Raw genomic sequence first — 56,346 nt, forward strand, 5'->3', positions numbered from 1 at the left:
ACCCTTGTGATCGGGACGTTGCTGATCGCAGGCAAGAACAACGGCGGCTCGGACCCGATGGAGGCGCTTAAGAGCGCGATGATTATCGGGGCCTTACCATTCACGATGGTGATGGGCCTGATGTGCGTCGCACTTACCAAAGCGTTGTATCGCGATGGCTTGCGCGACAAGCACTCAGCAGCCGAACAAGCATCAGCGGCTGAATAATCCGCTGAGGTCAAGCCAGGCAGCTCTTCGGGGCTGCCTGGTTTTCTATTTCTAAAGCTGCGTTGTTGGCGCAGAAGCGCACGGCTCAGACGACGACAGGCCGTGTCACCAACCTGTTTCAAGATCGATGCAAGTTCGGACGGCGTCAAAGGATGCCGCTACAGCACCGAGGACAGAAACTCTTGGGCGCGTTTCGTTTTCGGTGCGTTGAAAATCTGATCCGGCGGGCCGGTTTCGATTATTTTACCACCGTCCAGCACACAGACCCGATCGGCCGCCTCTTTTGCAAAGCCCATTTCATGTGTGGCGAGGATCATGGTCATTTTCTGGGCTTTCAGCGTCAGCAGTGTTTCCAAGACCTCGCTGACCAGTTCCGGGTCAAGGGCCGAGGTGACTTCGTCAAACAGCATGATATCCGGTCGCATTGCCAATGCGCGAACGATCGCGACCCGTTGCTGTTGCCCGCCCGACAACTGATCAGGATAGGCGTTCATCCGGTTTTTCAGGTTAAAGCGCTCAAACAGTTGGGTAACGTCCGGCAGCAATTCTTTCTTCGATTTCTTGAATACGCGGGATGGCGCCAGCAGCACATTTTCAACCGCCGTCATATGTGGGAACAGATTGAAGCTTTGAAAGACCAATCCAATTTTTCGGCGGATGGGTTGCGGTGCCACATCGGGCAACGAGATGTCGTGGCCGTCAAACCAAATCTCGCCTTCATCAATGGGTTCCAGCAGATTGATCGTGCGCAACAGGGTCGATTTGCCGGACCCGGACGCACCGATCAGGCAAACCATTTCGCCTTGGTCGACGTCTAGATCAATGCCGCGTAGCACCTCGGTCTGGCCGAAGGACTTGGTGACATTGGACAGCCTGAGAATAGACATCAACTGCGCGCCTTGTTTTGTTTTGCGATCAGGTAATCAGCAAAGCGAGTGACAGGAATTGTTACTGCAAGAAAGATGATCGCGGCGCCAACATATGGCGTGAAATTGGCCAGCAGAGACTTGTGCACACCGGCTTGGCGCAGCAGCTCTACCGGGCCAATAAAGGACAACAAAGCCACGTCTTTTTGCAGTGCGACCAGCATGTTCATATTGGCAGGCACGACCCGGCGGATCGCTTGCGGCAGGACGACATAGCGCATGATGTCGAAATGCGACAGGCCCAGCGACTTGGCAGCAGCCCGTTGGCTTTCGTGGACGCTTTCGATGCCAGCCCGGAAGATCTCGGCCACATAGGCGGAATAGGTCAGGATCAGCGCAAGAGAACCCCAGATATACGGGCTGTTCCACGGGCGTTGCAGGCCAAGGCCGGGGACGCCAAAGCCGATCAGGAACACGATCAGAATAACCGGCACGCCGCGAAAGATGTCAGTGTAAAGGACACCAAACACCCGTAGCGGAAACAGCGCAGGCGCGCGGGCATCGCGACACAGTGCGATAAACAGACCAAGGAAAGCGATCGCAGGGGTGCACCACAGAAAGATAGCGACATCCCAGCGAAACGCAGACAGCAAAGAAGGGAAAGTCTTTGCCAGAATCTCCCAGTCAAAAAAGCTGCTGCGTACCCGGTCCCACCCGGGTGTCATCGGCAAAAGGACGACGATAAGCCCGACCACGAAGACCGTGCTTAGCGTCGCCACCGTGACCGACTTGCGTCGTGCTTTTTGCTCATAGATTTGGCGGGCCGAAAGGCCCGCACTTTGCTTTTGCATGAGGTGGTCGTTACTTGATCAAGGGAACGCCAGTGGTTTCCTGCAACCACTCAGCCTCGATGGCGGCAAGGGTGCCGTCGCTAGTCATCGCGGCCAAAGCCTCGTTTACGCAGGCTTTCAGTTCACTGCCTTCTTCCATCAGGATACCGAACTGGTCAGGGTTTTCGCTTCGGTCAGCTGCGAACTGGCCCAGCAATGCACCGTCATCCAGAACCACAGCGCTGAGATAAAGCGCGGTCGGCAGGTCGAACAAAGCCGCGTCGATCTGGTTGGCCTTCATCGCTTCGACAACGTTCACATTGTCATCATAGAGCAGCGGCGTGTCGGCCGGCGCTATCGCCGAACTCACGGTTTCCAGCGCTGTTGTGCCCGCCATGACGCCCCATTTCAGGCCCTTGAGCGAGTCGATTTCTGCCGTGGCGCCGCCTTCAATTGTTGGCTTGCGCACCAGAACTGCCATCGCAGCGGAATAGTAAGGGTCCGAGAAATCGACGACTTTTTCGCGATCTTCGGTGATCGAGAATTGTTGCAGGTTCACATCGAACTCTTTCGCGCCCGGTTGGATCGACTGGTCAAATGTCGCTCGCGTCCAAACGACGGCGTCTTTTTCAAAGCCCATGCGTTTTGCAACTTCATAGGCTACGGCGGCTTCGAAACCAGCTCCGCTTGCGGGGTCATCATCCATGACCCAGGGGTAGTACGCGGGGTTGCCGGTGGCGATGGTCAACACGTCCGGGGTCAGTGTCTTTCCATCAGCGCAATGGTTGTCGGCGAATGCAGATGTTGCGCCTAGCAGGCTGAACATCAGGGCAGTTGTGAAAATCGGTTTCATCAGAGTCTCCAATTGGATGGCGACTATGACTTTAGGGCGCGCCGATCTTCACTGTCCAGATCAACCTGAAAATTGATCCCTCCGCCCCGACATTTTCAGACAAAGGTTGTGTGGTCCCATGCCAGACCATCCATTTTGGTGCCATGCGGGATCATTCTTCGCGGAACGCCAGATCAAGATAGTCGGTGAAAGGTTTCAAAATATAAGAGGCAGGGCTTTGCGCGCCGGTCTGGATGAAGGCTTCGACCGGCATGCCCGGAATGATTTCTTGGTCCCCCAATAGCGCGTAGGCTGAAGGGTCGATTGCGACTTCGCCTGCGAAATAGCGTTGGCCGGTTTGCTCGTCGAGCATTGCATCGGCCGAGATCAAGCTGACCTGACCCGACACTTCAGGTGTCGTGCGTGCATTGAAGGCGGGAAACTTCAAAACAGCGTCTTGCCCAATGGTGACGCGGTCGATTTCAGCTGGCGCCAACTGGACAGACACGATCAGAGCACTTTTGTCCGGCACGATTGCGGCCACCTCGCCACCGGCCGGGACGACCGAACCGACGGTGAAAATATTCATACCATAGACAACACCATCCACAGGGGCTTTCAGGTTCAGTCGGGACAATCGCGTCTCAACAGCCCGCAGTTTTTCCTGCAATTCAGCCTCACGGGGTTGCAGGTTGCGAATTTCCTCCTGCGCGCTTTCCTGTCGCTCAGAACGGGCCTGCAGGCGCTCGATCTCGTACCCAGCAATGGCGTTACGAGTTGCCGCGATTTGCGCCTCGGTCTCGCCGGTTCGACCATTGATCTGGGCGATCTGTTGTTGAAGCTCCACAACTTGCGACCGCTCGGTCAGGTTTCTGGCCAGCAGATCCTGAAAGGTCTCAAGGTTGGTGTACAGCAACTCAGCTTGCGTCTGGTTCGCGGCCAGTTGCTTTCCCAAGCCGACAATCGATGCTTCGGACTGAGCACGCCGTTCCCGCAACTGATCGTCCGTCTGGCTGAGTGTTGTGCGCCGCGTGTCGAACAGCGTTTGTTGGGTGTCGAGGATACGTTGCAGGTCGGGTTTGCCCTCGGTGGCCGCAACGAGTGCGGTGCGGAAAGCGATCTGTTCCGCTTCAACAGCTTCGGCGGACAGGCGATCGATATTTGCCTGAACTTCAAACAGCGCGCGGCTTAGGATGTTTTGTTCAGACTGCAACTCAGCATCGTCCAGCATGATAATCGGGTCGCCCGCTTTGATCGTGTCCCCGTTGCGCACCAATATCTCGGCGACGACACCGCCGTCGGGGTGCTGAACCACCTGTTTTCGTTGATCCACTTCGATGAAGCCTGATGCCACGACAGCGGCACTGATTGTCGAGTAGGTCCCCCAAGCGATCAGCCCGCCAAAGCCTATAACCAATGCCCAAATGCCCTGAGCCACATATTTTTTCGAGTTCCAGTCACCTGACATTTTCAAGCCTCCGACTTTGTTGTGCCGACACCAGCGCCGGGCTTGGTCTGACGAACTTTTCCAGAACGTCCTGGCGTGGCCCAAAGGCCCGCATCTTTCCGTTGTCGATCAACAGGACACGCTCGCATTGCGCCAAGGCAGACGGTCGGTGCGAGATAATGAGAACCGCCTGACCAGCATCCTTGGCGTCCGATATGGCCTTGTTGAGCGAGCGGACCCCACTGTCATCAAGGCTGGAATTCGGCTCGTCCAGGATCAACACGGCTGGGTTGCCGAACAAGGCACGCGCAAGTCCAATGCGCTGGCGCTGTCCCCCAGACAGACGACTGCCGCCATCGGTGATAACAGTGTCATAGCCATTTGGAAGGCCAAGGATAAGGTCATGGGCACCAGCGGCGCGGGCTGCTTCAACGATCTTTTCAGGATCCGCGTCGGGACCAAACCGCGCAACATTCTGGGCGATGGTTCCGGGAAATAAGACTACGTCTTGTGGCAGATACCCCAACAAAAGCCCCAAGCGGTCCGGCGCATATTGATGAAGCTCTGCGCCGCCCAGACGAATTTCGCCAGTGCGCGGTGGCCACACCCCAGTCAGCGCTTTGGCCAGTGTGGATTTCCCTGCTGCACTTGGCCCGATGACGGCCACGGCTTCGCCCGGTTGTATGTCGAAACTGACGCCCATCAAAAGTGGCTTCGCAGCCCCAACGGGGGCAACAGACAGTCCGGCGACCTGCATCCGGCTTTCAGGTGCAGGCAGTGCCATGACCTCCTGCTTGGGTGGGGTTGCCGACAACATCGCTTGAAGCGATCGCCAACCTTGCACGGCGGCTTGGAAAACGGCCCATTGCGCGACCGATTGCTCCACCGGAGCAAGGGCGCGACCAAGTAGAATGGAGCCCGCGATCATCGCGCCGGGGGTCAACTCTCCGCGCAGCACCAGCCATGCCCCCAAAGCCAGAATGCCCGATTGAAGCAACAAGCGGAACGCCTTCGTGGTGGCGGCCAACCGTCCGCGCTTGTCGGCGGCAAAGATGCGGCTGGTCAGGGCTTGGCGGCGTACATCGCTCCAGCCGTCCGTCAAAGGCTCTTTCATGCCAAGCGCTTGGACTGTCTCGATCGACCTACGCATGTTTTCTGTGCGGCCTTCAGCTTGGGCGGCCAGTTGACCCGCCTCCAGTTGGGCTGCGCCGGTGACGCGCTGGTTGGCGAAGGCCAGAACGAACAGGATGAAGCCACCAGCAAGCGCGAACCAACCCATCATCGGGTGAAATACGAACAGCAGGGCAAGGAATGCAGGTGCCCACGGCAAGTCGATCAGGGCGGTCAGGGCTGGCGAGGCCAGAAGTGATTGGATGCTGGTCAGATCGCGTAAGCCCGTGGCAGGCCGTGACCGTTGGTCTGCATTTTCGGCCTGTCGCAGCACCGCGTCAAAGACACGACGGTCAAGCGCGGATTGAAATCCGGCACCAATCCGCGCCAAAACGCGCCCGCGCACATGGTCCAAAAAACCCATCAGTGTGTATAGAAAAACCACTAGGCCAAACAGTGCCACCAGTGTTGCAGAGGATCGGCTGGACAACACGCGGTCATAGACCTGCAACATGAACAATGGCCCGGTCAGCATCAAAAGATTGACCGCCGCGCTGAACACGACGACCCCGATAAGCTCATATCGGAACCCCGCCAAGGTACGGCTGAGTTCGCGGGATTGTTTTCTTGGATCGGTCATGTCCGCTCCGTTCTCTGAAAGTTGGCAGCAGGTGCGCCCGGTCGGGCGGACGGCAGGTTATCGGCTCAACGCTACAATGCGTCGTACTGGAAGTTGGTATTTGGTCACCGTGAGTGGTCAGCGGCCTAAGAACGATGAGAACGGCGTTTTCGGTAGCCCTCATCGCTTGTCAGCAGGCCTTCGGCGGTCACGCGCCTGTTTTGTGCGAAGACTTCGGCAAGCTTGCGCCCACGGGCTTAGCCGCGCTTTGCCAGCCAGCGAATCCGCCGAGTGCAGCGCCCGAAATTGGCACGAAAGCGCCCATTGCGGATGTTGGAAGAGGCATAGAGAATCAGCATGAGGTCGTGAGTCGCCAACAAAAAGCTCTTGGTGTGCCAAAAGCAGGGATGCTTCCGCGAACTCTTGCCCGGCCTTTCCCTTTTGGGCGCTGGTCTTTGCAACCGGGACTGTCCTATGTTTGCTACATAGGGCAAGTTGCGTGACGGGCGCGCGACGCTTGGACCTTTGAAGGGGCAATCAAAACCATGCGTTGGATAAAGCGGCTGACCCGACCCGACCCGAACAGGGCTGCAGACAGCTTCGGTGCTCCTGTCCAGCCAGACGTGCCGTTTTGCGTGGTCGCCGACATTCATGGCCGAATGGACCTGCTGTCCGCCGCGCTTGACCGTGCCGCAGCACAGTGGCCGCACCTGCCAATGGTTTTCGTTGGCGATTATATTGACCGCGGTCCGGACAGCGCTTCGGTGCTGCGCCACTTGTTTGAATTGCAAACCTCCAATCCCGACCGGTTCATATGCCTTGCCGGAAACCACGAAGATTTCCTGTTGGGCTTTCTGGACGACCCGCAGCGTTATCATCGACTTTGGCTCAGGAACGGTGGGGACGCGACCCTTCAAAGCTTCGGGATTTCAGGTCCGCTTGATGGGCTCTCGGCGGGCGCGGTTGACTTGCTCGGCGATCAGTTGCGGCAGGCGATGGGCGCAGAGTTGGTAACTTGGGTGCGTCAGTTGCCGACAACTTATCGTGCGGGCAATGTTTGGGTAACGCATGCCGGTGGCGATCCGACTGTTGACATGGACCGGCAGGACCGCAATGCGCTGCTTTGGGGGCACCCGGATTTTCGCAAGCTGGCGCGAACAGATGATCAGTGGGTCGTTCATGGACACACGATCGTGCCAGAAGTTCTGATACGTGACGGGCGGATATCGATCGACACCGGCGCATACCGAACCGGACAGCTGAGTGTGGTTCGCATTGCGGACGGGGAAATCGACATCCTGCCCTAACCACAAAAAGGCGCGCGGCGATCTTTTCTGAACGGGGTCAGGTCGCACCGCGCTTGGGGCCTTCGATCGACATAACAATTGACAGGTTTGGGCCTGTGCGCCAATGATCGCGCCATCCGCAGCGATGGCGTCGCTGCCCGGCGCATTGGCTTCCCAACTGCGTACGGTCCGGAGATCAACTGCCTTGCACGCCGGGGAGTTTGGTTGGCCGGGCGCAATATGTTTTCCCGGCCTCGGAAATCGGAGACTGAAAACATGTCACGCACCCAATTTTTTGTTTGTGAGAACGGTGAAAAAGCCGCTCTTCCCTTTTCGAACGCGGAATATGAACGGCGCCTGGCGACATTGCGCGGGATCATGGTGGATCGCGGCGTTGAGGCCGTTCTGTTCACCTCGATGCACAATATCGCGTATTATTCCGGGTTTCTTTACTGTTCCTTTGGCCGTCCTTATGGATGTGTTGTGACCGCAGATCGCTGCACCACAGTGTCGGCAAATATTGATGCGGGACAGCCATGGCGCCGTTGTTACGGCGACAACGTCATCTATACGGATTGGGAGCGCAACAACTATTGGCGCGCGGTGAAAGAGCTGGTTGGTGGGGCCACGTCCGTCGGCATCGAAAATGACCACATGACCATGGCGCAACGCGCGCTGGCAGATGACTTCCTGCCCAACGCAACCTTTGCCGACATTGCGCCTGACACGATGCAGGCGCGAATGGTGAAGTCGGTCGAAGAAGTTGCCCTGATCCGGGAAGGCGCGCGCATAGCTGATCACGGCGGCGCTGCGATCCGCGATGCGATCCGTGTCGGTGCGCGCGAGATTGACATCGCGATGGCTGGCCGTGACGCAATGGAAGAAGAAATTGCCCGCGCGCATCCCAACAGTGAAATTCGCGACAGCTGGGTGTGGTTCCAATCCGGCATCAATACCGATGGGGCACACAATCCAGTCACCACTCGCAAGCTACAAAAAGGGGATATCTTGTCGCTGAACACGTTTCCGATGATCTCTGGCTACTACACGGCTTTGGAGCGCACGTTGTTCATTGGCGAGCCAGACAAAGAAAGCCTGCGGATTTGGGAAGCAAATGTCGCGGCGCATGAGCTGGGGATATCGCTGATTAAACCGGGCGCAACCTGTTCTGGCATCACTGCCGAGATCAACAGGTTCTTCGAAAGCGAGGGGCTTTTGCAGTACCGCTCGTTTGGATATGGCCATTCCTTCGGCGTGCTGTCCCATTACTATGGTCGCGAAGCTGGGCTGGAGTTGCGTGAAGACATCGACACGGTTTTAGAGCCAGGCATGGTCGTTTCAATGGAGCCGATGTTGTTCTTGCCAGATGGGACGCCCGGGGCAGGGGGCTATCGCGAACATGATATTCTTGTATTAGGCGAAACCGGTGCCGAGAATATCACTCGCTTTCCTTATGGGCCCGGGCACAACATCGTATCCGCATGACGCGAAATTCGCACAAAGCGTCGGCTTCGAACCGTGCTCACGTAATAATAAAATAGAAGCTGAGGTTGTTGCGGAAGAAAATTTCGCAACAATCCTCGGGTTTTCGGTTGAAATTCGGGTTCAGTTGGTGTTGGCTTATGTCTAACAAACGAAAAAGAAAAACATAGACCAGGGGGGTCACTTGGCTGATGCAGCTTCCAACGACGGTTTCGTCGTTTTTGATCGTGTCCAGAAAAGCTATGATGGGGAAACGCTGGTCGTAAAAGACCTGAACCTATCCGTTGCAAAGGGCGAATTCCTTACGATGCTTGGGCCGTCAGGGTCTGGCAAAACAACATGTCTGATGATGCTGGCCGGCTTTGAGACCGCGACGCACGGTGACATCCGGCTTGGCGGCAAGCCGATCAACAACATCCCTCCCCACAAACGTGGCATTGGGATGGTTTTCCAGAACTACGCACTTTTCCCTCATATGACGATTGCTGAAAACCTGTCCTTCCCGTTGGAAGTGCGGAAGATTGGCAAGTCTGACCGTGAAGCGAAAGTGAAGCGCGCTTTGGACATGGTTGAGATGGGTGATTTTGGTGGGCGTCGCCCTGCCCAGTTGTCAGGTGGTCAGCAACAGCGTGTCGCCTTGGCGCGTGCGCTGGTGTTCGAGCCGGAGCTGGTGCTGATGGATGAGCCGCTGGGTGCGCTGGACAAACAACTGCGCGAAAAGATGCAGTTCGAAATCACCCATCTGGCGCATGAACTGGGTATCACCACTGTCTATGTGACCCACGACCAGACCGAAGCTCTGACCATGTCCGATAACGTGGCGGTATTTGACGATGGCCGCATTCAGCAACTCGCGCCGCCGGACCTTTTGTATGAAAAGCCCGAAAACAGCTTCGTTGCTCAGTTTATCGGTGAAAACAACACCTTGGAAGGTGTTGTGACCGAAATCAAAGGCGACACATGCATTGTGAAACTGGACGACGGAGAGGTGCTGGATGCCACACCGGTCAACGTCGACAAAGTTGGGGATCGGACCATCGTGTCGATCCGTCCCGAGCGTGTTGAGTATAACAAAGAACGTCTGAAAAAAGGGGCTCACACCCTGAAGGCAGAAGTGCTGGAATTCATCTATATGGGTGACATCTTCCGCACGCGGCTTCGGGTTGCTGGGAATGATGAGTTCATCATCAAAACCCGTAACGCACCGGACGTAGAGCGCCTGGAGCCTGGCCAGCAGATCGAGATCGGCTGGCTGCCATCGGACTGCCGCGCGCTGGATGCCTGATACTAATTGCTTCGGTGCCTTCCTATGAGGGCTCCGGGCATTTTAGCCAGGGGTTCGCCATGTACCCGTTCATGCGAACCCGACAAACCAAACGGGGATAACTAGGGAGAATAAAGTATGAAACTTGTGAAAACTCTTTTGGCCAGTTCGGCCCTGACTGCCACCGCTGGCGCGGTTTCGGCACAGGACATGGCCAACGAGATGACTCTCGTTTCTTGGGGTGGCGCATATCAAGCCAGCCAGGTCAAAGCTTATGTCGAGCCTTATCTGGAAATGCACCCTGAGGTAAAAGTCACTTGGGACGAAAGCTCGGGCGAGGCTGTGGCCAAACTGCGCGCGATGGCCGAAACCGGCAACGTGACCTGGGATCTTGTCGACGCAACCGCATCAGACTCGATGCGTATCTGTGACGAAGGTCTTGCTGTAGAGATCAACCACGACGAAGATCTGGCGGCTGCGCCGGATGGCACTTCGGCCTCTGAAGATTTTGGTGACCTTTTGGTCTCTGATTGCTTCGTTCCGCAGATCGTTTACTCGACAACCTTCGGTTACCGCACAGATATGGTTGGTGACGAAGCGCCGACGTCTGTCTGCGATATTTTCGATCTTGCCAAGTATCCTGGCAAACGCTCGCTGCAAAAACGCCCGATCGATAACATGGAGTGGGCGCTCTACTGTGATGGCGTTGCAAAAGATGCGATCTATGACGTTCTGGGCACCGACGAGGGTGTGAACCAGGCTCTGGCCAAGCTCGACACCATCAAAGATCAGGTTGTCTGGTGGACGGCTGGCGCAGAAACGCCGCAGTTGCTTGCTGATGGCGAAGTCGTCTTCGGTTCGACCTTTAACGGTCGTCTGTTCTCGGCGATTGCCGAGCAGAACCAGCCGATCAGCATGCTTTGGGACATGCAATCCTATGACCTTGACGGTTGGGTTGTTCCCGCCGGGCTGCCGGACGATCGTAAGGCACGTGTCATGGACTTCCTGAAGTTCGCGACTGACACACAGCGGTTGGCTGATCAGGCTAAGTTCATTTCGTATGGCCCGGCCCGTAAGTCTTCGGCACCGCTGGTTGGCAAGCACGCCGAGCTTGGTATCGACATGGCACCGCATATGCCGACCGATCCGGCAAACGCCACCAACCCACACGTTTATGACTACGAATGGTGGGCTGATAACCGTGACGATCTGAACGCCAAGTTCGAAGCTTGGCTGGCCAAATAATACTGGCTTTGGGGAGGGGCTGATTGGCCCCTCCCACCCAACATTTTTCGATTTTCCGCTATTTGTTTGTCAATTTGACCGCTTCGAAACCAAAAATAAGCTAACGCTGACAGGGAAGATATGAGCGATATGACCAATACGAGCGGCCCCGTTCTGGCCGCAGATGGAACACCGCTAAAACGCAGTTTGGCGAAAGCTCTCAGGCGGCAGAAAATGCGTGCGCTTATGCTGATCTCGCCGTTGCTGTTGTTCATCCTGGTCAGCTTCATCTTACCGATTGCGGACATGCTGTATCGTTCAGTAGAGAATAAGATCGTCGTTCAGACTTTGCCCCAGTCCGTACAGGCCGTGGCAACCTGGGACGCCAATTCTGGCGAGCTGCCAGACGAAGCGGTGTTCGCAGCGATGGCAGCCGATCTGAAAGAAGCTGCCAAAGCGAAGACCCACACAAAGGTCGGCACCCGCCTGAACTATGAAAATCCCGGCATGTCGTCGATCTTCCGCAAAACGGGTCGCAAAGCGTCGAAATTTGACCTTGAGGCTGGTGGCCCGTGGAAAGAAGCCCTGATCGACATTGAAGATGGTTGGGCAGATCCGGACGTCTGGCGCACCATCCAAACTTATTCGCCGCCAGTAACGGCTGGGTATTTCCTTAACGCTATCGACAGGCGTGTCGGACCGGATGGCGCTGAAATGCGTCCGGAGAGCGAGCGAATTTATATGAATCTGCTCAAGCGGACGCTATGGATGTCGCTTCTGATTACCTTCTCCTGCATCGTTTTGGCCTATCCAGTGGCTTGGCTTTTGGCGAATTTGCCAACCCGTCAGGCAAATCTTTTGATGATTTTGGTGCTGTTGCCGTTCTGGACGTCACTTCTGGTTCGGACCTCGGCATGGAAAATCCTGCTGCAGCAACAAGGCGTGATCAACGATATCCTAGTCTGGATCGGGCTTGTGGATGACGGTGCACGACTTGTGATCATCAACAACCAGTTTGGTACGATCGTGGCGATGACCCACATTCTGCTGCCGTTTATGATCCTGCCGATGTATTCGGTGATGCAAACCATCCCGCCCACCTATCTGCGCGCGGCAAAAAGCCTTGGCGCAACGGATTGGACGGCGTTCTGGAGGGTCTACTTCCCGCAGACCATTCCGGGCATCGGCGCGGGATCGATCCTCGTGTTCATCCTCGCCATTGGCTACTACATCACGCCTGCTCTTGTCGGCGGCACCAAAGGGACCTTCATCTCGAACCAGATCGCGTTCCACATCTCGACATCGCTCAACTGGGGTCTTGCCTCAGCGCTGGGTGCCATCCTTCTGGCGGTCGTTCTGGTCCTGTATTGGGCATATGACAAGATCGTCGGCATTGACAACGTGAAGCTGGGGTAACGGATATGAGCAAACTTCCTCCATATGCAACGACCGGCCAGCGCGTTTGGCACTATGCCTTTCTGGTGATCTGCGGGCTGATCTTCTTCTTCTTGGTCGCGCCGATTGCCGTGGTGATCCCGTTGAGCTTCAACTCGCAGGACTTCTTCACCTTTACCAAAGAGATGCTGAGTTTTGATCCCGCCGGGTATTCGCTGAAGCACTATCGCGATTTCTTCTCGAACCCGGATTGGCAGAGCGCCATGTGGAACTCGATCAAAATTGCGCCAGTGGCCACGATTGTTTCGGTGTCTCTTGGGACATTGGCGGCCATTGGACTAAGTCAGCCGCATGTGCCAGCCCGCCGGGCCATCATGGCGATCCTGATTTCGCCTATGATCGTTCCGCTGATTATTTCGGCGGCCGGCATGTATTTCTTCTATTCGAAGATCAACCTTGCTGGCACCTACTGGGGCGTGGTTCTGGCCCATGCGGCGCTGGGCATTCCCTTCGTCATCATCACTGTGACGGCGACGCTGGTCGGGTTTGATCGGTCCTTGACCCGCGCTGCAGCGAATATGGGGGCCGACCCGGTCACCACGTTCTTCCGTGTGCAGATGCCGTTGATCTTACCGGGTGTAATTTCCGGCGCGTTGTTCGCTTTCATCACCTCATTCGACGAGGTTGTGGTGGTGATCTTCGTAGGCTCGGCCAAGCAGCAAACCCTGCCGTGGCAGATGTTTATTGGCTTGCGCGAGCAGATCAGCCCCACAATTCTGGCGGTCGCGACGATCCTGGTCGCCGTATCGATTGTGTTGCTGACGGTGGTGGAGCTTCTGCGCCGTCGCTCGGAGCGTCTGCGCGGGATGAGCCCGGGCTGACCCTTTCAACCAAAGACAGCAAACGGCGTCCTTTTGGGCGCCGTTTTTTTTGCTACTCCGATGGGGTCGTCTTGCAGGGTTTTATTAACCAATTTCGGGCATCTCTGACTTGAATGTGCCGAAGCAGGTCAGGCAGGTTGCCCCCCCCCCCTTGCAGCCCCTTTCCACCGGCACTAACATCTTGCGTCAGGTGCCGGGCGGATGGCTCTGGCGTGAACAAGAAAGCAGGCTGAAATGCACGACCCACACGAAATCTATAACAATACCCTTGTGCCCATGGTGGTTGAACAGACATCGCGCGGCGAACGGGCCTACGACATCTTTTCGCGCCTGTTGAAAGAGCGGATTATTTTCGTGAATGGCGCCGTCCATGATGGCATGTCCAGCCTGATCGTGGCGCAACTTCTGCACCTTGAAGCGGAAAACCCGAAAAAAGAGATCTCGATGTATATCAACTCGCCGGGCGGTGTTGTGACCTCGGGCCTGTCGATTTACGACACGATGCAATACATCAAGCCCGCCGTGTCCACATTGGTGATTGGTCAGGCCGCGTCGATGGGATCGGTTCTGTCGGTGGCTGGCGAAAAGGGCATGCGATTCTCGCTGCCACATTCGCGCATCATGGTGCACCAACCGTCGGGCGGGTTTCAGGGTCAGGCCACGGATATCATGATCCATGCCGCAGAAACCCAGAAGGTCAAAGACACGCTGAACCAGATCTATGTCAAACACACTGGCAATGCGTTGAAAGACGTTGAAAAAGCGTTGGAGCGCGACAATTTCATGTCACCGCAAGAGGCCAAAGACTGGGGCCATATCGACGAGATTGTGGAAAGCCGAGCCAAAGGCGATGACGAAGAATAAAGGCATAGCCCGGCGTATGTCGGGCAATGCCACACTGGGCAGGCCACTCTGAAAAACCGGATTGTGCCTGCCCGGTCACTGCCCTAGACTTGCGATCACGGTATTATTTACGGCTCGAACAGGCACAAACCGGATCCAAACGCGGACCCAATAGGACTTTATGATGGCGAACAATTCCACCGGCGACAGCAAGAACACCCTCTATTGTTCGTTTTGCGGCAAAAGTCAGCATGAAGTGCGCAAGCTGATCGCTGGACCGACCGTGTTCATCTGCGACGAGTGTGTCGAGCTGTGCATGGATATTATTCGCGAAGAAACAAAGACATCCGGGTTAAAAGCCGCCGATGGCGTGCCGACCCCGATCGAGATTTGCGACGTGTTGGATGACTATGTCATTGGGCAGGCCCACGCCAAACGCGTGCTGTCAGTCGCGGTCCACAATCACTACAAGCGTCTGAACCACGCGGCTGCCGCCGGTGACGAGATTGAGCTGGCCAAATCTAACATCATGTTGATCGGCCCGACAGGCTGCGGTAAGACGCTTCTGGCGCAGACACTCGCCCGCATTCTGGATGTGCCGTTCACCATGGCGGATGCGACGACGCTGACCGAAGCTGGTTATGTCGGCGAAGACGTCGAAAACATCATCCTGAAATTGCTGCAAGCATCCGAATACAATGTCGAACGCGCACAGCGCGGCATCGTTTATATCGACGAAGTCGACAAGATCACCCGCAAGTCGGACAATCCGTCGATCACCCGCGATGTGTCCGGCGAGGGTGTGCAGCAGGCGCTTTTGAAGATTATGGAAGGCACCGTTGCCTCTGTGCCGCCGCAAGGCGGGCGCAAACATCCGCAGCAGGAATTTCTGCAAGTGGACACCACGAACATTCTGTTCATCTGTGGTGGGGCCTTTGCAGGGCTCGACAAGATTATTGCACAACGCGGTAAAGGCTCGGCAATGGGCTTTGGCGCGGACGTTCGCAGAAGCGACGACCGGGGTGTGGGTGAACTGTTCCAAGAACTGGAGCCGGAAGATCTGCTGAAATTCGGCCTGATCCCGGAATTTGTTGGCCGTCTGCCCGTAATTGCAACATTAGAAGATTTGGACGCGGAAGCTCTGGTGACCATCCTGACCAAGCCCAAGAACGCATTGGTAAAGCAATACCAACGCCTGTTTGAGCTGGAAGATGCGCAACTGACGTTTACGGAAGACGCGTTGAAAGCGATCGCCAAACGCGCCATCGAGCGCAAGACAGGTGCAAGGGGATTGCGGTCGATCATGGAAGACATCCTGCTCGACACCATGTTCGACTTGCCTGGGCTTGAGAACGTAGATGAAGTTGTGGTGAATGAGGAGGCTGTCAATTCGGACGCCAAACCGCTGATCATCTATGGCGAAGGCGTAAAAGAAGAGGTCAGCGCAAGCTGAACCACTTGCTGGGTTGACTTTCTGAACTTGAAATCAAGCCACCGCCCCCCGCGGTGGCTTTTTCTATAGGCGGTCCATCCGTGCATCTCGAAGCCGGAAATCGCTCAAAGGCGGCGCAAAAAGTCGCAAAGCACTGGACCTTCCGGGTTGCTTGCGCCATATCAAGTGAGAGAAAAACCGGAGATTGACATGCGTTTCATCTTGTCCCTGCTGACTTGGTATCACCGCGAAACCATTGGCACCCGTCTGTTCACATGGCGCAAAGGTGTGAAAGTGGGCGAGGATGAACAAGGCAATGTCTTTTACCGCAACCGCGATGACAGCCGCCGCTGGGTGATCTTTAATGGCGAACCCGAGGCAAGTCGCGTTAGCCCGGACTGGCACGGCTGGCTGCACCGCACGTTTGACAACAGCCCGGCTGAAGCACCGCTGACCCACAAGACATGGGAAAAGCCGCATCAGGACAACATGACCGGCACAGCGATGGCCTATGCGCCCGCAGGCTCATTGCGTCAGGCAGATCCTGCCGACCGTCGCGATTATGAAGCCTGGAAGCCGGAATAACCGGCAAACGTATTCAACACGTATTCCCTGATTGAGAGGGGCAGGTATGAGCGATAGCCACACAACAGAAGTCATTACTGGCAGCGTGGTTTTGGCCGCAGCAGTCGGCTTTTTCCTGTATGCAGGCCAGATTGTTGGCCTGTCAGGCGGCGGCGACAGCCACAGCTACAGCGCGTCCTTCCGCACTGCAGACGGGATCTCGGTCGGCACCGATGTACGTCTTGGCGGCGTGAAGGTCGGCACCGTGACCGGGATCGACCTGAACCCGGAAACCTACCGCGCCGAGACAGCGTTTACCGTAAAGTCGGACGTGGCTTTACCTGACGATACAGCGATCATCATTTCGTCCGAAGGCCTGCTGGGCGGTTCCTATGTCGAACTTCTTCCGGGCGGATCACCGTTTAATCTTGAGCCAGGTGCCGAGATCGAAGACACCCAAGGCTCGGTCAGCCTTGTCCAGCTTCTTATGAAGTTTGTCGCTGGCAGCGAGGATGCTAAGTGATCTTTCGCGCAGTAATGACAGCCGTTGTGTTGACCGCAGCGGCACTGCCTGCATGGGCGCAGACGGGCAAAGCAACCGGTGCGATGCTGCGGGGGCTGGACAAAGTGTCCGGCACGCCCACCGACTTTTCGATGAAGGTCGGAGATACGGTTGAGCTTGGAAAACTACGCGTCACATTGGGTGAATGCAGGTATCCGACCGATAACCCTTCGGGCGATGCCTATGCGTGGCTGGTGGTTCGCGACGGGAACGATGACGAGACGACATTTGAAGGCTGGATGATCGCTTCCTCGCCGGCCCTGAATGCGCTTGATCACCAGCGCTATGACGTCTGGGTCCTGCGCTGCACAACAGACTGAGCATCTGGCAGGGCGCGCGATCTGATATCCGCAACGCCTGCGGAAAGGGCATTCTCCAGCATATCGTGATACGCCTTTCGGGGGATTTCAATCGCGCCCAAACTGGCCAGATGTGGTGTTAGAAACTGCGTATCAAACAACGTGAAACCCGTAATTGTCAGATGCCGGACCAAATAAGCGAGTCCTATTTTTGACGCATCGCGGCGGCGCGAAAACATGCTTTCCCCAAAAAAGGCGCGTCCTAAAGTGACGCCATAGACTCCGCCAATAAGGTTGTTTCCCTCCCAAAGTTCCAGCGAATGCGCGTGGCCCATTTTGTACAGGTCTTTGTATAGGTCGAAGATTGTGGCGTTGATCCACGTTTCTTCCCGTTCGGCGCAGGCCGTTACGGTCCCCTCAAAATCGCGGTTCAGCGTGACCAGAAACGGTTCGCTGCGGATGGTGCGGGCCAGCCTACGCGAGATGTGGAAATCCGTTAGAGGAAAGATACCGCGCGCTTCCGGGTCCACCCAGAACACGCGCGGGTCGTCACGCCTTTCGGCCATCGGGAAAACCCCCATAGCGTAGGCGCGCAACAGAAGATCAGGGCTGAGCGGCGGCGGATCTTTGGGCGGGGCCAACGGCCCCTCAGCCCAAGTTCTTGGCCAGCCAGCGTTCCAGCCAGTGGATGTTGTAATTGCCAGTCTGGATGTCTTCTTCAGCCAGCAAACTATGGAACAGCGGCACGGTCGTATCGATCCCATCGACGATCAGTTCGCTTAACGCACGGTTCAACCGGGCCAAAGCTTCCGGCCGGTCGCGGCCGTGCACAATCAGCTTGCCGATCAGGCTGTCGTAATAGGGTGGGATCGAATAGCCATCGTAAAGCGCGCTGTCCATGCGGACACCCAACCCACCGGGCGCATGATACTGGGTGATTTTTCCGGGGCAGGGGGCGAAGTTGGGTAGGCGTTCGGCATTGATACGGATCTCGATCGCGTGGCCGTTCAGTACAAGATCATCCTGACCAAAGGACAGAGGCATGCCTTCTGCGACGCGGATTTGCTCGCGCACCAGATCCACCCCGAAAATCGCTTCTGTGACAGGGTGTTCAACCTGCAAACGGGTGTTCATTTCAATGAAATAGAACTCGCCATCTTCATACAGAAACTCGATCGTGCCAGCACCCCGATACCCCATTTCCGCAATCGCCTTGGCACAGATGCCGCCGATATGCGCGCGTTCTTGGGGTGTGATGCTGGGGCCGGGGGCCTCTTCAAACACTTTCTGATGGCGGCGCTGCAGCGAGCAGTCGCGCTCTGCCAGATGCACGCCACCGCCTTGGCCGTCCCCAAAGACCTGCACTTCGATGTGGCGGGGTGTCTGGAGGTATTTCTCCATATACACTTCGCTGTTCCCAAAGGCAGCTTTTGACTCGGATCTTGCGGTCGAAAATGCGGTGTCGAGATCGGCAGCGGTTTCGGCCACCTTCATCCCACGGCCACCACCGCCGGCGGTCGCTTTGATGATCACCGGATAGCCCATGTCAGCGGCCACTTTGCGCGCTGTCTCAAGATCAGGCACCCCACCATCCGAACCGGGAACAACGGGTATGCCCAGCTTGATCGCGGTTTCCTTGGCGGTGATCTTGTCACCCATCATGCGGATATGCTCCGCTGACGGGCCGATAAACGTGATCTCGTGATCTTCCAGCACTTGCACGAATTGTTCGTTCTCGGACAGGAAGCCATAACCCGGATGCACAGCTTGCGCGCCGGTGATTTCGCAAGCTGCGATGATCGCAGGAATGGAAAGATAGCTGTCGGTGCTGGACGGCGGGCCGATACAGACACTTTCATCCGCCATACGCACATGCATTGCGTCGACATCAGCGGTCGAATGAACCGCAACGGTTTTGATCCCCATCTCGCGCGCGCCGCGGATGACGCGCAAGGCAATCTCTCCGCGGTTGGCGATCAGGATTTTGTCGAATTGGGCCATGTGATGTCCCTTATTCGATGATCATCAGGGGTGCACCAAATTCCACCGGGGCACCGTCTTCGACCAGAATGCGCTTCACTGTGCCAGCCTTCGGCGCAGGGATTTGGTTCATGGTCTTCATTGCTTCAACGATTAACAAGGTCTGACCCTCTTTGACCTTGTCGCCAATGTTGACGAAAGCCGGTGTGCCCGGTTCTGCCTGAAGATAGACCGTGCCCACCATGGGTGAAGGAACCGCGCCGGGGTGGCTGGCAGGATCTTCGGACCCTCGGGCAGGCGCGCTTGTTTCAGAGGCAGTAGCGCCGGCGGGGGCAGCGGCTGCTGCCGGCGCATAACCGGCAGTTGGCGCAGCCATATGCACCACTTCCTTGGCCTTGCTGACGCGGACATTCAGGCTGTCATTTTCGCCATAGTCGCGCATGACCTCGACTTCGGTCAGATCGTTTTCCTGCAAAATTTTTGCCAGTGCCTCGATGAAGGACACGTCATTTTCATGAAGTTTTTTCGTCATGGGTCCTCACCCTAGTTTGCTTGCCCATTGTTCGCGCGGGCAATGTAAGATTGCAACGCTTATAGGACGCTACGTAAGGGGTGAAAAGCGATTAAAGCGTTTCGCGCGTTTCGCCAAAAACCGGTGTCTCAGGTTTTTCTCGAAATGCTTTAGGCTAGCGAAAACAGAGAAACGACCCGCCAGTGGGGGCTTGACGGTGCATTCAGCCCGCCAATGCTTGGCGGATTTGCCTTTAATTGCCTAGAATGGCGGATATTTCTGGTTTCTGGATGTCGTTGGGACTGTCATTGTTCGGCGGTTCGTCAAGCGGGCGGTCAGCGTTCTTTCCTTGCGCGCGCACTGTTTCGATCCGGGCCAGTTTCTGCTGCAACCGTTGGTCCATCTCCAGCACGTTGACTTGAAAGCTAGGGGGTGGTCCGGCCAAAGTATCCGGCCTGATCTCCTCGTCAGCCAAGCGGCGCGCGACTGTTTCGCGACCATTCAAGGGCGGGCTTTGCTTATGAGAGTTGTGCATATCGGAACGCGCTTTTCCAGCATCGGGCGCGGTCTCAACCTTTGAACTGTCCGGCGGCTTGCGCACGGGCGTATTCGCCAGCAAACTGGCCTGTGCCCCAAGAGGGACGGGTATTGTGAATTCCATCGTATCGCTCCGTCAATTCACGAAGCCCCCACCGAAGGTGAGCGTAATTAATGTTCCTTTCTAAACCTTTAAACTGGCTAGGCTTTCGCACAGATTGGTTAATTTCTAGAGCGGCATACCCGAGAATTTTGCAACCAGTTCCGGCAGTTTGCGCGCGCCGAATTTTTGAAGAAGGCGCGCGCGATAGGCTTCGACGGTGCGATAGCTGAGGTTAAGCAGCAGGCCAATCTCTTTCGACGTACGCCCCTGACAGGTCAAGATGGCCACATCCCGTTCGCGCGGGGTCAGTGCGACAACGGGGCGTTCGGCTGACAGATCGGCGAAGCTCCAGACCCCTTGTTTGAAGGGATCGTCTGGCGTCAGGCTCGTTCCACGTACGCGGCACCAAAACAGGTCGCCATTTAGCCGTCGCATGATGCGTTCATCTTCGTAACGGCCTGTTTTCCTGAGGATATCACCACCAACCTGTTCGACTTTTTCATAATCCTTTATGGATGGATACAACCGTTCAAGTGGCATGTTTTCAAAAGCTTCGACCTTATCGCCAAACATCTCGGCGAACCGCAGATTGCAGTGCCGCACGATCCGGTTCTCTGTCAAAGCCAGACCCGTGGGCGCGTGCATGAAGGCGAGGTCTATTAGCGTCATATTTTCATCCTGCCAAAGCTGTGGCGGCAATTCAATCAGATGACGTTATGGCGAATTTCGCAACAGAGTAGAGCATCTGGGGCATAGATTTGTAAAATCTGATCACAAATTGATCTACGGCGGCTCTCCCGGAAAGAGAATGAATCAAGGTGCCGCACGTTTTTTCCTGTAATCATGAACGGCCATTGCCCAACCCTGGCTGGGCGCTCAGATTATCGACCGGTGGCGAGTTCCCATAAAGAAAGGCGCACCCGAAGATGCGCCTTTGGTGTTCCTAGCTTGCGCCAATCAGACTGGGCAAGGACGGGTGCGATAGGTGCCGTCACCGTTCGAATAAGCGCACTGGTTGGTATAGCTGTTGCGCGCAACCATGATGCCAGCAGCGGCGCCAGCAAGTGTCGTCAGCACGGTCCAGTTTTTGTTTGCGCCAATCGCGTTTGCGGTGATCAGGCCAGCGCCGATCCCAGCCACACCACCAACAATTGTTTTTTCTTGGTCTGTCAGCGGGCGGTTACAGGCGGGCAGAGCCAGCGTGGCCACGCAGGCAAGGGTCAAAATCGTTTTCTTCATAGTATCCTCCTGGATGAATCATAACTTCACCTTAGTTTGTAAGGATTTGTGAGGGCAAGGGAACGTTATACAGCGGGCTTGATTAAGAAGCGGCGGGAACCCGCCATGTTCCCGTTGCGGCAACACTAGAAGGATGGCTCTGTGGCGTGTGATCACCCAATTCAGGGCTGATACAAATTGAAACACATTTACGCAGCAGTCACGAATCTACCGGCGTTTGCGACGTTCGCGCTGATTTACTGATTCCTAGATCGCTGCTCGCGGAATAGAAAATTTGAAGCCAACTAGCTTTAACCAGACACAATTCTTGTAAAAAAACAAAAAAGTCGGCAGTATTTTTGTAAAACGAGCAAGAAGAAAAAACTGAAGCGAACAAAATGTGAGAAGTATAATGCCGCAGTCTCGTCTCACAGGAAGCCGCATACGCGAGCGTCGGTTGTTTCTTGGGCAAAAACAATCCGCTCTCGCCAAAGCCGTTGGTATTTCTGCTGCTTATCTGAACCTGATTGAGCACAACCGCCGCCGTGCTGGTGGCGAGTTGTTGCAAGACCTGGCCCGTGAGTTGAAAACCGAGCCGCGCTCGTTGATCGAAGGGGCTGAGGTTGCGCTACTTGGTGCATTGCGTGAGGCAGGGCAAAGGATGCCCGATCTTTCCCCGGAAACTCACCGCTCGGAAGATCTGGCAGGACGGTTTCCGGGGTGGTCTGCGCTGATTGCAGCGCAGCATCAGCGCATTCAGGATTTGGAGCAATTGGTCGACGCGTTGTCTGACAGGTTGACCCACGATCCCGAACTTGCCGCGTCATTACACGAAGTGATCTCGGCGGTGACGGCGATCCGATCAACGGTCAGCATTTTGACAGGTGGCGCAGATCTCGACACCGAATGGCAGCAGCGGTTCTTGGGCAATATGCGCGATGAGGGGCGCAGGTTGTCCAGTGCCGCACAAGGGTTGGTCGAATACCTTGATGCAGGCGCGGATCAAGACATGGCCCCGGTTGTGCCGGGCGAAGAACTCGCAGCTTTTCTGGATCGTCGAGACCACCATATTTCAGAACTGGAAGGGTTGGGTGCCGCGACTCCTCACGACATCAACGCAAAGATCGAGGCGCTGATTGCGAAGGCGGGACGGCTGGCGACCGCTGCAGCCAAAGACTTCGCGCGCCACCACTTTCAACGTTATGTGGAAGATGCAGTCGCGATGCCTTTGCCTGCTTTTCAGGCCGCGCGTGCAGAGTTGGCGGGTGACCCAAGCCGTTTGGCGGACCGGTTTCGGCAGCCCTTGCCTTCGGTCTTGCGCCGACTGGCATTCGTTCCGGCCCAAGCCGATGAACAACCGGTTGGGCTGGTGTCGTGCGACGGGTCGGGCACAATCATCTTGCGCAAAGCTCTCCCCGGCTTCGCGCTGCCGCGTTTCGGTGCCGCGTGTCCCTTTTGGCCGCTGTATCAAGCCCTGAGCCGTCCGGGCCACCCGTTGCGCGCGGTGGTCGAAATGCCCGGGCCTACCTCGCGGCGTTTCCTGTGTCAGGCCGTTTGCTTGCCGCGCGAGGCGTTACGCTTCGACCAGCCGCCCGTTTTTGAAGCGGTGATGTTGATCGAGCCGTATGATGAAGCAGCGGCCAACAGTGCTGAGCGCCCGGTTTTGCCGGTCGGGTCGTCCTGCCGTGTCTGCCCGCGCGCGGACTGCGCCGCCCGGCGTGAGGCCTCTCTATTGTCCGCCGATACAGCATGATGGTCGGAAAGGGTGTTCCTTGCCGTTCAAATCATATCCGCCCTAAAGCATTCGTTGGCGTGGTTTGTTTTGACATGAGTCGGTGCATTGTCGATATTCACCTGCAAGGGATAGGCGGCGGCCCGCCCGAGCGGAGGGACACATGACAAAACAGGTGCTCGTCATCGAAGACGAACCAAATATTGTCGAGGCAATCAGCTTCATCCTAAGTCGTGACGGCTGGGCCGTCACCACACATGGCGACGGCGAAACGGCCGTGCAGGTCGTGCTGGATGCGGTGCCTGACGCCCTGATCCTGGATGTTATGCTGCCGGGTCGGTCTGGCTATGATATTTTGCAGGACCTACGTGCGAACGACCTGACGCGCAGGCTGCCAGTGTTGATGTTGACCGCGCGCGGTCAACGCACCGACCGCGAACAGGCCGAGCGTCTTGGTGTGAACCGGTTCATGACAAAACCGTTTTCGAACGCAGAGGTTTTGGAAACTTTGAACCAGCTTGTGCCGGGATAGGCACGCTATGGTGTTTTGGATGATTGCCAATCTGCCCAAGCGGCCCACGTCCGCATGAGGTTCAGGCGCGAACCCCTGTTTTTAGCGCGGCAGAGCTATCGGCGGCGCAGGTTGGAAGACGCTGCGCGGTTGTTGCCGATTTTGGGTGTTTTTCTGTTTCTCCTGCCTCTTCTGGCAACGGATGCAGGCACCGCCGGTCAGGGTATTTATCTGTTTGCTGCATGGTTTGGACTCATCGTCGCGACGGCCATGATCGCCCGGGGATTGAACCGCTGGCCAGACTTGTCGCACAACCCGGACAGTGACACCTCTTCGCCCACGCCATCGGAACCTGTGCCAACACCGCAGCGTGAAGGGACGGACTGATGCTCAGCTTTAATACGCTGGTGGCGGTTTGTCTTCTTTACGTGATCTTGCTGTTTCTTGTGGCTTTTGGCGCGGACAGAAGTGCCGCGCGCAACAAGAACCGCTTTCTGAACTCTCCATTGATATATACGCTATCGCTGTCGGTCTACTGTACGGCATGGACCTTCTATGGTGCAGTCGGCTATGCGGCGCGGTCCGGGCTTGAATTTGTGACCATCTATCTGGGTCCGACGCTGGTGATGATTGGCTGGTGGTGGTTTCTGCGCAAGCTCGTGCGAGTCGGGCGTGCGCAGCGCGTGACGTCGATCGCAGATTTGCTGTCCTCCCGATATGGCAAATCGAACCTGCTGGGCGTCATCGTGACGCTGATCGCGGTGATCGGAACCACGCCCTACATCGCGCTGCAACTGCAATCCGTAACGCTTTCCTTTTCGGTTTTTGCCCGAGATCGGTCGGCAGGGTGGAATGTCCCAGATCTGGATGCGACGGCCTTGTGGGTGGCGGGCGGACTGGCCCTTTTCACCATCCTTTTTGGCACCCGTAACCTTGACGTCAACGAACGCCACCACGGCGTCGTAACCGCCATCGCGGTAGAGGCGGTCGTGAAATTGGTTGCCCTGTTGGCAGTCGGGGTTTTCGTTGTCTGGGGTGTCGGAGGCGGTCCTTCGGGCATTGCGAAGGCCGTCGACGAGGCGATGCTGGCCGCACCGGACGGAGCATGGACGATAACCGGCGGTCGCTGGGTGGGGCTAACATTTCTGTCCGCCGCTGCTTTTTTAACCCTGCCGCGTATGTTTCACGTGCTGGTGGTCGAAAACCTGGGCGAGCGGCAACTGGCGGTCGCCTCTTGGGCCTTTCCTACCTATCTTTTTTTGATGAGCCTTTTTGTCGTGCCCATTGCCGTTGTCGGGCTTGGTACGCTTCCGGCGGGTGAAAACCCGGATCTGTTCGTTCTGACCATACCTCTGCATTTCGACCGGGACGGCCTTGCGATGCTGTCCTTCCTTGGGGGGTTCAGTTCGGCGACCTCAATGGTCATTGTCGCGTCGATCGCACTGGCCACGATGGTATCGAACCACATCATCATGCCACTTTGGCTTTCGATCCGACCTGAAGAGGTGACGAAATCCGGTGATGTGCGGCAAGTTCTGTTGGCATCGCGGCGCTTGTCGATCATCGGGGTGCTGGTGCTAGGCTACCTTTATTTCCGGATGTCCGGCGGCGGCACGGCACTAGCAGCGATTGGCTTGATCTCGTTTTGCGGTGTTGCACAAGTTCTTCCCGCCATGGCCGGTGGCCTGTTCTGGCGCGGCGCGTCACGCAATGGCGCAGCAGCCGGTTTGATAACCGGGTTCGCCGTTTGGGCCTATACGCTGTTTCTTCCCAGCTTCGGAGATGCCGGCTTGATGAGTGCCGCTTTGATCGCTGATGGGCCATTGGGCATCGCGTGGTTGAAACCGCAGGCGCTTTTCGGTGTCACGGGGCTTGATCCAGTTGTGCATGCGATTTTCTGGTCGACCATTTTGAACAGTTTCGCCTTCATCGGCGTGTCGCTGATGTCTTTTCCCAAACCGTTAGAGCGATTGCAGGGCGCGCAGTTCGTGAATGTTTTGGAGCAGACGCAATCAACACAAGGTGGCAATTTCCCTTCTGCCGTCGCCGAAGATTTGCTGGTCATGGCACAGCGCACTTTGGGTTCTGATGCAGCGCAAACTCTCTTTCAGACCCAAGCCAGTACGCAAGGGAAAGAGGGCTACCTGCCGGATACAACGCCCGATTTTATCGCTCGGTTGGAGCGTGAGCTCTCTGGGTCGGTCGGGGCGGCAACAGCGCATGCGATGATCGCCCAGATCATGGGGGGGACTACAGTGTCAGCCGATGATTTGATGGCTGTGGCCGACGAAACTCAGCAGATGTTGGTCTATTCTTCCCAGTTGGAGGAAAAACAGAAGGAACTGACTACCACTGCGCGCCAGCTGTCCGCGGCCAATGACAAGCTGACGCAACTCTCCATTCAAAAAGACGCATTTCTAAGCCAGATCAGCCACGAATTGCGCACACCGATGACGTCGATCCGCGCCTTTTCCGAAATCCTCCGCGACGGTGGGACCAAGGATGCCGAAGCGGCGGGCCGACACGCGTCGATCATTCATGACGAAGCCGTGCGATTGACGCGCCTTCTGGATGACCTTCTTGACCTCAGTGTGCTGGAAAACGGTCAGGTGCAATTGTACCCGCAACGCGAGGTGCTGTCGAAGGTACTGGATCGCGCCGTTGCGGCTACCCAGTCCCTGATTGCGTCTGAAGATCTGCGCATCCACCGTGAACACTCCCGAGAGCAAATCATCATTACGACCGACACTGACCGGCTGGCACAGGTGTTCATCAACCTGATTGCCAATGCAGCCAAATACGGGGACGCGAAATTCAAGCGTCTTACTATTCGGGTGGGCGAGCGGGGCGGTGCGTTGCGCATTGATTTTGTGGATAATGGATCGGGTATCCCAACCAAGAGTCAGGGCGTAATCTTCGAGAAATTCTCGCGCCTAAGCGATAATGCAGCCGCAGGTGGTGCCGGGCTTGGACTTGCAATCTGTCGCGAGGTCATGGACAGGTTGGGCGGGTCAATCACCTATCTCCCAGGACAACGCGGTGCCGCGTTTCGGGTTACGTTGCCGTTGGAAAAAATCCCTCACAGCGCCTGAAAATAAATCAAATGTAAACCTTGTTTTGGCAAGTCTGAGTCTATGCGACCAGAACGGACCAGACATGGCTGAGCCCGACAAGATCAGTGCGATCCGTCAAAAGGCGGAGGCGCGCCACCCGCCGCCTGAGATCCCTCCGGCGACAGCGGCACGCGCGCTGCGTGCAGCGCTTGCCCGCGCCGGTGAGGCGACGGCAGGGCTTGTCTTAACCGCAGACGAGGTTTCAGAAGATCGCGTCGTCTTGTCTGCGCTCGACGGTCAATTTTCGGACTCCGACTTATTGGCATTGATCGAAGGTCCAGAAAGCCGATTTGGGCTGCTGGTTGCCGATCCCAATCTGATCGCTGGACTGATTGAGATGCAGACGATCGGGCGTGTGTTGCCGGCACCGGCCCCACTCCGCGCGGCAACCCGGACTGATGCGGCGATGTGCGCTGACTTCATTGATACTGTTCTGGAGGCGTTGGAGGCGGAGTTAAGCGCTGCGCAATTGCCGATCGCCGCATTGACCAGCGGGTTTCGGTTTGCCGTTCGACTGGTCGATTACCGTGCTGCAACGATGCTCTTGCCGGATATACCCTATCGCCGGTTTCAGACGAAACTTGAACTGGGCGGCGGGGGGAAGCGTGGTGCGCTGTCATTACTTTTGCCGTTCGCTGCGGCCAGCCAACACTGGCAGGCGGATGGAAAAGCCATCTCCGCGTCAAAACAAGAAGCGCCGGCCATCATTATGGGGGCTCGGGCCGAGTTGAATGCAGTGCTTCACCGTGTCCACATGGCACTGGATGAATTGACCGCGCTCACCCCTGGTATGACCCTGAACGTGCCACGCGATGCGCTTTGCAACGTTGCGCTTGAGGATATGGCGGGGCAAGCGCTGACCGCGTGCCGGTTAGGTCAGGCAAAGGGGCAGCGCGCGCTTCGGATCGGTCAGGAAAAGCCGGGCGATGTCATGGCGACACAGGCGACAGAAACCTCACAAAAAGGCGATACCGGGCCCGGTTTGCCGATGGACGCTGAGCGGTCGCCAAACGCCATTGAGCAACCTGCTTTGACAGCTGAGCAGCCCGTGGCAGACCCAGCCCCAATCTGATTGACCTGCATCAAGGTAACGAAGCGTTCTAGGTTCCAATATCGGCCTATGAAGGAGAAACGCTATGGTTGATGTGAGTAAGTATCGGAGCATTTTGCAGGCGCGCTTGAAAGAGCTGGATGTGCGGTTGCATGAGATCGAAGAAGAGTTGGAAAGTCACAAATCCAAAGATTGGGAAGAACTGGCAGTCGAACGCGAAGAGGATGAGGTCCTTGAAGGTTTGGGCAACTCCGGGCAAGATGAGATCGTCAAGATCAATGCAGCCTTGGCGCGAATGGACGAGGGCGAGTTCGGCTTCTGCACCACCTGCGGTGTCGAAGTGTCACCAGAACGCCTTGATGTCGTTCCCCATACGCCGTTCTGCCGCGACTGCGCCGCTAAACACGCCTGATGATCGCGCGAAAAAGCGCTCTGCCAACCTAAGCCCATAAACATGACCCATGGAGGATAAAATGGCATTTGAAGAGCTGAAAGCCTCGATCAGTATGATCCTGGATGAAATCGCCAAAAGACCCGAAGACCGCCATGTGCTGCAAGAGCAGTTGCGTGAGAAGATCTCGGAGCTTGAAAAGACCGGTCAGCCTGTACCGGAAGACTTTCGAAAATTCGAAGCCGATCTTGAAGAAGATGACGCGGACGATCTGTTCGACAACATGCCGGTCTGACGAAATCAAGCTGCGCCGTGGCGGGAGCCTTTTTTGCTCTATCAAATGTGTCCGGCGCGCAGCATTATCGACCAATTGGTCGGTAATGCTTGAGTTTTCGCCCCTAGGCCATTGACAAAAGGCGCTTAAATCTGGCGACTGGATGCAGGCAGGAACGGAGGCGCAAATGACAGCACAGGTTCAATACGACGTCGTCGACGGCGTGGCCCGCATCAAGATCTCAAATCCGCCGGTAAATGCGCTGAGTCAGGTCATCCGTGAGGGTTTGCTGGAGGCTTTTGAGCGCGCCGACAATGACGAAAGTGTTGGTGCCATTGTCCTGTCGGCAGAGGGCAAAACCTTCCCTGCTGGCGCCGATGTGCGCGAATTTGGTCGCCCTCGGGCAGCGCCCATTCTGTCCGATGTCTGCGCCCGCATTGAGGCCTGCAAAAAGCCAGTGCTGGCCGCCGTTCATGGCCACGCTCTGGGCGGCGGTTTCGAACTTGCTCTGGCCTGCCATTACCGAATAGCTTTGCAAGGTTCGACGCTGGGATTACCCGAAGTCAATCTGGGTGTCCTGCCCGGCGGTGGTGGCACGCAGCGTGTTCCCCGGATCGTCGGTGCAAATGCAGCTTTGGATCTCATGATCAGCGGCAAACCTGTTACGGCAGAACGGGCCGCAGAAATGGGTTTGATCGAAAAGGTTATCTACAACAACCTTGATCGGGCTGCGCTGGCTTCGGCTAAGAACATGATCGCCCAAAAAAGCCCAACGCGCCCGACCCGTGACCGGGAAGAGGGGTTGTCAAATCCGGTTGCCTTCTCGGAGGCGATCAGATCTTGGCGCGCGCGCGTCGCGGGAAATTTTGTACCGTCCGTGCGCTGCATCGTGGATTGCGTCGAGGCAGCGCTTCTGTTGCCTTTCGACGCCGGGATTGCGCTGGAACGCCAATGTTTCGATGACTGCGAAACCGGGGCTGCGGCGACCGCACTGCGTCACGCCTTTTTTGCGGAACGCCGCGCTGCGAAAGTACCGGAACTTGACGGGGCCAATGTGCGCGACGTGTCCACGATCGGCGTCGTTGGGGCGGGCACCATGGGCACGGGCATTGCCATCACGTGCCTTGATGCGGGTTTCCCCGTAACCCTTGTTGAACGTGATGACGAAGGTCTGGCTCGAGGGATCGACCGGATCAAGGACAACTACGAAAAATCCGTCGGCAAAGGACGCATTGATCAAGCGGCTGCCGATGACCGTCTATCGCGGCTTCAGGGCACGACGGACATGGAGCGCCTGTCGCAGGTCGATCTGGTGATTGAAGCGGTGTTCGAAGACGAAGATGTAAAGCGCGGCGTTTTTCAGCAACTGGACAAGGCGATGCGGCCCGGCGCCATTCTTGCAACAAACACGTCCTATCTGGACATTGATGCGCTGGCTGCAACGATTTCGCGACCCGAGGATGTGGTCGGTTATCACTTCTTTTCCCCCGCACACATAATGAAGCTTCTCGAAATCGTGGTCGGTGAAAAAACCCACCGTGATGTGGTGGCCACAGGCTTTTCACTGGCCAAGAAGCTGCGGAAGGTCCCGGTGCGGGCGGGTGTTGCGGATGGATTCATCGGCAATCGCATTCTGGCGGCCTATCGGTTGGCTGCAGATTTCATGTTGGAAGATGGCGCAAGCCCTGCGCAGATCGACGCTGCTATGCGGGCCTATGGCTTCCCGGTCGGACCGTATCAGGTTCTGGACATGGCCGGGCTTGATATCTCGTGGGCGCGCCGAAAGCGTCTTGCCGCAACCCGCGACCCGGAAGATCGCTATGTCGCGATAGGCGACCGGATGTGCGAAGAAGGCTGGTTTGGGCAAAAAGCGGGCCGGGGCTATTACGTCCACGGCCACGGGCTTGGTCCGGTTGAAAATCAGGAAGCGTTGGCGATCATTGAAGATGAGCGGCGCAGGAAAGGTATCACTCCGCGCACGTTCTCTGACGACGAGATACAGCAGCGATGCCTGAACGCGATGGCCAATGAAGGGGCACGTCTGATTGAAGAGGGCGTGGCGCTTCGCCCGTCAGATATCGACGTGGTCTTGTTGTATGGCTATGGGTTCCCACGGTTCCGCGGCGGGCCGATGATGGCCGCAGACCAGCGGGGATTGTTGAGCGTACAGAATGCACTGAAATCTTATCAGTCGGAGGAGCCCAAGTTCTGGGCACCATCACCGTTATTTGCTGATTTGATCAAGAACGGACGCCATTTCAGCGACATGAATGACGACTGACCGGGGAAGGCACGACGTGTCCATCGGACCTTTGTCAGGACAGCGACACGCCCAGGATCACGCACATTAAACCAATGACGGACAGAGCCAGCCCGCCCATATTCAGCGCCATCGCCTTTTGGACGCGGGCACGCAGTTCAGCGTCTTCGAGGTTTTCACGTTTGGCTTTCATGACCTTGAACGCGCTAGCGAGCAATCCGACAAGCCCGACAAACGACAAGATTGCTCCGATGATGATCAGCCATTCCATGGCGCTCTCCTTTTCTGTGAAGATCGCCTAGCGCGCGAGGGCTACCGGCGCAACCCCCGGCGACACATCGCAAACACACGCATGCGACCCTTGAAGCGGGCGGGGGGACGGGCTAGTCAGGGGAAACCCGATTAAGAGGATCACATGGACGATAATCAGGCCGACAACAGCTACCGAGTAACAGCCAATGAACTTCGCCAGTTCGTCGAGCGCATTGAACGTCTCGATATGGAAAAGAAAGACCTTGCAGATCAGCAGAAAGAGGTCATGGCCGAGGCGAAAGCGCGCGGTTACGACACAAAGGTGATGCGCAAGGTTATTGCGCTGCGCAAACGCGACAAGGACGATATCGCCGAAGAAGAAGCGGTGCTGGAGATGTATAAAGAAGCGTTGGGCATGTAAGCTACGCCCACAAAAAACAAAGCCCGCCAGTTCGGCGGGCTTTCGTGTTTCTGGCACCATTTCAGGCGATTAGGAGCGTCACGCCCGGAATGCGTTCGATTTCGTCCAGATCATGATCATAGGCATCGGTCAGCTCTTCGATCAGGTCTTCGGTCCACCCCGGAAGGTCAATTTCTTCCTCGATTTCTTCTGTTATCGCGTACTTCTCCAGAAAAGTTGCGATGACCTGTCTGCGTTGTTCTGGGCTTGAGATAGTAGTCATCGTTAAATACTCTTGCATCTTTTCGAAGCCGTCACTCACCATGATTTGCCTTAGGACATCCAGTGCACCATCCAGAGGCATCTTGTCGTCTACGCCTGCAATGTCGTGCATGATTTCAGGCCAAAGAAGCGGCGTATCTTCGTTGCACCAGACGGTAATCGGCGTGGTGGGGTTGGCCTCGCGAACGGTGTGCAGCATGTCCGACCAACACAGCCCGCGCGGTTCAACTTGCGCGAGCAGCGCACCTCGGTCGATTTCAGTCGCCTCTTTCAGTATCGCTGGCACGAAAGTTGCCGGATTACGCATTCCAATAAAAAAACTTACGTCGTGATTTGCAAAAAGGTTACGTAGCCAAAAGGTATTTCGTTCCGCCAGATGATAAAGTTGGTTGTGTTCGATCGACCGGTGCGGAGCGCCCAAGAAGTTTTTGTGCCCAAGCACCAACCGCTTGGCATCGCTTCTGTCGACGAGGGTATCCAGCAACATGTCTTGTGTTTCATCATCCGCGCGCGCGCCCTGTAGTTTGACCAGAGCATCAGCCAATAGGCCGCGATACCGCCCAGGGCCGGGCACAGAGACGCCTTCCTTTGCCAGCTGACCGCTGCTTTTTAACAGTGACTTGATCAATTGGTCGTCATCCGTGCAATGGGCCCCAAGATGGATAGAAATCTGCATTCAGGTATGACCTTTGTTTCGCTCGACCTCATGAAACATATGGCGGATTTCTGGACAGTTAAACCTGTTTCAGGCTAAACGGACAATTGATGACTGACCAAAAGACTCAGATTGAGGCGCCGCCGCGTGCAAACCGGCTTCCGGACCTTTGGTCAGTGGGGGCATTGGCGATTGCGATTTTGGTTTTGTTGCCAATCCTATCAATCGTCTGGCTGGCATTGACTCCGGTCGAAAATGCCTGGCCGCACCTGCTGAATACGACACTGCCGCGCTACGTTTCAAACACTCTGCTGCTATGCGTGACGGTGGGCGGCCTGTCGGCCGCTGTTGGCACCGGGTCGGCATGGCTGATTACCATGTACCGGTTTCCCGGCGCGCGTTGGCTTGAATGGCTGTTGCTAACGCCGCTGGCCATCCCCGCCTATGTGGGTGCCTATGCTTTGGTGGATTTTCTGGAATATGCCGGACCTGTTCAGACAGGGCTGCGGGCCGTGTTTGGCTGGGAAAGCGCCGTAGATTACTGGTTTCCGCAAATCCGATCGCGCTGGGCGGCTGTCGTGGTTCTGACGGCGGCTTTGAACCCTTATGTTTTCTTGTTGGCGCGCGCCGCGTTTCGTGAACAATCGGGAGACGCATACGAAGTCGCGCGAGCGCTTGGCGCCGGTCCGTTCGCTCGTTTCTGGCGCGTCGGCATGCCGTTGGCGCGTCCAGCCATTGCGGCAGGTGTTGCCATCGTGATGATGGAAACAGTATCTGATTTCGGCGTAGTAGATTACTTCGCCGTACAGACCCTGACCACCGGCATCTTCACTGTCTGGCTGGAAGGTCACAATGCCGGCGGGGCGGCGCAGATCGCGATGGTGATCTTGGTTTTTGTGTTCCTGCTGGCCGCGCTCGAGAAAACCAGCCGCTCACGCAGCCGGTTCTACCGCATGTCGCGCCAAAGCCGCCCCGTCGAAGCGCGCGCGCTGTCCGTCTGGCCCGGCGTTGCCGCCCTGATCGCCTGCGCAATACCCTTCGTGGTGGGTTTTGTCCTGCCGGTGGGTGTATTGATTGGCCATGCGGTCGCCAAGCCAGAGTATTGGCTGTCCAATGGACTGGCTTCGGCGTTGTTGCACACGTTGACTGTTGGCGGGATCGCTGCCGTGGTGACGGTAACTGCAGCGTTGTTTTTGGTCTATGGCGTGCGGCTTTCGGGCCATTCGCTGCCCCGCAAACTCATGCCATTGACGACCATCGGTTATGCAGCGCCCGGCGCCGTGTTGGGGATCGGGATCCTGATCCCTATGGCCGCAACTGACAACGCTTTGGCCGACGGTGTTCTGGCTTTGACCGGTTGGGATCCCGGCTTGATGATGACCGGCACAGCTTTCGCGGTCATCTACGCCTATTGTGTGCGCTTCTTTGCTATCGCGCAGGGGGCTGCTGACGCCGCGATCGAACGTGTTTCGCCCAACCTGCCGATGGCCGCCCGATCATTGGGCCGCTCTGCCCGTGGGGCCTTGTCCGAGGTTTACGTGCCGCTCATCCGAAGCTCAGTTGGCACAGCGCTGCTTTTGGTGTTTGTGGATAGCGTAAAAGAGCTACCCGCAACCCTGCTTCTGCGCCCCTTCAACTACGGCACGTTGGCCACGCGCGTCTACGAGCAAGCCTCGCTTGAGCAATTGGGGCAAGCCGCGCCACCAGCGCTCATGGTCATCGCCGTCGGTCTGTGCGCGGTGGCCTTGATGGCACGCGCCAGTCGTAGCTAAACCTTTTACTTGAACCCCGTCGCAGAACCCCTTAAATGCGCACCAGTGCCCCTATAGCTCAGCTGGTAGAGCAACTGATTTGTAATCAGTAGGTCCGCGGTTCGAGTCCGTGTGGGGGCACCACTTTTACATTAAAATCAATATCTTGCGCAAATCTGAGGTGCAGTGGAAACCGCCCCGAGAAATCCGGAATCAGATCGGAAGCGGGTTTTGGACTGCGGCAGGGTGATACGGTCTAGCGAGAGATTCGTTTTGATTTCAAACAGGTGCCGCAACACCGCTATGCCACTGATGGTGGCCGGCCCCAATACAGGAACCAATGGTCATTCGTAGTTGGTTTACCAAATGCAAACCAGTAGACTTCCCTTTGATCCGTCCAATTAAAAGAGATGCCGTGTTCTTACAACTCGCCAGCGACCGCAGTGCCGGGTAAGCCTGACATTGGCCGCATTGTTTGCAACGACTGGTGCATTCAACAGGCTGGGCTTTCGATCTGACGTGTTAGATGTGCCCTGTCGAAGGCTTTGCGGTTCGACCGATACATTATATGAATACGCTATGACTTTTGATCAAATAAAGACCTTCCTGTGGGTGGCGCGGTTGGGGGGCTTTCGCAAGGCGGCTGATCGGCTCAACCTGTCGCAACCGGCCGTGTCGACCCGTATCTCAAATCTGGAGCAGGAATTGCGCGTGCCTTTGTTTGAGCGCGGTCGGGGGGAGCTTGTCCTGACGAAACACGGCACGCTTCTGCTTGCCTACGCAGAGCAGATGCTGTTCGTCGAAGAGGAGATCAAGCAGCGCGTCGCAAACCCATCCGAAGCAGACGGGCTGTTCCGTGTTGGCGCGTCTGAAACGATAGCACAGGCATGGTTGCCGGACTTTCTGAAGGCCTTCAGTGAGCAATATCCGCGCGTAAATGTTGATCTTACCGTGGACATATCCATCAATCTGCGCTCGGAACTTCTTGAACGAAAGCTTGATCTTGCGCTTTTGATGGGCCCTGTTTCAGAGTTCTCGGTCGAGAACGTCGTTTTGCCGCCCTTTGACCTGCACTGGTATCGTTCGACGACAAATCCACAGACCGAATTGAGCAAAATTCCGATCATTTCCTATTCGAGCAAGACACGACCTTATCGCGAGCTCATGTCAGAATTATCGCGCCGGATCGGGCCCAAACTCCGTGTCTATACCTCTGCATCGGTGTCGGCGAGTTTGAAGATGATCGCCGCGGGAATCGCTGTCGGACCCTATCCGCGTGCGTTGGCCAATGATTTTCTGGGGACCGGGCAAATCGTCGAGTTTGATCCGGGCTTTCGCCCCACGCCACTATCGTTCACGGCGTCGTACTTGTCAGAGCCCCGTAGCTTCCTTGTTGAAAACAGTGCTAAAATCGCCCGCGACGTGGCCGAGGTCTGGGACAAGACGCATCCAAACTAAATTCAAAAAAATTTATCGATGGTGATGCATATTGATAATTTGATTGAAGGTGCTGCCCTGTGTGATGATCGCATACACACAAGGGGAGCCCAGATTGATGCCAAGATCAGTTTCACATACCGCCTTGGTCGCGTCTTCGGCCGCCGAGGTTAGATCGGCAATTCGGAACAAGTCTTATGATGGCCATACGGCCGGGCTGGCGGCGGGAAAGCTTCAGTGCAACCTTGCGATACTACCTGAGAAATACGCTCTGGATTTCCTTCGGTTTTGTCAGCGCAATCCTAAGCCGTGCCCAATCGTGGGTGTCAGCGACACTGGCGACCCGGCCTTGCCGACACTGGGCCATGACATCGACATTCGCACGGACGTCTCAAAATACCGGGTATTTCGCAATGGCGCGCTCAGCGAAGAAGTCACCGACATCTCTGATGTTTGGACAGATGACCTTGTAACAGTTGCGCTTGGCTGCTCATTCACTTTTGAAAATGCACTTTTGCGCAATGATATCCCGGTTCGGCATATCGAAAAGGGGCTGAACGTTCCGATGTTCCGCACCAACATCGATCTTGTGCCTGCAGGCCGTTTTGGCGGCAAGATGGTTGTAACCATGCGCCCGATCCCCGAAGCGCAAATTGACCAGACCCGCGAGATTTGCGGGCGATACCCGCAGGCCCATGGAGCCCCCATTGCTGTGGGCGATCCCGCGAAAATCGGAATTGCTGATCTGTCGCGCCCCGATTGGGGGGACACGGTCGAGATCAAGCCCGGTGAAATCCCGGTCTATTGGGCCTGTGGCGTGACCCCACAGAATGTTCTTTTGGCTGCGGACCTTCCAATCTGTATCACCCATTCGCCCGGTCACATGCTGATCGCCGATGTTGCGGAAGACGCCGAAACCACAATCCTCACGCATAACTAAAACGACCCAACAAGGAGAAAACGACAATGAAAAATACACTTGCCATTCTTGCAGCCAGCAGCGCGCTTGCGTTTCCGGCTTTCGCTGAAAACCTGTCCGTGGTGGGAAGCTGGTCCAGCTTGCCGCTGCACAATGAATACGAAGTGCCGTTTTGGGGCACGACCCTGCCCGAAGCGTCCGGCGGTGACCTGACGGTCGAACTGACCACACATAACCAAATGAGCCTCGGGCTTGGCGATATCTATCCTTTGCTTGGTCAAGGCGTTTACGATGTGGCGATGACGGTGGCGGACTACGCCGTTGCCGATGCGCCAGAGCTGGAAGGGCTCGATGTGCCGTTGCTGGCGCTGACGGCGGACGAAGCCCGCGCCATGGTGGATGCCGCGCGTCCTATGGTTACGGACATTTTTCACGACCGCTTCAACGCACATGTGCTGGCCATCGCGCCATACCCACCACAGGTCGTCTTCTGTAACCACGAGATTTCTGGTCTTGCCGATCTCGAGGGGCTGAAAGTCCGCGCCTCTGGCCGTATGACCGCTAAACTGCTTGAAGCATTGGGTGCCGAAGGCGTGAATGTATCCTTCGCTGAAGTGCCTGGCGCACTGCAGAATGGTGTCGTCGATTGTGCCGTGACCGGCGCCGGTTCGGGATACAGCGCGGGTTGGTGGGAAGTGTCCACCCACTTGCTGCCCATCCCCTTGGGTGGCTGGGATTCAGTTGTGACAGCGATCAACCTGGACAAGTGGAACGGTCTGAGCGCTGACACACAAGCCCTGATCACCAGCGAAGTCGTCAGTGGTTTTGAAGACCCCGCTTGGGCGAGCGCGCAAAACGCGCTGGTCAATGACATTGCCTGCCTGACAGGCAATGGCGAATGCCCATCGGGTGAAGCCCGGTCCATGACATTGGTTGACGTCAGCGACGCGGATTTCGATCGCGCCCGTGAGATCCTCACCAGCGAAGTGCTGCCAGAATGGGCCGAGCGCGCCGGTGGTGACTGGGCTGCACGCTGGAACGACAGCGTTGGCCAAGTTGTCGGCGTGACAATCAACTAGGACCAGAAACAGGGGACGTACCGAAAATGGAAAGAAAGATGATAGACAGCCTGCGGGCGCTCAACAAAAAGGTGGCGCTGGTCGTTGGCTTTGGTCTTTTGCTCTGCGCGGCCTTCGTGCTGGCGGACATCATCATGCGCCAGATCGGTACGTCCCTTGGCGGCACAGAGGAGATTGCGGGCTATGCCATGGCGCTCGCCACGTCTTGGGGCATGTCCTTTACGCTTTTGGAACTGGGCCATGTGCGGATTGATCTGCTTCGGTCCAGATTCCAGAGCTTTTCCAAGGCACTTTTCGATGTCTTCTCGATGATCGTGATGTCCGGTGTGGTCATCACAATTGCCATCAAAGCATGGCCCGTGTTGGAACGGTCAATTTCCAACGGCTCGCGGGCCAACACGCCGTTGGAAACGCCGCTGGCTTGGGTGCAACTGCCTTGGTTTGCAGGCTGGGTCTGGTTTGCCGTGATGTCGACCCTGACATCGCTTGCGGCGCTCAGCCTTCTGCTGAAGCGGCGCCATGAAGAAACCGAAAGTTTTGTCGGCGCATTCGCCGAACAGGAGACACTGCAATGATCGGCTATATCTCAATCGGCCTTCTTGGCCTGCTGGCGCTGTCCATTCCTGTCGGTATCGTCCTGTTCCTGCTTGGCTTTGGTATTGACGCATTCTTTTCCAGTTTCCCGCTGACACGAGGGCTTGGGAACATGGTGTGGTCGGCGTCGAACTCGGCCACCCTGATCGCGATCCCATTCTTCGTGCTGCTGGGCGAAATTCTGGTGCGCAGCGGTATCGCCACACGGACCTATGCCGCCTTGGATCGCTGGGTGTCCTGGCTGCCGGGCGGATTGGTGCATGCCAATGTCGCCACCGCGACAATGTTTTCAGCGACCTCAGGCTCATCCGTGGCGACAGCAGCCACGGTGGCCACGGTGGCCATGCCACAAGCAGAAAAGCTGGGATATGACCCAAAGCTCTTTTCCGGAGCGATTGCGGCAGGCGGCACGCTGGGCATCATGATCCCGCCATCAATCAATCTGATCGTCTACGGGTTTCTCACTCAATCCTCGATACCGCAGCTGTTCCTTGCCGGACTGATCCCCGGCATCGCCCTCGCGATAGCGTTTATGTTGGTCACGGCGGTCATCTGCACGATCCGGCCTGATTTGGGGGGCGTGCGCCGCACGTTTCCCTTTCCGCAGATGTTGCGGGCACTTGTCGACCTGATCCCGATCCTGATCCTTTTCGGACTGATTGTCGGATCCATCTACCGCGGTTGGGCCACGCCGACAGAAGCGGCGGCGGTCGGTGTCGCGGGCGCGTTCCTGATTGCCTTCGCTTTTGGCGGGGTATCGTGGGACATGCTGACACAAAGCCTGACTGGCACCGTCAAGATCACCTCTATGATCATGCTGATTGTGATTGGCGCATCCTTCCTGAACTTCACGCTTGCCTCCGCTGGGCTGGGCCGTGAATTGACGACTTTTATGGAGGGGCTCGGCCTGTCGCCTATTGGCTTTATCCTGGTCGTTGTTGTGCTTTATATCGTGCTGGGTTTCTTCATCGAAACCCTGTCACTCATGGTCGTAACAATCCCCATCATCGTGCCCATGGTCGTGGTGCAGGGCTATGATGTGATCTGGTTCGGCATCCTGATGATCGTCTTGATCGAGATGGCTTTGATCACGCCCCCGGTTGGCCTGAACCTCTACGTGGTGCAGGGCGCGCGGAAATCCGGCAGCTTGAACGAGGTGATGCTGGGCGCGCTTCCCTATTGCCTGACAATGCTTGGCATGGCGTTCCTGTTGATCGCTTTCCCAAGCATCGCGCTTTTCCTGCCCAAGTTCCTGCAATAAAGGTAGATGATGCGTATCGATCTTAACTCTGATCTGGGCGAGGGCTTTGGACCTTGGGCGATGGGCGACGACGCTGAGATGCTGTCGATCGTGACCTCGGCCAATGTGGCCTGCGGCGGCCATGCGAGTGACCCCGAGACCATGTTCCACACCCTGTCTTTGGCGAAGGACAGGGGGGTCAATGTGGGGGCTCATCCCGGCTATAATGACCGCGAAGGGTTTGGGCGGCGCGTGATCCCCATGTCGCCCGCTGAAATTGGCCGCATGTGTGCCGCGCAGATCGGCGCGCTTATGGGCATCGCAGCGCAAGTCGGCGTGCCGGTGACATATGTGAAAGCCCACGGCGCGCTTGCCAATCTTGCTGCGCGCGACAGGGACGTGGCAGGGGCCATCGTCGCAGCGGTGCAACACATCGACCCCAAACTTGCCATGCTCGCGATTTCCGGAACGCTGGGGGAGGCCGCCGCCCGTGACGCCAACGCACCGGTGTTTTCGGAAATTTTTGCGGATCGCGGCTACCTGTCATCCGGGCAGCTTGTGCCACGGGGGCAGAAGGGCGCGATGATTCATGATGCCAAAGAAGCCGCTGATCGGTTGTTGTCATTTCTTGACAGCGGTTTGATGCCGGTGGTCGACGGTGACCCGATCAGATTGAACGCGCACTCCATCTGTGTCCACGGGGACTCGGCGGGGGCTGTCGACATGGCGCGCGAAATCCATGCGCGGCTTACGGCGAACGGCGTTCAGATCACCAGTTTCATGCAGGTTTAGGGGCGCTGATGAAACCTCAGTTCAGGGCCATTGCCGATCATGCCTTGTTGGTGACTTTTGCCGAGGAAATCTCGGAGGAGGCGCACGCGCACGTCGTCACTTTGGACAAGGCCCTAACTGCCAACGCACCCGACGGGGTGATTGAAACCGTGCCAGCGCTGGTTAACCTTCTTGTGTCTTTCGATCCGATGCGGACGGACCACCTGACTGTCGAAGCACATGTGCAGTCATGTCTCGATGGTATGGTGAGCCAAGCCATCGCTGGCGTCCAACGCACGGTGCAGGTGTGTTATGAGGCTCCCTTTGCACCAGACCTGGCAGCTGTCGCTTCGGCAACCGGACTGTCGCCTGAGGCCGTGATCAATGCGCATCTTGCGTGCGATTTTCAGGTTCTGATGTACGGGTTTGCACCGGGCTATGCTTATCTCTCAGGCGTGGCAGAGCAGATACAAGTACCACGCAAACGCGCGCCTGTGCGCGATGTTCCTGCAGGCAGTGTTATCATCGCCGGGCCGCAATGCCTTGTCACAACCTTAACCATGCCGACAGGCTGGTCGATCTTGGGGCGCTCTCCCACGCCAATCTTCACGGGGGACCCCAACCATCCCTTCCTGTTCGACGTCGGGGATAAAGTGACATTCGAGCGGATCGACAGACCGACCTTTGATCGGCTCAACAAGGACGTCGTTCATGGCTGATGCAAGCTTCTCGGTCGCGTTTGCAGGCCCTTTGGTCACCGTTCAGGACGCGGGTCGACCTGGCAACATGCGGTTTGGGGTGTCCGCCTCGGGCCCTATGGATCGACTGGCATTTGACGCCGGTCAGGCCGCTCTTGGCAATGCGCGGGGGCTAAGTGCGATTGAAGTCTCCCTTGGCGGCCTGATGCTGCAGTGCACTGACGGTGCTGTCACCGTTGCTATAACTGGCGGAGATTTTGTCGTCGAACATGGCGGTCAAAAAACCAGCGCTTGGACGATCCTGACGATCAGTAAGGGCGAACGCCTCGCGATCCGCGCTGGAAAATCTGGAAGCTGGGCATATCTGGCCTTTGCCGGCAATGTCGGGGCAGAGACCTGGCTGGGCAGTCAGGCAACGCATTCAACGTCAGGTTTTGGCGGGGGCGCATTGCAGGCCGGGCAATCCATCGCAGTTTCCGAGGCCAAAATTCGCGATGATCGGCTGGGTGAAATTCCGCGTCCAGACATGAGATACGAAGGCCCCATTCGCGTCGTGACCGGCCCTCAGGACCAGCATTTCGCCAAGGAATCCGTCGAGTGTTTTGTAACTGACATGTTTAAGGTCACAGATGCCTATGACCGGATGGGCATGCGGTTGAACGGCCCAATTCTGGAATTGGACGGCGCTTTGTCCATCCCCTCAGAGCCAATTGTGCGCGGGTCAGTTCAGGTCGCTGGTGATGGCGTTGCAACCGTCCTTCTGGCCGATCATCAAACCACAGGGGGATACCCCAAAATCGCCACGGTGATTTCTTGTGACACAGACAGGTTGGCGCAGTTTCGTTCCGGCCAGATGGTCCGCTTTACTCCGGTCTCCAGCCAGCAAGCGATCGACGATGTCAGGGCCTTCCTGATGCAGAAGGCCAAGTATCTTGATCATATCTCAGTGCCGCGCGGATCACTTGAACAACGCCTGATGCGGGAAAACCTGATCCATGGCTGCACATATGACTAATCGATGGATCTGCACCCCGCGGTCACGGCGCGTGAAAAAGGGTGGTCAATCGCGCTGCATGGCACGTTCATGAAATAACCGGCAGCGCCACAACACCGTAGGTCAGCGCGATGGCCTTGCCGTTTGTGGGATCAAATGCCTCCATGCGGTACTGGCTGGCAGGGCGCACGCCGCCGATGGCCGCGAATGTTCCGCACAGCATCGCCGTCCCATCGGTAAAGCCGGCCCCATCGCACAGCTCAGCGAGCGGGCGGATGTTGGCCAAATTGCCTTCCTGATAAAGAATTTCGCGTCCATCCTCCTCGATCACGCATCTCAGGGTGATGTCATCAAGGTGACCTTTGATCTCGTCAAAGTCCCAAAGCTCGGTCGCGATGGGTTTTGCACAGGCTTGTTTGGATGCCGCAACCGAATGTCTTTCCAAATCCCGGTCGGTGTGATCGGACGCCAAGCCAAAATATGTCCGCCCGTTGGCTCGCACCAGCAAAGGCTCAACTTCACCTGACGTGCTACGCCCCACCACATCGATCGTATTCGCTTGGGTCAAAAGAGAGCTTGCGACACGATAGTAAAGCGGAACCTTACTTGGTGGTGCGATGCCCAATGCCGCCAGTTCGTCAATATGGTGCTGGACCGCGTCCATATTTCGACCCGTCCAACCCGCCACAACAACCGAATGGATTGTCAGAACTAAGCAGTTGTTGTTATGGCTGAATGCAACATCCATATTTCGTGATCCCTCAAAATCTCCTGACGCCAATCAGGTCGTTGGAATGTGGCTCTTTCGATACAAATAACAGACACCGAGGCTAAGTCATGCAAACCTTTCACACCGCAGGTCTTGCCGCACCGTGTTTTAGGCTGAGCGGGTTGTGCCCATCAGGCTTGATGTGGTGAAAATCCACCGGTGGAGCGGGTAAAGCGTTAGCCTTCTGACTTGCGTCGCAGGACCGCGCAACCCATTGTGATCTGATGGATATCACCCTGATCAAAACATTTCTAGAAGTTGCATCCAGCGGGTCGTTCGTGTCCGCGTCCGAACGCCTTCTAGTGACCCAATCTGCAGTTAGCTTACGGATTAGCCGTCTGGAAGAGACCATGGGTCGTCCCCTGTTTACACGGTCCAAGGCCGGTGCAGAGCTGACCCCGGCCGGCACGGAATTTGAGCATTACGCAGTAAGCATGTTGAAATTATGGGAAGAGGCACGCCAGCAAGTTGCCATTCCTGAAGGGTACAGCCGAACGTTGACGATTGGGGCGCAGTATTCGCTCTGGCCTCGCTTGGGGTTTCGTTGGATCGACGGCCTTCAGAAAATGGTGCCTGACTTAAGCATTCGCGCCGAACTTGGGATGCCAGAAATCTTAACGCGGTATTTGCGTGAAGGTGTGATCCAGTTTGCTCTAATGTATACACCGCAACTTCGATCTGGTCTGGACGCGCGCCACATACTGGAAGATGAGCTGGTTCTGGTGGCAAGTTGGCCGAATCCAACACTTGATATGAAAGGTCGATATGTGTTCGTGGATTGGGGTCCAGAATTCGTCCGTTCCCATGCAATCAGTTTGCCCAGTCTGACTGACAGCGGACTCACCATGGCTTTGGGTGCGATGACGACCGACTATATTCTGAACCGAGAAGCAGCAGCATATCTGCCCGCTCGGTTTGTCCAGCGCCATCTTGAGGCTGGAACTCTGCATCTTGTGCCTGATGCGCCACGGTTCCCATATCCAATTTGGGCCGTTTGGAGGGAAGACATCGATCCAATAGTCCTTGCCGCAGCGGAAACCACATTGCAGCAAGCTTGCGCCCAAATTGACGACTTGCACGATAACGTGCTGTTTGCACTCTCCAAAATCAGTGAAGGCGGTGAAATCGCCATTTTGGGTGACGCAAACGGTGCTTTAGATAAGTAAAACTTGCTTTATATACGATAAATATCAATTTTACTCACGAAAACAGCTAATCTAGATAAACCCAAGCAAAGAAGCTCGTGGTCCGTTGAGGATCATTTGAAACACTTGGGAAAGGAATAGCTATGAAGACTGTAATCCAGATGGCATCCGCCACCGCTCTCGCACTGGTCCTTGCCGCACCGGCATTCGCCGTAGATGACCTGATTGGCGTCGGCGACCTGAACGACCGGATCGACGACATCACCGAAGCCGCAGAAGATGACATCGCAAATGCCGAAGACGCAGAGCGTTACAGCGCGCTGGGCGTGGCACAGGGATGGCGTGGATCGCTGGCGCTGACAGCTTCTGCCACGTCGGGCAACACCGACAATGGCGAACTGTCGTTGGCCGGGCGTTTGTCCTATGGCGCTGGCGACTGGAACCACCTGTTCGGTTTCGCCGGCGAATTCGCCCGCACAGGTTCGGTCAGCACCGAAGAAAAAATCTACGGTGTTTACGAAGCCAACCGGTATTTCTCGGACACTCTGTATGGTTTTGGTACCGGTCGTTATCAGTATGATGCCTTCGCGACCAACCAGCATGACGCCTTCCTTGGCGCTGGTATCGGTTACCGTATCATCAACAATGACAACATGACCTGGCGTGTTCAAGCCGGCCCTGGTGTTCGTTATGTGAAAGATAACACTGGTGTTGATACTACTGAGTTCAGCGGCATCGCGTCCTCGCGTTTCTACTACGCGTTTAGCGACACTGTTTCGCTGACGAATGACACTGACGTTCTGGGTTCAAACTCGAACATCATTGCAACCAACGATCTGGGTCTGAACTTCAAAGTGACTGAAAACGTTTCGACCCGCGCCAGCTACCGGACCGAATACAACTCGGACCCGCTGCCCGGTTTCGATCGTTACGACAACACAATCGGCATGTCGCTGGTCGTCGGCTTCTAAACGACCAAATTTCAAAAGTTCATAAAAATCCCTCGGGGGGCGGAGAGATCCGCCCCTTTTTCTATTAAAATATTAGCCGAACCGCACGCGGACGCCGTTACCATCGCCAGACGGTCACGCTTCTTTTCATGCAGGCAAAGCGTTGGCATTGATGCGTCCAAGTTGGTTTAAAAGCTGGTGTACGTCGGCGCGAAGTGTGGCTTCGGGCCAAAGGGATTGCAGCGGAAGGGCGGGCAGCCTGAGGGCAATGCGGCGCCAGCTGTGCAGGACCAGCACACGCAAAGCAGCGCGTGGAAGTGCGGCCATATCTCCAAGATCAATCCTTTGCACGTATCCCATAAGCGCCGAAAGCCTCGCGACCTCATCTTGTAAGGTGTCAGGCACCAGTTGGCGCAACAGATCGTTTGGTAAATCTGGGGTGCTGTCCGAGAAATGGAGCAGCCCGGAGTTTGGTCGTGGTTCCTTGGTGCCCAAAAACACGCCGGGTGTCACCTCAGTAAACCCCTGGTTGGTCAGTTTGGCCTCATAACCCGGCTGGTCGGCTGCCAAAAGCGTCACCACAAGATGCCAGTTTTCCGGTGCGGATAGGCCGGGGCCATAGATGCGATCTGCAACTGTGACGGTTTGCGCGCGACCGTGGTCAGTTAACGAATAGAGTGACCCTCTGCCCGCGCGTTGGCTGCTGATCCAGCCGTCCTTGCGCAACCGGTGCAGTGCCACACGTGTCGCCTCGGGACGGATTCCAAGCGCCCCCAACAGCAACCCAAGTGTCGCGCCTGATACAGTTTCACCCTGTCCACGCGCCATATCGCCCATGATGGTTACAACCACCGACCAGACCCGCAAATCACCTGCGCCCCGAACATGGTTCAGGATGTTTTGCTCGTGGTCAGAGATCGCAGGGACCGCCATCGGCGCGACTAGTATGCGTTCATGGTCAGAAGTTCATATTCAGCGACCAATTCGTCGTCTTGATTGGTCAGGGTCACGTGCCAGCGCACCTCACCATACTCATCGGTGCGACGCGTTTTGGCTTTCACCGTCAGACGCACTTTCATGCTGTCGCCCGCTTCGACCGGTTTCATGAAGCGCAGGTTATCAAGCCCTGTGTTGGCCAGAACTGGCCCTTCATTGGGTTCTACAAAAAGGCCTGCCGCGAAGCTGAGCAGCAGATAGCCATGCGCGACGCGACCGGGGAAGAACGGGTTTCGTTTGGCGGCTTCGTCGTTCATGTGGGCATAAAACGTGTCGCCGGTGAAATTGGCGAAATGCTCGATATCATCCAGCGTGATTTCGCGCGATTTGGTGTGCAGGGTTTCCCCAATCGACAGCTCGCCATATCTGCGCGTGAACGGGTGGGCGGGGCCTTTCACTTCGGTCGCGCCGGGCACCCATCTGCCACTAACAGAGGTCAGAATGTCCGGGCTGCCCTGAATGGCGGTGCGTTGCATGTAGTGGAGAACTCCGCGCACACCGCCCATTTCCTCGCCGCCGCCAGCGCGACCTGGGCCGCCGTGCACCATATGGGGCAGGGGGGAGCCGTGGCCGGTGCTTTCTTTCATCGAGGTGGCGTTGTTGAAGTAAAGCCGCCCGTGGAAGGCACCTGCGCCCATCGCGACCTCTCGCGCAACGTCGCCCGAACCTGTGATGACCGAAGCCACCAGCGAACCTTCGCCTTTGTTCGCCAGCTCGATCGCGTGCGCAATGTCGCGATAGCCCATGATGGTCGAGACCGGCCCAAACGCCTCGGTCGCGTGCACGATGGTTGCAGTGTCGGGGGTCTCGCAGTGGAAGAGCATCGGCTTGACGAACGCGCCTGCGTCGACCTCTCCGGTAAGGTCCGTATCTTCGGGGTCGCCATAGACCCGCTTGCATTCCGAGCCGATCAGGGCGGCTTTTTCCAGCACATCAGCTTTTTGACCGGCGGACACCAATGCGCCCATGCGAACGCCCTCTGCACGCGGGTCACCGATGACGGTTTTGTCCAGCCGAGCCGACAGGGCTTGGATCACGTTGGCCACCTGTGCTTCTGGCGCAATGATGCGGCGGATCGCGGTGCATTTCTGCCCCGCTTTCGTGGTCATCTCGCGGTGCACCTCTTTGATAAAAAGGTCAAATTCCGGCGCGTCTGGCGTGACGTCCGGACCCAGAATGGACGCGTTCAAGCTGTCCTGCTCCGCCACGAACCGCACCGAGTTTTTCAGTATATTCGGGTTTGACCGCAACATGCTTGCAGTCTGGGCTGACCCTGTGAAGCTAACGATATCCTGCGGGCCAAGGCGGTCCAGCAGGTCACCGGTGCCGCCCGAAATCAACTGCAGAGCCCCGTCAGGCAAGATGCCACTGTCCAGCATGATGCGCACGGCGGCTTCGGTCACATAGCTGGTCGCCGTGGCCGGTTTCACGATGGCGGGGACGCCTGCCAACAAGGTCGGGGCGAGCTTTTCCAGCATGCCCCAGACCGGGAAGTTGAACGCGTTGATGTGCACGGCCACGCCTTGCAAGGGGGTCGCGATGTGCATGCCAAGGAAGGTGCCGTTGCGGCTGAGCTGTTCAATCTCGCCATCAATATAGACCTGCCCATCGGGCATTTCACGACGGCCTTTCGAGGCAAAGACAAACACTGTGCCCACACCGCCATCAATGTCGATCATGTGATCGGATTGCGTGGCGCCGGTGTCGAAGCTCAGATCATAGAGTTCCTGTTTGTGCTGACCCAGATGCACGGCCAGTGCCTTCAGCATCTTGGCGCGGTCGTGAAAGCCCATGGAACGCAGGGCAGGGCCGCCAACATTGCGCCCGTAATCGATCATCGCCTGCATATCGATGTCGGCGCCGCCGGCTTCAGCCAGCGGCAAACCGGTGATGGCCGACGCGATGGGGCGGGCCTTGGCACCCGGTGCAATCCATTGACCAGCCGCGAAGCTGGAGACTTTCATCAGGGTCATACTCTGTCCTCTGTTCGCAAATTCGGGAGGGCGGCGCTTAAGGAGCGCTCAGGCCCAGTTTTTTCAAGGAGGTTGCCGCGGCGGCTTCCCACTCTTCGCGCTGTTCAGCATTCGAGGAATGGCGCAGTCCAAACGCCTGCAATTGACTGGCGCGGGTTGAAACATCTTTGCCGAAGCTCGCGGCCACGCGCGGCCACCAATAGTCGACACTCGACTGAAGCGCCGCGGTGTCGGTTCCGGTTTCCTGAAGCCTTGCTATGCCTTCGGCCGCCAGTTCCGCATGGCGCGCCTCAACAGGTGCAATGGTGCGGAACGCGTCAGCCAGCGGGGCATAGGACACTCGGGTAAACTCGCCCATCTGCACGCCGACCGCCAGACCCATCAAAAGGTTCATCACGACCGCATCTGACCAGCCCTCAAGCGGGTAGTTAAACACGGCCAAACGCATATCGGTATCCGTGCGTGAGGTGCCAATATCGGCATCACGGGCCAGCCGGTCAGTCCACGGGTGGTGGTTGGCATAGCGTTCGGTGTTGGCACCAAACTCGCCCATGATCGACAGCACCTTGTCGGCGTTGTCGGTTTTCTCCAGCACGATTTTCGACGCTGCGATGCGTTCCTTGATGCCGGGGCCTTGATTGACGATGTCAGCAAAGCCAGCGGCACCAGCCAGTGCACTGTCCACGAAGGTGGCCATCAGGCGCATAAGCTCTGCGCGATAGCGTGCTGGCACGTTGCCCGGCGAGGTCAGAACGCCCCCTTGGGCCAGATAGTCGGTGATGCTCATCTCAGACATGGCGGTCTCCGTTCCGTTGGGGGTTACTGGTCGTAATCGACGACAACTTTTGCCGACTTGGCATAGGACTGGCAGGACAGGACATAACCCTTCTCGACCTCGTAATCTTCAAGCGCGTGGTTGGTCAGCATTTCAACATCGCCCTCAATCACCTTGCAGCGACAGGTCGAACAGACCCCTGCTTTACAGGCGTAAGGTGCGTCGATATCATTGGCCAAAGCGGCATCAAGGATCGACGTATCCGCGTCCATGGTGATTGTGCGGCTAGCACCATCCAGCGCCACAACAGCTTCGATTCCCGCGCCTTTGACGGCGGCCTTGCTGGCCGCTTTCTTGGCAGCCCGACCCGGCTGTGAGGATGCGAATAGCTCGAATTTGATCTGTGCGTCGTCCAACCCGTGATCGCGTAGCGCTTTTGCAATGCCCAACATCATTGGCTCTGGGCCACAGATGAACGCCGTGTTGACGGATTTGATATCGATCCAGCTTTTGAACAGTTGGGCGCATTTCTGCTCGTCTACCAGACCGGTAAACAGGTCAATGTCCTGGGCGTCACTTTCCAGAATGTGGATCACATTGAAGCGACCCATATACCGGTTCTTAAGGTCTTCGAGTTCCTCGCGGAACATGATCGTGGTCACAGCCTTGTTGGCATAGACCAGCGTGAATTGCGCATCGGGTTCGCGGGCAAGTGTCGTCTTGATGATCGACAGAACCGGCGTGATGCCCGATCCACCGGCAAAACCCAGATAGTGTCGGTCCGTGTCGGGCGCGATTGGCACGAAAAAGTTGCCCATAGGGGACATGGCTTCGATCGTGTCGCCCTGTTTCAGGTCCTCGTTGGCCCAGGTCGAAAAGGCGCCGCCATCAACCCGTTTGATGCCAACTTGCAGCTTGCCTTCGTCCAGTCCCGAACAGATCGAGTAAGACCGGCGAAGCTCTTGCCCGTCGAAATCTTTGCGGAAGGTCAGGTATTGACCTTGCGTATAATCAAATGCCTCGGGGTCTTCTGGGGTCAATGTCACAACCACCGCATCGCGGATGGTTTTGTGAATGTCGGTAACGGTCAGTGTATGGAAGCGCGCCATGGGTATCTCCTAGATGCACTTGAAATAATCGAAGGGTTCAAGGCAATCGCGGCATCGCCACAGCGCCTTGCAAGGGGTCGAACCGAACTGGCTTGTGCGTTCCAGATCGTGACCACCGCAGTTTGGACAGCGTTCCGGCTCGCCTTTGGCCGAGGGCGGGGCGATGCCGAACTTCTCTAACGCCGCCTTGCCTTTGTCGGTCAGCCAGTCGGTGGTCCAAGCTGGCGAAAGCTGTCGGTGTAACGTGAGCTTTTCGATCCCGTGGCCTTTCAGCGCGGTTTCGATGTCGAGGTTGATGATCGTCGTCGCTGGGCACCCCGAATAGGTCGGGGTGACGGTGACATTCAGCATGTCACCTTCCCATTTGACGTCCCGGATGATGCCCAGATCGACCAGCGAAATCACGGGGATCTCGGGGTCAGGCACCTGGTCCAGCCAGTCCCAAATCGTATCAACCGAGGGCTGGCTCATCTTACCACGTCGCGCCCGGATAAGCGCGTTGCAGCCACTGCATGCTGGTCAGCAAGTGACCCAGATGCTCGGTGTGCATATAGCCGGTGCGACCGCCTTTGTGGTGGAACACATCGGTTGGCACGGTCAAGGTAGCCTCACGCAGAACCTTGCCAACAAGTGCGTCGTATTCCTCGCGCAGGCTGGCCGGGTCGGGCGCAATGCCAGCCGCAACCATGGCCGCGTCCACGTCGTCGCCATCAAACATCTCGCCCACGTAAGGCCAGAGGAAATCGAGCGCCTCTTGCATGCGTTTGTGGCTTTCTGCGGTGCCGTCACCAAGGCCCACCACGGTGTCGCCAGAGCGTTCCACGTGATACGAAATCTCTTTCGAGGCTTTCTCGGCAATATCAGCAACCCGCTTGTCGGCGCTTTTCATCAGCCGTCCAACCATGATCGATGACCATGCATCAAACAGGAACTGGCGCATCATGGTGCGTCCGAAATCGCCGTTGGGCAGTTCGACCAGCAGCACATTGCGGAAATCCCATGCGTCGCGCAGGAAAGCCAGATCGTCTGCCGAACGGCCTTTGCCTTCAACTTCGCCGGCAAGACCCAGCCAGAATTGCGTTTGACCGATCAAGTCCAGTGCCGTGTTTGCCAATGCGATGTCTTCTTCCAACACGGGCGACAGCCCACACCACTCGCTGACGCGATGGCCCAGGATCAGGCTGTTGTCGCCCAACCTGAGCAGGAATTGAAATAGAGCGTCCTGATCTTTCATCACATGTGCCCCACTTCGTCAGGAATGTCGAAGAAGGTCGGGTGACGATAGACTTTGGAGTTTGAAGGCTCGTAAAGCGGGCCTTTTTCTTCGGGTGACGAAGCGGCGATATGGCGTGCTTCGACCACCCAGATCGACACGCCTTCGTTGCGGCGCGTATAGACGTCGCGGGCGTTTTTGATCGCCATTTCCTCGTCAGGGGCGTGCAGGCTGCCCACGTGACGGTGGCTCAGGCCATGCTGGCCGCGGATGAATACTTCCCAGAGGGGCCATTCTTTGGACATCTGATATCTCCTTATTCAGCAGCGTGCTTGCGCGCGGCTTTTTTCTGAGCATGGGCCAGCAGGCCGTCACGCACCCATTCACCGTCTTCCCATGCGGACACGCGGTCCTCCATCCGGTCGACGTTGCAGGGGCCTTTGCCCTTGATAACGTTGAAAAACTCGGTCCAGTCCGGTTCCGAGAAATCGTGTGCGCCTCGTTCCTCGTTCCATTTCAGGTTTTCGTCCGGAATGGTCAGGCCAAGGTATTTCGCCTGTGGCACGGTCTGGTCGACAAAGCGCTGCCGCAGCTCGTCATTGGTGTCGATCTTGATCTTCCACGCTAGGGATTGCGCCGAATGCACACTGTCTTTGTCCGACGGGCCAAACATCATCAGCGATGGGTACCAAAAGCGGTTCAAAGCATCCTGAGCCATGCGGCGCTGAGCCTCGTTGCCCTCGGCCATCTTCATCATGATGTCGTAGCCCTGGCGCTGGTGGAAGCTTTCTTCCTTGCAGATGCGGATCATCGCGCGGCTATAGGGACCGTAAGACGTTCGTTGCAGCGGCACTTGGTTCATGATCGCCGCACCATCAACCAACCAGCCAACCGCGCCGATATCGGCCCAGTTCAGCGTGGGGTAGTTAAAGATCGACGAATACTTCATGCGACCCGACAGAAGTTCTTCGGTCAGCTCATCACGGGTAACGCCAAGCGTTTCAGCCGCGCAATAAAGATAGAGCCCGTGACCAGCTTCATCCTGCACCTTCGCCAGCAGGATCGCCTTACGCTCCAACGTGGGCGCGCGGGTGATCCAATTGCCTTCGGGCAGCTGGCCGACAATCTCGGAATGGGCGTGCTGGCCGATCTGGCGGATCAGGGTGGCGCGGTAATCATCCGGCATCCAGTCTTTGGGTTCGATCTTTTCATCGCGGTCAACGCGATCCTGAAAATTTCGTTCCTCGTCAGACATTTCCTCGCGGGTCTTCACACCGGCGCCTGCGGTTTTCACCAACTGTGCATACATCGTCAGATCCTTTCCAGAATGAGGGCCACGCCTTGGCCCACGCCCACGCACATGGTGCACAGCGCATAGCGCCCGCCCGTGCGTTTAAGTTGATATGCGGCGGTCAGAACAAGGCGCGCACCCGACATGCCAAGCGGGTGGCCAAGCGCGATTGCACCGCCATTTGGGTTTACGCGGGGGTCGTCATCCGCGACGCCCAGCTCGCGCAGGGTGGCGAGCCCTTGCGCCGCGAACGCTTCGTTCAATTCGATCGCGTCGATTTGGTCGATCGTCAGCCCAGCTTTCGCCAGTGCCTTGCGGCTGGCCGGGACCGGGCCAATGCCCATCACACGCGGGGCGACACCTGCCGCTTGCATCGAAACCACGCGGGCCATTGGGGTGAGCTTGTTGGCGGCCGCTGCAGCCTCTGACGCGATCAGCATCGCGGCGGCGCCGTCGTTCACACCGGACGCGTTGCCCGCCGTGACGGTCAGGTCAGGGCCATTGACGCCGCGCAAGCCACCCAGCTTTTCTGCCGAAGTGCCGGGGCGTGGGTGCTCGTCTGTGTCCACGACGACTGGGTCGCCTTTGCGCTGTGGAATGGTGACTGGAATGACCTCGTTCGCAAAAACGCCCGCTTCATGCGCGGCCGCCCATCGGGCTTGGCTGCGCGCTGCAAAAAGGTCCTGATCTTCGCGGCTTACGGCGTAATCTTCAGCCACATTGTCAGCCGTCTGTGGCATCGAATGGGTGCCGTGCATTTTGTCCATTTTGGGGTTCACAAAGCGCCAACCGATGGTGGTGTCATAAACGGCATTGGCGCGGGTAAACGCGCTTGTGGCTTTGGGCATCACGAAGGGCGCGCGGCTCATGCTTTCGACGCCACCGGCGATGCACAGGTCATAGTCGCCCGCCTTGATCCCCCGCGCCGCCATGCCGACCGCATCCATACCCGAGGCACATAGGCGGTTGATCGTCGTGCCGGGGACGTCGACCGGAAGGCCTGCCAAAAGGGCGGCCATGCGCGCGACGTTGCGGTTGTCTTCGCCCGCCTGGTTGGCGGACCCATACAGCACGTCGTCTATCGACGCCCAGTCAACATCCGGGTTACGCTTCATCAAGGCTGCAATGGGAAGGGCGGCCAGATCATCGGCCCGAACTTGCGACAGGGCGCCTCCGTATCGTCCAATGGGGGTACGAATTGCGTCGCAGATCAATGCGTCCATGTGGTCCTCCCTGACCTGAAAGCATGCCAACTAAAGCTGACCGTTTGGTCGACAATACTTTCGCGACCGATTCGAGGCAAGCAATATGTTACGACTTTTTTCGATCCCTAGAAATTTTGTAACGCGTTACGGGCGGACGTGGGCGATCGTTGCGATAGCTATCTGTGTGCAGGTTTAGAAACCCGACGCAGCCAGAAGGGCCAGCCATGCCCAAACGGTCAAAACCGACAGACCAGTGGCCACCAATACCGTCGTTGCCGCAACTCGTTTGCCGACGCCATAGAGGTTGGCAAAGATATAGGCGTTGATCCCGGGCGCAGAAGCAGCCGTGACGATGGCAGACCGGAACTGGTCCACGTCCAGATGAAAGGCGCGGCCCAAAACCCAGGTGATTGCCGGGTGCAGGACAAGCGAGACAAGGCACAGATAGCCAACGATGCGCAGATCACCTTCGGGACGATAACGGTAGAGCACGCCACCAAGCGCAAACAACGCGGTGGGCAGGGCGGCGCGACCAATCAGGCTTACCGCATCAACCAGCACCCTCGGCATGGGGACGTGAAGAAGGTTCACCACAAATCCCGCCGCTATCGCCAACACCAGCATATTGCGGGTCATCGCCCGAACGATCTGGCGGATCGTATCGAGCGGACCTGCACCTTGGGCGCGGGCGATCTCCATCGCGGTGATCCCGATGCCATAACAGATTGGCGCATGGATCGAGATGATCGCGTAATTTCCCGCCAAAGCATTCGGTCCGAACGCACGTTCTGTGATCGCAAGACCCAGCAGCAACGAGTTCGAAAACAGCGTGACAAACCCAAACGCCACGGCATCGGGCCACGGGCGACCAAACAACAGCCTTGCGCCAAGAAGCCCGGCCAGAAACCCCGAGATCGCGCCGGTGTAAAAGCTGCCTAGAAGCGTCAGATCGAACTCAGCACTCAGATCCAGTTGGGCAATGGCCAGAAATAACAGACACGGTATGGCGACGGACTGCGAAAATCGCATCAACCCGTCAATGGCCCCGTCGTCAAGCATCTGCCGCAAGCGCACAAGATAGCCAAACCCGATGACAAGAAAGACGGGCAGGACGATGTCAATCAGCGTGCTCATTCAAGCGGTACGCTGATCGTCATTCCGTCGTAAGCGGGTGTGATATGGTCGGGGGTTTCGGCATCGACCGTGGCATAATCCAGATCAATATGCATGTTTGTCAGGACACCTTGCTTGGCTTTCACCCGGTCGATCCATTCCAGCGCCTGTTCCAGATGGAAATGCGTCGGGTGAGGTGACCTCCGCAAGGCGTCCAGAACAAAGATGTCCAACCCGTCCAGCACAGGCAGTACATCGTCAGGGATTTCGTTGACGTCAGGAAGATAAACCAGGCCGCCGATGCGAAAGCCCAGGGCATCCATCATGCCGTGGCGCACCTCGAACGGGGTCATGCGGATGTCACCGCCAGCGCCGCGAATAGTCACGTCGCCGCCTATCGCGTGCAGGTCCAGAATAGGCGGATAATTCGATTCCGCAGGTTGCACAAAGGCGTAGCTGAAACGGGCAAGCAGGGCTTCTTGCGTCGCGCCATCCGCCCAGACCGGCAGGCGTTCTTTCATGTTAAAGACAACCATGCGTAGATCGTCGATGCCATGCGTATGATCGGCGTGACTGTGGGTGAAAACAACAGCGTCCAGCGTGCCAACCCCCGCCCGCAAAAGCTGGTGGCGCATGTCGGGGGATGTGTCGATCAGCACGCGCGTGATGCCGCCATCATCGCCGGTCCGCGTCACCAATGCCGAACATCGGGTGCGCCGATTTTTGGGGTTATCTGGATCGCAGTCGCCCCAATGGCCCCCAAGGCGCGGCACCCCGCCAGACGAGCCGCAACCCAATATGGTGAAGTCAATGCGCGCCATCAGGCGGTCGCCTTATATGCGGCAGCTTTGGCGAACAGCCGGTCGAAATTCCGTTGGGTTTGAGCTGCGAAATCCTTGTAAGACAAGCCATAGAGGTCCGCGCCGACCTGCGCGGTATGCGCCGTGTATGCTGGTTCGTTGCGCCGACCGCGATGCGGCGGCGGGGCCAGATATGGCGCGTCGGTTTCGACCAGAATGCGGTCGACAGGGGCCGCGGCAAAGATATCGCGCACCTCTTGGCTGCGCGGGAAGGTCGCAATGCCCGACATGGACAAATAGAAGCCCAGATCAACGGCGACACGCGCCAGTACCGGCCCAGAACTGTAGCAATGCATGACGCAGGAAAAGGGCCCCTTGGCGTGTTCCTCGGTCAGGATGCGGGCCATATCTTCATCGGCGTCGCGGGAATGGATGATCAGCGGCAGGCCGGTCTGGCGCGCCGCCTCGATGTGAATGTGCAGGCTTTCGATCTGCGCTTTGCGGCTGTCGGCAGTATAGTGATAGTCCAGCCCGCTTTCGCCAATGCCGACGAATTTCGCATGGTCTGCCTGAGCGACCAGCTCGTCGACAGTGACCATGGGTTCGGCGGCGACACTTATCGGGTGGGTGGCGGCCGCGAAGAACACCGGATCATGCGCTTCGGCAATCGCGCGCACTTGGTCCAGATTGGCCATCTTGGTACAAATCGTCACCATGCGGGTCACGCCAGCCTCGGCTGCCCGGCCAATGACCTGTTCCAGCTCTCCCTCGAAATCGGGGAAGTCCAGATGGCAATGGCTGTCGGTAATCTGGGGCGTGCTCATACGGGGCGTCCTTGCCTCAGGCGGCTTGGCGCGCCGCCGTATCATTGATCCGAAAAACCATATCAAGGATGAGCGCGGCGGGGTCAAGGTTCACCGCCCGACCATGACCGGCGCGGGCCGACAATTCCTGTTGCAAATTGGCCCAGGCCCGGGCGGCATCCGCATCTGGCGACAGGCGCGCCAAACAAGCGGCTTCACCCGGTGCAGCCTCGGCCGCTGGCAGGCAACCTGCGCCATGGCGGGCCAGACGGGCAAGGAAAAGATCGAACAAGCGCAAGATCAGATCG

Annotated in this window: 58 protein-coding genes, 1 tRNA gene and 1 pseudogene (2 of these 60 cut by a window edge); 33 read left to right on the plus strand and 27 right to left on the minus strand. The window is 57.1% G+C overall.

Annotated features, from left to right (window positions below; all coding sequences use genetic code 11):
• Positions 1–207 carry the 3' end of a BCCT family transporter gene (locus K3556_RS05235; protein ID WP_260518676.1) on the plus strand. 1,632 nt of this gene lie to the left of the window's left edge, so 207 of the gene's 1,839 nt are visible here — the last part of the coding sequence; its start codon lies off the left edge, out of view; its stop codon occupies positions 205–207.
• Between the two features lie 158 nt (positions 208–365).
• Here the strand turns inward: K3556_RS05235 and K3556_RS05240 are convergent, their stop codons facing one another.
• The 5 genes from K3556_RS05240 to K3556_RS05260 form a co-directional block, all read right to left on the minus strand.
• Complete coding sequence (locus tag K3556_RS05240) at positions 366–1,094, minus strand: amino acid ABC transporter ATP-binding protein (protein ID WP_312847281.1); 729 nt, start codon at positions 1,092–1,094, stop codon at positions 366–368.
• Positions 1,094–1,924, minus strand: a complete 831-nt coding sequence (locus K3556_RS05245; RefSeq protein ID WP_260518677.1) for an amino acid ABC transporter permease — start codon at positions 1,922–1,924, stop codon at positions 1,094–1,096. Before K3556_RS05245 ends, K3556_RS05240 begins: the two co-directional genes overlap by 1 nt.
• Before the next feature lie 10 nt (positions 1,925–1,934).
• Positions 1,935–2,756 (minus strand): ABC transporter substrate-binding protein, encoded by an 822-nt coding sequence (locus K3556_RS05250; RefSeq protein WP_260518678.1) that lies wholly within the window; start codon positions 2,754–2,756, stop codon positions 1,935–1,937.
• Between the two features lie 151 nt (positions 2,757–2,907).
• The gene (locus tag K3556_RS05255) at positions 2,908–4,203 is read right to left on the minus strand and encodes an HlyD family type I secretion periplasmic adaptor subunit (protein WP_260518679.1); all 1,296 of its coding nucleotides are present in this window, start codon (positions 4,201–4,203) and stop codon (positions 2,908–2,910) included.
• Entirely contained in the window at positions 4,193–5,932 is a 1,740-nt protein-coding gene (locus K3556_RS05260) for a type I secretion system permease/ATPase (protein WP_260518680.1), read from the minus strand. The genes K3556_RS05255 and K3556_RS05260 overlap by 11 nt, the downstream gene beginning before the upstream one ends.
• 524 nt (positions 5,933–6,456) lie before the next feature.
• Here K3556_RS05260 and K3556_RS05265 point away from each other — a divergent pair.
• From K3556_RS05265 to K3556_RS05315, 11 genes and pseudogenes are all read left to right on the plus strand, one after another.
• The gene (locus K3556_RS05265) at positions 6,457–7,218 is read left to right on the plus strand and encodes a metallophosphoesterase family protein (RefSeq protein ID WP_260518681.1); all 762 of its coding nucleotides are present in this window, start codon (positions 6,457–6,459) and stop codon (positions 7,216–7,218) included.
• A 255-nt stretch (positions 7,219–7,473) separates the two neighbouring features.
• On the plus strand, positions 7,474–8,682 hold the full coding sequence (locus tag K3556_RS05270) for an aminopeptidase P family protein (protein WP_260518682.1): 1,209 nt from the start codon (positions 7,474–7,476) through the stop codon (positions 8,680–8,682).
• Positions 8,683–8,863: 181 nt separating this feature from the next.
• Positions 8,864–9,964 (plus strand): ABC transporter ATP-binding protein, encoded by a 1,101-nt coding sequence (locus K3556_RS05275; RefSeq protein WP_260518683.1) that lies wholly within the window; start codon positions 8,864–8,866, stop codon positions 9,962–9,964.
• A 117-nt stretch (positions 9,965–10,081) separates the two neighbouring features.
• On the plus strand, positions 10,082–11,188 hold the full coding sequence (locus K3556_RS05280) for an extracellular solute-binding protein (RefSeq protein ID WP_260518684.1): 1,107 nt from the start codon (positions 10,082–10,084) through the stop codon (positions 11,186–11,188).
• Positions 11,189–11,308: 120 nt separating this feature from the next.
• Entirely contained in the window at positions 11,309–12,583 is a 1,275-nt protein-coding gene (locus K3556_RS05285; protein WP_260518685.1) for an ABC transporter permease, read from the plus strand.
• A 14-nt stretch (positions 12,584–12,597) separates the two neighbouring features.
• A pseudogene (locus K3556_RS05290) lies at positions 12,598–13,443 on the plus strand (ABC transporter permease); the annotation flags it as partial.
• Positions 13,444–13,677: 234 nt separating this feature from the next.
• Complete coding sequence (locus K3556_RS05295) at positions 13,678–14,307, plus strand: ATP-dependent Clp protease proteolytic subunit (protein ID WP_260518687.1); 630 nt, start codon at positions 13,678–13,680, stop codon at positions 14,305–14,307.
• 163 nt (positions 14,308–14,470) lie between these two features.
• Positions 14,471–15,739, plus strand: a complete 1,269-nt coding sequence (gene clpX / locus K3556_RS05300) for an ATP-dependent Clp protease ATP-binding subunit ClpX (protein WP_260518688.1) — start codon at positions 14,471–14,473, stop codon at positions 15,737–15,739.
• A 189-nt stretch (positions 15,740–15,928) separates the two neighbouring features.
• Positions 15,929–16,303 carry an NADH:ubiquinone oxidoreductase subunit NDUFA12 gene (locus K3556_RS05305; RefSeq protein WP_260518689.1) on the plus strand — a complete coding sequence of 125 codons (375 nt, stop codon included), beginning with the start codon at positions 15,929–15,931 and terminating at the stop codon, positions 16,301–16,303.
• Positions 16,304–16,349: 46 nt separating this feature from the next.
• Positions 16,350–16,805 (plus strand): outer membrane lipid asymmetry maintenance protein MlaD, encoded by a 456-nt coding sequence (gene mlaD / locus K3556_RS05310; protein WP_260518690.1) that lies wholly within the window; start codon positions 16,350–16,352, stop codon positions 16,803–16,805.
• 14 nt (positions 16,806–16,819) lie between these two features.
• Complete coding sequence (locus tag K3556_RS05315) at positions 16,820–17,164, plus strand: DUF2155 domain-containing protein (RefSeq protein ID WP_260519175.1); 345 nt, start codon at positions 16,820–16,822, stop codon at positions 17,162–17,164.
• On the opposite strand, the gene aat is transcribed toward K3556_RS05315, so the two are convergent.
• The 6 genes from aat to K3556_RS05345 all read right to left on the minus strand — a co-directional run bounded on the left by aat (position 17,128) and on the right by K3556_RS05345 (position 21,513).
• Complete coding sequence (gene aat / locus K3556_RS05320) at positions 17,128–17,724, minus strand: leucyl/phenylalanyl-tRNA--protein transferase (RefSeq protein WP_260519176.1); 597 nt, start codon at positions 17,722–17,724, stop codon at positions 17,128–17,130. The two genes, K3556_RS05315 and aat, sit on opposite strands and share 37 nt — an antisense overlap.
• Before the next feature lie 67 nt (positions 17,725–17,791).
• Positions 17,792–19,144, minus strand: coding sequence for an acetyl-CoA carboxylase biotin carboxylase subunit (accC, locus tag K3556_RS05325; RefSeq protein ID WP_260518691.1), 1,353 nt, complete (start codon positions 19,142–19,144; stop codon positions 17,792–17,794).
• 10 nt (positions 19,145–19,154) lie between these two features.
• Positions 19,155–19,655, minus strand: a complete 501-nt coding sequence (accB, locus tag K3556_RS05330) for an acetyl-CoA carboxylase biotin carboxyl carrier protein (RefSeq protein ID WP_260518692.1) — start codon at positions 19,653–19,655, stop codon at positions 19,155–19,157.
• 232 nt (positions 19,656–19,887) lie between these two features.
• The gene (locus K3556_RS05335) at positions 19,888–20,295 is read right to left on the minus strand and encodes a hypothetical protein (protein WP_260518693.1); all 408 of its coding nucleotides are present in this window, start codon (positions 20,293–20,295) and stop codon (positions 19,888–19,890) included.
• Positions 20,296–20,400: 105 nt separating this feature from the next.
• Complete coding sequence (locus tag K3556_RS05340; protein ID WP_260518694.1) at positions 20,401–20,943, minus strand: LuxR C-terminal-related transcriptional regulator; 543 nt, start codon at positions 20,941–20,943, stop codon at positions 20,401–20,403.
• A 288-nt stretch (positions 20,944–21,231) separates the two neighbouring features.
• The gene (locus K3556_RS05345) at positions 21,232–21,513 is read right to left on the minus strand and encodes a glucose-6-phosphate isomerase (RefSeq protein ID WP_260518695.1); all 282 of its coding nucleotides are present in this window, start codon (positions 21,511–21,513) and stop codon (positions 21,232–21,234) included.
• 391 nt (positions 21,514–21,904) lie between these two features.
• On the opposite strand from K3556_RS05345, the gene K3556_RS05350 reads away from it, so the two are divergent.
• The 8 genes from K3556_RS05350 (at position 21,905) to K3556_RS05385 (ending at position 30,845) form a co-directional block, all read left to right on the plus strand.
• Positions 21,905–23,245: a helix-turn-helix domain-containing protein gene (locus K3556_RS05350; RefSeq protein WP_260518696.1), complete on the plus strand. Its 1,341-nt coding sequence runs from the start codon at positions 21,905–21,907 to the stop codon at positions 23,243–23,245.
• 142 nt (positions 23,246–23,387) lie between these two features.
• A complete protein-coding gene (locus tag K3556_RS05355; RefSeq protein ID WP_260518697.1) occupies positions 23,388–23,756 on the plus strand; it encodes a response regulator transcription factor in 369 nt (122 codons plus the stop codon).
• Positions 23,757–23,810: 54 nt separating this feature from the next.
• A complete protein-coding gene (locus K3556_RS05360) occupies positions 23,811–24,122 on the plus strand; it encodes a hypothetical protein (protein WP_260518698.1) in 312 nt (103 codons plus the stop codon).
• Positions 24,122–26,827, plus strand: a complete 2,706-nt coding sequence (locus K3556_RS05365) for an ATP-binding protein (protein WP_260518699.1) — start codon at positions 24,122–24,124, stop codon at positions 26,825–26,827. Before K3556_RS05360 ends, K3556_RS05365 begins: the two co-directional genes overlap by 1 nt.
• A 64-nt stretch (positions 26,828–26,891) precedes the next feature.
• Positions 26,892–27,920, plus strand: coding sequence for a FliM/FliN family flagellar motor switch protein (locus K3556_RS05370; RefSeq protein ID WP_260518700.1), 1,029 nt, complete (start codon positions 26,892–26,894; stop codon positions 27,918–27,920).
• Positions 27,921–27,984: 64 nt separating this feature from the next.
• Positions 27,985–28,311: a TraR/DksA family transcriptional regulator gene (locus K3556_RS05375; RefSeq protein ID WP_260518701.1), complete on the plus strand. Its 327-nt coding sequence runs from the start codon at positions 27,985–27,987 to the stop codon at positions 28,309–28,311.
• 61 nt (positions 28,312–28,372) lie between these two features.
• Positions 28,373–28,585 carry a hypothetical protein gene (locus K3556_RS05380; RefSeq protein WP_260518702.1) on the plus strand — a complete coding sequence of 71 codons (213 nt, stop codon included), beginning with the start codon at positions 28,373–28,375 and terminating at the stop codon, positions 28,583–28,585.
• Between the two features lie 166 nt (positions 28,586–28,751).
• Positions 28,752–30,845, plus strand: coding sequence for a 3-hydroxyacyl-CoA dehydrogenase NAD-binding domain-containing protein (locus tag K3556_RS05385; RefSeq protein ID WP_260518703.1), 2,094 nt, complete (start codon positions 28,752–28,754; stop codon positions 30,843–30,845).
• Between the two features lie 34 nt (positions 30,846–30,879).
• Here K3556_RS05385 and K3556_RS05390 read toward each other — a convergent pair whose 3' ends face one another.
• Entirely contained in the window at positions 30,880–31,095 is a 216-nt protein-coding gene (locus K3556_RS05390; RefSeq protein ID WP_260518704.1) for a hypothetical protein, read from the minus strand.
• Positions 31,096–31,239: 144 nt separating this feature from the next.
• On the opposite strand from K3556_RS05390, the gene K3556_RS05395 reads away from it, so the two are divergent.
• Positions 31,240–31,497 carry a DUF2312 domain-containing protein gene (locus K3556_RS05395; RefSeq protein ID WP_247036681.1) on the plus strand — a complete coding sequence of 86 codons (258 nt, stop codon included), beginning with the start codon at positions 31,240–31,242 and terminating at the stop codon, positions 31,495–31,497.
• 61 nt (positions 31,498–31,558) lie between these two features.
• Here K3556_RS05395 and K3556_RS05400 read toward each other — a convergent pair whose 3' ends face one another.
• A complete protein-coding gene (locus K3556_RS05400; protein WP_260518705.1) occupies positions 31,559–32,434 on the minus strand; it encodes a hypothetical protein in 876 nt (291 codons plus the stop codon).
• Between the two features lie 89 nt (positions 32,435–32,523).
• Here K3556_RS05400 and K3556_RS05405 point away from each other — a divergent pair, with 89 nt between their 5' ends.
• The 10 genes from K3556_RS05405 (at position 32,524) to K3556_RS05450 (ending at position 41,917) form a co-directional block, all read left to right on the plus strand.
• Complete coding sequence (locus K3556_RS05405; RefSeq protein WP_260518706.1) at positions 32,524–34,185, plus strand: ABC transporter permease; 1,662 nt, start codon at positions 32,524–32,526, stop codon at positions 34,183–34,185.
• Positions 34,186–34,232: 47 nt separating this feature from the next.
• Positions 34,233–34,308, plus strand: a tRNA-Thr gene (locus K3556_RS05410).
• 435 nt (positions 34,309–34,743) lie between these two features.
• On the plus strand, positions 34,744–35,622 hold the full coding sequence (locus tag K3556_RS05415; RefSeq protein ID WP_260518707.1) for a LysR family transcriptional regulator: 879 nt from the start codon (positions 34,744–34,746) through the stop codon (positions 35,620–35,622).
• A gap of 97 nt (positions 35,623–35,719) precedes the next feature.
• Positions 35,720–36,541: a putative hydro-lyase gene (locus K3556_RS05420; protein ID WP_260518708.1), complete on the plus strand. Its 822-nt coding sequence runs from the start codon at positions 35,720–35,722 to the stop codon at positions 36,539–36,541.
• Positions 36,542–36,567: 26 nt separating this feature from the next.
• Positions 36,568–37,599, plus strand: a complete 1,032-nt coding sequence (locus K3556_RS05425; protein ID WP_260518709.1) for a TRAP transporter substrate-binding protein — start codon at positions 36,568–36,570, stop codon at positions 37,597–37,599.
• A gap of 26 nt (positions 37,600–37,625) precedes the next feature.
• The gene (locus K3556_RS05430; RefSeq protein ID WP_260518710.1) at positions 37,626–38,174 is read left to right on the plus strand and encodes a TRAP transporter small permease subunit; all 549 of its coding nucleotides are present in this window, start codon (positions 37,626–37,628) and stop codon (positions 38,172–38,174) included.
• Positions 38,171–39,454: a TRAP transporter large permease gene (locus tag K3556_RS05435; protein WP_260518711.1), complete on the plus strand. Its 1,284-nt coding sequence runs from the start codon at positions 38,171–38,173 to the stop codon at positions 39,452–39,454. The genes K3556_RS05430 and K3556_RS05435 overlap by 4 nt, the downstream gene beginning before the upstream one ends.
• A gap of 6 nt (positions 39,455–39,460) precedes the next feature.
• Positions 39,461–40,225 (plus strand): LamB/YcsF family protein, encoded by a 765-nt coding sequence (locus tag K3556_RS05440; protein WP_260518712.1) that lies wholly within the window; start codon positions 39,461–39,463, stop codon positions 40,223–40,225.
• An 8-nt stretch (positions 40,226–40,233) separates the two neighbouring features.
• Entirely contained in the window at positions 40,234–40,923 is a 690-nt protein-coding gene (locus tag K3556_RS05445) for a 5-oxoprolinase subunit B family protein (protein ID WP_260518713.1), read from the plus strand.
• The gene (locus K3556_RS05450; RefSeq protein ID WP_260518714.1) at positions 40,916–41,917 is read left to right on the plus strand and encodes a biotin-dependent carboxyltransferase family protein; all 1,002 of its coding nucleotides are present in this window, start codon (positions 40,916–40,918) and stop codon (positions 41,915–41,917) included. The genes K3556_RS05445 and K3556_RS05450 overlap by 8 nt, the downstream gene beginning before the upstream one ends.
• A 67-nt stretch (positions 41,918–41,984) precedes the next feature.
• Here K3556_RS05450 and K3556_RS05455 read toward each other — a convergent pair whose 3' ends face one another.
• Positions 41,985–42,644, minus strand: coding sequence for a DUF2848 domain-containing protein (locus tag K3556_RS05455; protein WP_260518715.1), 660 nt, complete (start codon positions 42,642–42,644; stop codon positions 41,985–41,987).
• Positions 42,645–42,889: 245 nt separating this feature from the next.
• Here K3556_RS05455 and K3556_RS05460 point away from each other — a divergent pair, with 245 nt between their 5' ends.
• Both K3556_RS05460 and K3556_RS05465 read left to right on the plus strand, forming a co-directional pair.
• The gene (locus K3556_RS05460; protein ID WP_260518716.1) at positions 42,890–43,831 is read left to right on the plus strand and encodes a LysR family transcriptional regulator; all 942 of its coding nucleotides are present in this window, start codon (positions 42,890–42,892) and stop codon (positions 43,829–43,831) included.
• A gap of 122 nt (positions 43,832–43,953) precedes the next feature.
• On the plus strand, positions 43,954–44,781 hold the full coding sequence (locus tag K3556_RS05465; protein WP_260518717.1) for a YdiY family protein: 828 nt from the start codon (positions 43,954–43,956) through the stop codon (positions 44,779–44,781).
• Between the two features lie 126 nt (positions 44,782–44,907).
• Here K3556_RS05465 and K3556_RS05470 read toward each other — a convergent pair whose 3' ends face one another.
• From K3556_RS05470 to K3556_RS05530, 13 genes are all read right to left on the minus strand, one after another.
• Positions 44,908–45,693, minus strand: coding sequence for a PaaX family transcriptional regulator (locus K3556_RS05470; RefSeq protein WP_260518718.1), 786 nt, complete (start codon positions 45,691–45,693; stop codon positions 44,908–44,910).
• Positions 45,694–45,701: 8 nt separating this feature from the next.
• Positions 45,702–47,729, minus strand: a complete 2,028-nt coding sequence (paaZ, locus tag K3556_RS05475) for a phenylacetic acid degradation bifunctional protein PaaZ (protein WP_260518719.1) — start codon at positions 47,727–47,729, stop codon at positions 45,702–45,704.
• A gap of 37 nt (positions 47,730–47,766) precedes the next feature.
• Entirely contained in the window at positions 47,767–48,525 is a 759-nt protein-coding gene (locus K3556_RS05480; RefSeq protein WP_260518720.1) for a Phenylacetic acid catabolic protein, read from the minus strand.
• Positions 48,526–48,548: 23 nt separating this feature from the next.
• Positions 48,549–49,613 (minus strand): 2Fe-2S iron-sulfur cluster-binding protein, encoded by a 1,065-nt coding sequence (locus K3556_RS05485; RefSeq protein WP_260518721.1) that lies wholly within the window; start codon positions 49,611–49,613, stop codon positions 48,549–48,551.
• Between the two features lie 9 nt (positions 49,614–49,622).
• Positions 49,623–50,084, minus strand: a complete 462-nt coding sequence (gene paaD / locus K3556_RS05490; RefSeq protein WP_260518722.1) for a 1,2-phenylacetyl-CoA epoxidase subunit PaaD — start codon at positions 50,082–50,084, stop codon at positions 49,623–49,625.
• A 1-nt stretch (position 50,085) separates the two neighbouring features.
• Entirely contained in the window at positions 50,086–50,847 is a 762-nt protein-coding gene (paaC, locus tag K3556_RS05495; protein WP_260518723.1) for a 1,2-phenylacetyl-CoA epoxidase subunit PaaC, read from the minus strand.
• On the minus strand, positions 50,847–51,131 hold the full coding sequence (gene paaB / locus K3556_RS05500; RefSeq protein ID WP_260518724.1) for a 1,2-phenylacetyl-CoA epoxidase subunit PaaB: 285 nt from the start codon (positions 51,129–51,131) through the stop codon (positions 50,847–50,849). Before paaB ends, paaC begins: the two co-directional genes overlap by 1 nt.
• Positions 51,132–51,142: 11 nt before the next feature.
• Entirely contained in the window at positions 51,143–52,135 is a 993-nt protein-coding gene (gene paaA / locus K3556_RS05505; RefSeq protein WP_260518725.1) for a 1,2-phenylacetyl-CoA epoxidase subunit PaaA, read from the minus strand.
• 2 nt (positions 52,136–52,137) lie between these two features.
• A complete protein-coding gene (gene pcaF, locus K3556_RS05510; protein WP_260518726.1) occupies positions 52,138–53,340 on the minus strand; it encodes a 3-oxoadipyl-CoA thiolase in 1,203 nt (400 codons plus the stop codon).
• A 174-nt stretch (positions 53,341–53,514) separates the two neighbouring features.
• On the minus strand, positions 53,515–54,456 hold the full coding sequence (locus tag K3556_RS05515) for an AEC family transporter (protein WP_260518727.1): 942 nt from the start codon (positions 54,454–54,456) through the stop codon (positions 53,515–53,517).
• On the minus strand, positions 54,453–55,256 hold the full coding sequence (locus K3556_RS05520) for an MBL fold metallo-hydrolase (protein WP_260518728.1): 804 nt from the start codon (positions 55,254–55,256) through the stop codon (positions 54,453–54,455). Before K3556_RS05520 ends, K3556_RS05515 begins: the two co-directional genes overlap by 4 nt.
• On the minus strand, positions 55,256–56,059 hold the full coding sequence (locus tag K3556_RS05525; protein WP_260518729.1) for a TatD family hydrolase: 804 nt from the start codon (positions 56,057–56,059) through the stop codon (positions 55,256–55,258). Before K3556_RS05525 ends, K3556_RS05520 begins: the two co-directional genes overlap by 1 nt.
• A 16-nt stretch (positions 56,060–56,075) precedes the next feature.
• A protein-coding gene (locus tag K3556_RS05530) for a DNA polymerase III subunit delta' (RefSeq protein ID WP_260518730.1) crosses the window boundary here: on the minus strand, positions 56,076–56,346 show its 3' portion. Its footprint extends 860 nt past the window's final position; only the last 271 of its 1,131 coding nucleotides appear in the window; its start codon lies beyond the right edge, outside the window; its stop codon occupies positions 56,076–56,078.

It is taken from the genome of Aliiroseovarius sp. M344 (genome assembly GCF_025140835.1).
Taxonomy (GTDB): domain Bacteria; phylum Pseudomonadota; class Alphaproteobacteria; order Rhodobacterales; family Rhodobacteraceae; genus Aliiroseovarius.

Bases quoted from the DNA above. Each gene is read 5' to 3' on its own strand.
- K3556_RS05435 (WP_260518711.1), top strand. From the start codon at position 38,171: ATGATCGGCTATATCTCAATCGGCCTTCTTGGCCTGCTGGCGCTGTCC.
- K3556_RS05440 (WP_260518712.1), top strand. From the start codon at position 39,461: ATGATGCGTATCGATCTTAACTCTGATCTGGGCGAGGGCTTTGGACCT.
- paaA (WP_260518725.1), bottom strand. From the start codon at position 52,135: ATGTATGCACAGTTGGTGAAAACCGCAGGCGCCGGTGTGAAGACCCGC.
- K3556_RS05520 (WP_260518728.1), bottom strand. From the start codon at position 55,256: ATGGCGCGCATTGACTTCACCATATTGGGTTGCGGCTCGTCTGGCGGG.
- K3556_RS05465 (WP_260518717.1), top strand. From the start codon at position 43,954: ATGAAGACTGTAATCCAGATGGCATCCGCCACCGCTCTCGCACTGGTC.
- K3556_RS05265 (WP_260518681.1), top strand. From the start codon at position 6,457: ATGCGTTGGATAAAGCGGCTGACCCGACCCGACCCGAACAGGGCTGCA.
- mlaD (WP_260518690.1), top strand. From the start codon at position 16,350: ATGAGCGATAGCCACACAACAGAAGTCATTACTGGCAGCGTGGTTTTG.
- K3556_RS05480 (WP_260518720.1), bottom strand. From the start codon at position 48,525: ATGTCTGAGATGAGCATCACCGACTATCTGGCCCAAGGGGGCGTTCTG.
- K3556_RS05400 (WP_260518705.1), bottom strand. From the start codon at position 32,434: ATGCAGATTTCTATCCATCTTGGGGCCCATTGCACGGATGACGACCAA.
- K3556_RS05315 (WP_260519175.1), top strand. From the start codon at position 16,820: ATGACAGCCGTTGTGTTGACCGCAGCGGCACTGCCTGCATGGGCGCAG.
- paaD (WP_260518722.1), bottom strand. From the start codon at position 50,084: ATGAGCCAGCCCTCGGTTGATACGATTTGGGACTGGCTGGACCAGGTG.
- pcaF (WP_260518726.1), bottom strand. From the start codon at position 53,340: ATGGACGCATTGATCTGCGACGCAATTCGTACCCCCATTGGACGATAC.
- aat (WP_260519176.1), bottom strand. From the start codon at position 17,724: ATGGGGGTTTTCCCGATGGCCGAAAGGCGTGACGACCCGCGCGTGTTC.
- K3556_RS05360 (WP_260518698.1), top strand. From the start codon at position 23,811: ATGAGGTTCAGGCGCGAACCCCTGTTTTTAGCGCGGCAGAGCTATCGG.
- accB (WP_260518692.1), bottom strand. From the start codon at position 19,655: ATGACGAAAAAACTTCATGAAAATGACGTGTCCTTCATCGAGGCACTG.
- K3556_RS05270 (WP_260518682.1), top strand. From the start codon at position 7,474: ATGTCACGCACCCAATTTTTTGTTTGTGAGAACGGTGAAAAAGCCGCT.
- K3556_RS05390 (WP_260518704.1), bottom strand. From the start codon at position 31,095: ATGGAATGGCTGATCATCATCGGAGCAATCTTGTCGTTTGTCGGGCTT.
- K3556_RS05450 (WP_260518714.1), top strand. From the start codon at position 40,916: ATGGCTGATGCAAGCTTCTCGGTCGCGTTTGCAGGCCCTTTGGTCACC.
- K3556_RS05455 (WP_260518715.1), bottom strand. From the start codon at position 42,644: ATGGATGTTGCATTCAGCCATAACAACAACTGCTTAGTTCTGACAATC.
- K3556_RS05430 (WP_260518710.1), top strand. From the start codon at position 37,626: ATGGAAAGAAAGATGATAGACAGCCTGCGGGCGCTCAACAAAAAGGTG.
- K3556_RS05345 (WP_260518695.1), bottom strand. From the start codon at position 21,513: ATGAAGAAAACGATTTTGACCCTTGCCTGCGTGGCCACGCTGGCTCTG.
- K3556_RS05280 (WP_260518684.1), top strand. From the start codon at position 10,082: ATGAAACTTGTGAAAACTCTTTTGGCCAGTTCGGCCCTGACTGCCACC.
- paaZ (WP_260518719.1), bottom strand. From the start codon at position 47,729: ATGACCCTGATGAAAGTCTCCAGCTTCGCGGCTGGTCAATGGATTGCA.
- K3556_RS05460 (WP_260518716.1), top strand. From the start codon at position 42,890: ATGGATATCACCCTGATCAAAACATTTCTAGAAGTTGCATCCAGCGGG.
- K3556_RS05245 (WP_260518677.1), bottom strand. From the start codon at position 1,924: ATGCAAAAGCAAAGTGCGGGCCTTTCGGCCCGCCAAATCTATGAGCAA.
- K3556_RS05485 (WP_260518721.1), bottom strand. From the start codon at position 49,613: ATGGCGCGCTTCCATACACTGACCGTTACCGACATTCACAAAACCATC.
- K3556_RS05525 (WP_260518729.1), bottom strand. From the start codon at position 56,059: ATGAGCACGCCCCAGATTACCGACAGCCATTGCCATCTGGACTTCCCC.
- K3556_RS05240 (WP_312847281.1), bottom strand. From the start codon at position 1,094: ATGTCTATTCTCAGGCTGTCCAATGTCACCAAGTCCTTCGGCCAGACC.
- K3556_RS05295 (WP_260518687.1), top strand. From the start codon at position 13,678: ATGCACGACCCACACGAAATCTATAACAATACCCTTGTGCCCATGGTG.
- paaB (WP_260518724.1), bottom strand. From the start codon at position 51,131: ATGTCCAAAGAATGGCCCCTCTGGGAAGTATTCATCCGCGGCCAGCAT.
- paaC (WP_260518723.1), bottom strand. From the start codon at position 50,847: ATGAAAGATCAGGACGCTCTATTTCAATTCCTGCTCAGGTTGGGCGAC.
- K3556_RS05385 (WP_260518703.1), top strand. From the start codon at position 28,752: ATGACAGCACAGGTTCAATACGACGTCGTCGACGGCGTGGCCCGCATC.
- K3556_RS05425 (WP_260518709.1), top strand. From the start codon at position 36,568: ATGAAAAATACACTTGCCATTCTTGCAGCCAGCAGCGCGCTTGCGTTT.
- K3556_RS05350 (WP_260518696.1), top strand. From the start codon at position 21,905: ATGCCGCAGTCTCGTCTCACAGGAAGCCGCATACGCGAGCGTCGGTTG.
- K3556_RS05365 (WP_260518699.1), top strand. From the start codon at position 24,122: ATGCTCAGCTTTAATACGCTGGTGGCGGTTTGTCTTCTTTACGTGATC.
- K3556_RS05305 (WP_260518689.1), top strand. From the start codon at position 15,929: ATGCGTTTCATCTTGTCCCTGCTGACTTGGTATCACCGCGAAACCATT.
- K3556_RS05405 (WP_260518706.1), top strand. From the start codon at position 32,524: ATGACTGACCAAAAGACTCAGATTGAGGCGCCGCCGCGTGCAAACCGG.
- K3556_RS05250 (WP_260518678.1), bottom strand. From the start codon at position 2,756: ATGAAACCGATTTTCACAACTGCCCTGATGTTCAGCCTGCTAGGCGCA.
- K3556_RS05380 (WP_260518702.1), top strand. From the start codon at position 28,373: ATGGCATTTGAAGAGCTGAAAGCCTCGATCAGTATGATCCTGGATGAA.
- K3556_RS05355 (WP_260518697.1), top strand. From the start codon at position 23,388: ATGACAAAACAGGTGCTCGTCATCGAAGACGAACCAAATATTGTCGAG.
- K3556_RS05285 (WP_260518685.1), top strand. From the start codon at position 11,309: ATGAGCGATATGACCAATACGAGCGGCCCCGTTCTGGCCGCAGATGGA.
- accC (WP_260518691.1), bottom strand. From the start codon at position 19,144: ATGGCCCAATTCGACAAAATCCTGATCGCCAACCGCGGAGAGATTGCC.
- K3556_RS05395 (WP_247036681.1), top strand. From the start codon at position 31,240: ATGGACGATAATCAGGCCGACAACAGCTACCGAGTAACAGCCAATGAA.
- K3556_RS05470 (WP_260518718.1), bottom strand. From the start codon at position 45,693: ATGGCGGTCCCTGCGATCTCTGACCACGAGCAAAACATCCTGAACCAT.
- K3556_RS05255 (WP_260518679.1), bottom strand. From the start codon at position 4,203: ATGTCAGGTGACTGGAACTCGAAAAAATATGTGGCTCAGGGCATTTGG.
- K3556_RS05445 (WP_260518713.1), top strand. From the start codon at position 40,234: ATGAAACCTCAGTTCAGGGCCATTGCCGATCATGCCTTGTTGGTGACT.
- K3556_RS05415 (WP_260518707.1), top strand. From the start codon at position 34,744: ATGACTTTTGATCAAATAAAGACCTTCCTGTGGGTGGCGCGGTTGGGG.
- clpX (WP_260518688.1), top strand. From the start codon at position 14,471: ATGGCGAACAATTCCACCGGCGACAGCAAGAACACCCTCTATTGTTCG.
- K3556_RS05335 (WP_260518693.1), bottom strand. From the start codon at position 20,295: ATGGAATTCACAATACCCGTCCCTCTTGGGGCACAGGCCAGTTTGCTG.
- K3556_RS05340 (WP_260518694.1), bottom strand. From the start codon at position 20,943: ATGACGCTAATAGACCTCGCCTTCATGCACGCGCCCACGGGTCTGGCT.
- K3556_RS05370 (WP_260518700.1), top strand. From the start codon at position 26,892: ATGGCTGAGCCCGACAAGATCAGTGCGATCCGTCAAAAGGCGGAGGCG.
- K3556_RS05515 (WP_260518727.1), bottom strand. From the start codon at position 54,456: ATGAGCACGCTGATTGACATCGTCCTGCCCGTCTTTCTTGTCATCGGG.
- K3556_RS05260 (WP_260518680.1), bottom strand. From the start codon at position 5,932: ATGACCGATCCAAGAAAACAATCCCGCGAACTCAGCCGTACCTTGGCG.
- K3556_RS05375 (WP_260518701.1), top strand. From the start codon at position 27,985: ATGGTTGATGTGAGTAAGTATCGGAGCATTTTGCAGGCGCGCTTGAAA.
- K3556_RS05420 (WP_260518708.1), top strand. From the start codon at position 35,720: ATGCCAAGATCAGTTTCACATACCGCCTTGGTCGCGTCTTCGGCCGCC.